At 48.6% G+C, this 41,825-nt stretch carries 42 protein-coding genes; 20 read left to right on the plus strand and 22 right to left on the minus strand.

The genetic code is table 11. The features are described from left to right. Positions 1-39 precede the first annotated feature (39 nt). The 3 genes from FOA19_RS22985 to FOA19_RS22995 form a co-directional block, all read right to left on the minus strand. Positions 40-396, minus strand: coding sequence for a hypothetical protein (locus FOA19_RS22985; protein WP_149093227.1), 357 nt, complete (start codon positions 394-396; stop codon positions 40-42). 53 nt (positions 397-449) lie between these two features. Further along, positions 450-1,205: a ParA family protein gene (locus FOA19_RS22990; protein ID WP_149093228.1), complete on the minus strand. Its 756-nt coding sequence runs from the start codon at positions 1,203-1,205 to the stop codon at positions 450-452. A gap of 386 nt (positions 1,206-1,591) precedes the next feature. Further along, positions 1,592-2,572: a replication initiation protein gene (locus FOA19_RS22995; protein ID WP_149093229.1), complete on the minus strand. Its 981-nt coding sequence runs from the start codon at positions 2,570-2,572 to the stop codon at positions 1,592-1,594. A gap of 644 nt (positions 2,573-3,216) precedes the next feature. Between FOA19_RS22995 and FOA19_RS23000 the strand changes: the two genes are divergently transcribed. Then, positions 3,217-3,549, plus strand: coding sequence for a GIY-YIG nuclease family protein (locus FOA19_RS23000; protein ID WP_149093230.1), 333 nt, complete (start codon positions 3,217-3,219; stop codon positions 3,547-3,549). A gap of 20 nt (positions 3,550-3,569) precedes the next feature. Here FOA19_RS23000 and FOA19_RS23005 read toward each other — a convergent pair whose 3' ends face one another. Beyond that, positions 3,570-4,175 carry a restriction endonuclease gene (locus FOA19_RS23005; RefSeq protein WP_190300528.1) on the minus strand — a complete coding sequence of 202 codons (606 nt, stop codon included), beginning with the start codon at positions 4,173-4,175 and terminating at the stop codon, positions 3,570-3,572. A 1,375-nt stretch (positions 4,176-5,550) separates the two neighbouring features. Here FOA19_RS23005 and FOA19_RS23010 point away from each other — a divergent pair. From FOA19_RS23010 to FOA19_RS23040, 7 genes are all read left to right on the plus strand, one after another. Further along, positions 5,551-6,648: an AAA family ATPase gene (locus FOA19_RS23010; RefSeq protein WP_149093232.1), complete on the plus strand. Its 1,098-nt coding sequence runs from the start codon at positions 5,551-5,553 to the stop codon at positions 6,646-6,648. A gap of 10 nt (positions 6,649-6,658) precedes the next feature. After that, positions 6,659-9,034 carry a S8 family peptidase gene (locus FOA19_RS23015; protein WP_223809032.1) on the plus strand — a complete coding sequence of 792 codons (2,376 nt, stop codon included), beginning with the start codon at positions 6,659-6,661 and terminating at the stop codon, positions 9,032-9,034. 322 nt (positions 9,035-9,356) lie between these two features. Beyond that, positions 9,357-9,578, plus strand: a complete 222-nt coding sequence (locus tag FOA19_RS23020; protein ID WP_149093234.1) for a DUF2188 domain-containing protein — start codon at positions 9,357-9,359, stop codon at positions 9,576-9,578. Between the two features lie 124 nt (positions 9,579-9,702). Continuing rightward, a complete protein-coding gene (locus FOA19_RS23025) occupies positions 9,703-10,083 on the plus strand; it encodes a multiubiquitin domain-containing protein (protein WP_149093235.1) in 381 nt (126 codons plus the stop codon). Further along, positions 10,058-11,260, plus strand: a complete 1,203-nt coding sequence (locus FOA19_RS23030) for a ThiF family adenylyltransferase (protein ID WP_149093236.1) — start codon at positions 10,058-10,060, stop codon at positions 11,258-11,260. Before FOA19_RS23025 ends, FOA19_RS23030 begins: the two co-directional genes overlap by 26 nt. Then, positions 11,257-11,712 carry a DUF6527 family protein gene (locus tag FOA19_RS23035; protein WP_149093237.1) on the plus strand — a complete coding sequence of 152 codons (456 nt, stop codon included), beginning with the start codon at positions 11,257-11,259 and terminating at the stop codon, positions 11,710-11,712. Before FOA19_RS23030 ends, FOA19_RS23035 begins: the two co-directional genes overlap by 4 nt. Positions 11,713-12,266: 554 nt before the next feature. Beyond that, on the plus strand, positions 12,267-12,842 hold the full coding sequence (locus tag FOA19_RS23040; protein ID WP_149093238.1) for a recombinase family protein: 576 nt from the start codon (positions 12,267-12,269) through the stop codon (positions 12,840-12,842). Positions 12,843-13,615: 773 nt separating this feature from the next. Here the strand turns inward: FOA19_RS23040 and FOA19_RS23045 are convergent. From FOA19_RS23045 to FOA19_RS23055, 3 genes are all read right to left on the minus strand, one after another. Continuing rightward, positions 13,616-14,572, minus strand: a complete 957-nt coding sequence (locus FOA19_RS23045; RefSeq protein ID WP_223809033.1) for an alpha/beta fold hydrolase — start codon at positions 14,570-14,572, stop codon at positions 13,616-13,618. Positions 14,573-14,634: 62 nt separating this feature from the next. Then, positions 14,635-15,228 carry a TetR/AcrR family transcriptional regulator gene (locus FOA19_RS23050; protein ID WP_223809034.1) on the minus strand — a complete coding sequence of 198 codons (594 nt, stop codon included), beginning with the start codon at positions 15,226-15,228 and terminating at the stop codon, positions 14,635-14,637. Positions 15,229-15,714: 486 nt separating this feature from the next. Further along, the gene (locus FOA19_RS23055; RefSeq protein WP_149093239.1) at positions 15,715-16,071 is read right to left on the minus strand and encodes a winged helix-turn-helix transcriptional regulator; all 357 of its coding nucleotides are present in this window, start codon (positions 16,069-16,071) and stop codon (positions 15,715-15,717) included. A 98-nt stretch (positions 16,072-16,169) separates the two neighbouring features. On the opposite strand from FOA19_RS23055, the gene FOA19_RS23060 reads away from it, so the two are divergent. Beyond that, positions 16,170-16,700, plus strand: a complete 531-nt coding sequence (locus FOA19_RS23060) for an NAD(P)H-dependent oxidoreductase (RefSeq protein WP_149093240.1) — start codon at positions 16,170-16,172, stop codon at positions 16,698-16,700. A 95-nt stretch (positions 16,701-16,795) separates the two neighbouring features. On the opposite strand, the gene FOA19_RS23065 is transcribed toward FOA19_RS23060, so the two are convergent. Both FOA19_RS23065 and FOA19_RS23070 read right to left on the minus strand, forming a co-directional pair. Continuing rightward, positions 16,796-17,320: a DUF4269 domain-containing protein gene (locus tag FOA19_RS23065; protein WP_149093241.1), complete on the minus strand. Its 525-nt coding sequence runs from the start codon at positions 17,318-17,320 to the stop codon at positions 16,796-16,798. 183 nt (positions 17,321-17,503) lie between these two features. Next, a complete protein-coding gene (locus tag FOA19_RS23070; RefSeq protein ID WP_149093242.1) occupies positions 17,504-17,974 on the minus strand; it encodes a lipocalin family protein in 471 nt (156 codons plus the stop codon). A gap of 436 nt (positions 17,975-18,410) precedes the next feature. On the opposite strand from FOA19_RS23070, the gene FOA19_RS23075 reads away from it, so the two are divergent. After that, positions 18,411-18,701 carry a hypothetical protein gene (locus FOA19_RS23075; RefSeq protein ID WP_149093243.1) on the plus strand — a complete coding sequence of 97 codons (291 nt, stop codon included), beginning with the start codon at positions 18,411-18,413 and terminating at the stop codon, positions 18,699-18,701. A gap of 262 nt (positions 18,702-18,963) precedes the next feature. Here FOA19_RS23075 and FOA19_RS23080 read toward each other — a convergent pair whose 3' ends face one another. Next, positions 18,964-19,173 carry a hypothetical protein gene (locus tag FOA19_RS23080; protein WP_149093244.1) on the minus strand — a complete coding sequence of 70 codons (210 nt, stop codon included), beginning with the start codon at positions 19,171-19,173 and terminating at the stop codon, positions 18,964-18,966. On the opposite strand from FOA19_RS23080, the gene FOA19_RS23490 reads away from it, so the two are divergent. Beyond that, entirely contained in the window at positions 19,172-19,348 is a 177-nt protein-coding gene (locus FOA19_RS23490; RefSeq protein ID WP_190300529.1) for a hypothetical protein, read from the plus strand. The two genes, FOA19_RS23080 and FOA19_RS23490, sit on opposite strands and share 2 nt — an antisense overlap. A 419-nt stretch (positions 19,349-19,767) precedes the next feature. On the opposite strand, the gene FOA19_RS23085 is transcribed toward FOA19_RS23490, so the two are convergent. Continuing rightward, positions 19,768-20,322 carry a hypothetical protein gene (locus FOA19_RS23085; protein ID WP_149093245.1) on the minus strand — a complete coding sequence of 185 codons (555 nt, stop codon included), beginning with the start codon at positions 20,320-20,322 and terminating at the stop codon, positions 19,768-19,770. 147 nt (positions 20,323-20,469) lie between these two features. On the opposite strand from FOA19_RS23085, the gene FOA19_RS23090 reads away from it, so the two are divergent. Continuing rightward, entirely contained in the window at positions 20,470-20,712 is a 243-nt protein-coding gene (locus FOA19_RS23090; RefSeq protein ID WP_149093246.1) for a helix-turn-helix domain-containing protein, read from the plus strand. Positions 20,713-20,787: 75 nt separating this feature from the next. On the opposite strand, the gene FOA19_RS23095 is transcribed toward FOA19_RS23090, so the two are convergent. The 6 genes from FOA19_RS23095 to FOA19_RS23120 form a co-directional block, all read right to left on the minus strand. After that, positions 20,788-21,123: a hypothetical protein gene (locus tag FOA19_RS23095; RefSeq protein WP_149093247.1), complete on the minus strand. Its 336-nt coding sequence runs from the start codon at positions 21,121-21,123 to the stop codon at positions 20,788-20,790. Between the two features lie 101 nt (positions 21,124-21,224). Next, positions 21,225-21,548, minus strand: a complete 324-nt coding sequence (locus FOA19_RS23100; protein WP_149093248.1) for a hypothetical protein — start codon at positions 21,546-21,548, stop codon at positions 21,225-21,227. A gap of 333 nt (positions 21,549-21,881) precedes the next feature. Beyond that, positions 21,882-22,517 (minus strand): YceI family protein, encoded by a 636-nt coding sequence (locus tag FOA19_RS23105; protein WP_149093249.1) that lies wholly within the window; start codon positions 22,515-22,517, stop codon positions 21,882-21,884. Between the two features lie 178 nt (positions 22,518-22,695). Further along, positions 22,696-23,307: a YceI family protein gene (locus FOA19_RS23110; RefSeq protein ID WP_149093250.1), complete on the minus strand. Its 612-nt coding sequence runs from the start codon at positions 23,305-23,307 to the stop codon at positions 22,696-22,698. A 75-nt stretch (positions 23,308-23,382) separates the two neighbouring features. Further along, positions 23,383-24,714: a hypothetical protein gene (locus FOA19_RS23115; RefSeq protein WP_149093251.1), complete on the minus strand. Its 1,332-nt coding sequence runs from the start codon at positions 24,712-24,714 to the stop codon at positions 23,383-23,385. 35 nt (positions 24,715-24,749) lie between these two features. Continuing rightward, positions 24,750-25,364: a YceI family protein gene (locus FOA19_RS23120; protein ID WP_149093252.1), complete on the minus strand. Its 615-nt coding sequence runs from the start codon at positions 25,362-25,364 to the stop codon at positions 24,750-24,752. A gap of 334 nt (positions 25,365-25,698) precedes the next feature. Here FOA19_RS23120 and FOA19_RS23700 point away from each other — a divergent pair, with 334 nt between their 5' ends. Then, the gene (locus FOA19_RS23700; protein ID WP_262713909.1) at positions 25,699-25,833 is read left to right on the plus strand and encodes a hypothetical protein; all 135 of its coding nucleotides are present in this window, start codon (positions 25,699-25,701) and stop codon (positions 25,831-25,833) included. A 238-nt stretch (positions 25,834-26,071) separates the two neighbouring features. On the opposite strand, the gene FOA19_RS23125 is transcribed toward FOA19_RS23700, so the two are convergent. Then, on the minus strand, positions 26,072-26,713 hold the full coding sequence (locus tag FOA19_RS23125) for a Pycsar system effector family protein (RefSeq protein WP_190300531.1): 642 nt from the start codon (positions 26,711-26,713) through the stop codon (positions 26,072-26,074). 542 nt (positions 26,714-27,255) lie between these two features. Here FOA19_RS23125 and FOA19_RS23135 point away from each other — a divergent pair. The 5 genes from FOA19_RS23135 to FOA19_RS23160 all read left to right on the plus strand — a co-directional run bounded on the left by FOA19_RS23135 (position 27,256) and on the right by FOA19_RS23160 (position 33,032). Then, positions 27,256-28,458 (plus strand): PAS domain-containing sensor histidine kinase, encoded by a 1,203-nt coding sequence (locus FOA19_RS23135; protein ID WP_149093255.1) that lies wholly within the window; start codon positions 27,256-27,258, stop codon positions 28,456-28,458. Further along, complete coding sequence (locus FOA19_RS23140) at positions 28,455-29,513, plus strand: response regulator (RefSeq protein ID WP_149093256.1); 1,059 nt, start codon at positions 28,455-28,457, stop codon at positions 29,511-29,513. The genes FOA19_RS23135 and FOA19_RS23140 overlap by 4 nt, the downstream gene beginning before the upstream one ends. Positions 29,514-29,595: 82 nt before the next feature. Continuing rightward, positions 29,596-29,991 (plus strand): Rossmann-fold NAD(P)-binding domain-containing protein, encoded by a 396-nt coding sequence (locus FOA19_RS23145; protein WP_149093257.1) that lies wholly within the window; start codon positions 29,596-29,598, stop codon positions 29,989-29,991. Between the two features lie 817 nt (positions 29,992-30,808). Beyond that, a complete protein-coding gene (locus FOA19_RS23155) occupies positions 30,809-31,693 on the plus strand; it encodes a universal stress protein (protein ID WP_149093259.1) in 885 nt (294 codons plus the stop codon). A 244-nt stretch (positions 31,694-31,937) separates the two neighbouring features. After that, positions 31,938-33,032 (plus strand): DUF6544 family protein, encoded by a 1,095-nt coding sequence (locus FOA19_RS23160; RefSeq protein ID WP_149093260.1) that lies wholly within the window; start codon positions 31,938-31,940, stop codon positions 33,030-33,032. Between the two features lie 134 nt (positions 33,033-33,166). On the opposite strand, the gene FOA19_RS23165 is transcribed toward FOA19_RS23160, so the two are convergent. Beyond that, positions 33,167-33,553 carry a response regulator gene (locus FOA19_RS23165; RefSeq protein ID WP_190300532.1) on the minus strand — a complete coding sequence of 129 codons (387 nt, stop codon included), beginning with the start codon at positions 33,551-33,553 and terminating at the stop codon, positions 33,167-33,169. Positions 33,554-33,931: 378 nt separating this feature from the next. On the opposite strand from FOA19_RS23165, the gene FOA19_RS23170 reads away from it, so the two are divergent. Further along, complete coding sequence (locus FOA19_RS23170) at positions 33,932-34,174, plus strand: hypothetical protein (RefSeq protein WP_149093262.1); 243 nt, start codon at positions 33,932-33,934, stop codon at positions 34,172-34,174. Between the two features lie 738 nt (positions 34,175-34,912). Beyond that, entirely contained in the window at positions 34,913-35,173 is a 261-nt protein-coding gene (locus tag FOA19_RS23175; RefSeq protein WP_149093263.1) for a hypothetical protein, read from the plus strand. Between the two features lie 533 nt (positions 35,174-35,706). On the opposite strand, the gene FOA19_RS23180 is transcribed toward FOA19_RS23175, so the two are convergent. From FOA19_RS23180 to FOA19_RS23190, 3 genes are all read right to left on the minus strand, one after another. Continuing rightward, positions 35,707-38,955, minus strand: coding sequence for a type ISP restriction/modification enzyme (locus FOA19_RS23180; protein WP_149093264.1), 3,249 nt, complete (start codon positions 38,953-38,955; stop codon positions 35,707-35,709). A gap of 478 nt (positions 38,956-39,433) precedes the next feature. Further along, entirely contained in the window at positions 39,434-39,931 is a 498-nt protein-coding gene (locus tag FOA19_RS23185; RefSeq protein WP_149093265.1) for a hypothetical protein, read from the minus strand. After that, positions 39,928-41,163, minus strand: a complete 1,236-nt coding sequence (locus FOA19_RS23190; protein WP_149093266.1) for an AAA family ATPase — start codon at positions 41,161-41,163, stop codon at positions 39,928-39,930. The genes FOA19_RS23185 and FOA19_RS23190 overlap by 4 nt, the downstream gene beginning before the upstream one ends. Positions 41,164-41,825 lie beyond the last annotated feature (662 nt).

A 41,825-nucleotide genomic window follows, 5' to 3' on the forward strand; every position in this document is an offset into this window, starting at 1 on the left:
TCTCTTCTTTCATCCTACCTGAGAGACTGCTTGAGGTGATTACTTTCTTTTTTTCCTGTTCTGCTTCTTTGCTAATACAGGAGCAGGCAGCAACTTGGTTGAATCTGGAAACTGTGGCAGATACTGGTTTAAAGCATTTATTACAGTGTCCATAATTGATTCCCTATTCCAATACTGGTGCTGTTGTAGCTGCAAGATCAGACTTTGAGGCAGTCTAGTTGCAAATGGCCTCAACTCATCTTCTTTGCTATCAAATGAATCAGAGTCGTGTTGCGGCTTTGATTCATCTGATAGTTTAGGTGTTATACCCTGCAACATCTCATTATCAAATGAATTAGTATTTGCGGCTATCCTACCAGCTAAACTTTTAAAGTTCTTTTTTTCCTTTGTTGCCATATTTAATTATCTATCATTTCTAACAATGATATTATTACTAATAACTATAGAACTTATAACTTCGTTATCACTTCTTCCATCAAAGCTTCATAATCTTCAGCTCCTGCTGAATTTGGTGCATATGCAAACACTGGCGTTCTATATGCCATAGCTTCTTTTATTGCTACATTATTTCTAATTGTAGTATTTAGTACCAAATCTCCGTAGGCCTCTTTAGTACCAGCAACCATATCATTATCTATTCTGGAACGATACGATGAATGATATTTGCTAAAAAAAATACCTACCACCTTCAATCCTGGATTATACCGCTTCTGTACATTTGCCACAGTTTGAAGGATATTTGGAATTCCAGCAATACTAAATTCTTCTGCCGTTGATGGAATTAGTATATGTGTTGCAGCAATAAAAGTAGTATAGGCCAATGTGGTAAGTGATGGCGCATTGTCTATTACTATGCAATCATATCTTTCATTCAACTTATCCTCTTCTATCCGCTCCTTTAAAATAAACTGATAATCATCTTCACTACCGATTGCCTTTGCATAAGTTTGGAGAGGTCTTCCCGAAGGCAATACATCAAACTGGTTTTGATACTTTACCACTACTTCTTGAAAAGACTTTTCACCAGTCAACCATTCGCCTACATGAGAAACAGAAGACTCAATGGTTGCTCCAGTACTGTTAGCTTGTGCATCAAAGTCAATTAGCAATACTCTGTTTTTTTTGGAGAGGTATGCGGCGGCATTGATGGATGTAACTGTTTTAGATACTCCACCTTTGTTGTTCATTATAGAAAGGACTATCATAGATGTTTTAGATATGCAATCAAATATAACTCATTTATACTTAGTTGCAATGATTTTAAGTATATCATTTCTAACATTTAAAACAATGTTATAATTAATTACACATTAATAATAGTAAACATATATAGTTGATCTATCAAATAAATACATTATAGATATTATATAGTGCACTTATGATCGCTAGAAAATATAGAGTATCTATATTTTCTAGCGATCATAAGTGCACCCTAAGCCATGTTGACACATTTAAAAGGCAGGTAATAAGTGAAAGAATATCTAACAACTTAAGTAATGTTAGAAATAAAAGAAATTATAGAACAACAATAAAAAGCTCCATACGACACATTATGAATGTATGGAGCTGCAGTTATCCTGGCAAGTCTTATTTATAAAGATTTATTCTTCTTCATCTCCACTAATTTTTGAAGTGCTTCATAAATATGTGCCGCAGGATTTTTTACAATGCTTTTCTTCAAAGAATATTCAGTGTAAATAACCTTAGTTATTTCCTCACCCTTCAAAAAAGTTAAGAAAAAACGTCCCTGCTTTTCATCGAGTTTATACTTCATCATCAGATTCCAAGCTTTCAACTCTGTACCAGTATATTCAATTTTTTGTGATGGTTGATTAAATAGGTCTGCTTGGATATGCTTAGTAGATTGTTCAGGTTCTTCAGGAAGGTCATTAAACTTAAACTTTAATTTTATTACCTGTTTACCTTCTTTCAGTTCTATCAAAGAGAATTTCAAGTCATCATCTTCAAGTTCAACGATTTCATCCAAGGCTGGTTTCAACACATGCTTGTTGAACTCGCCATACTTAGGGTACTTGCTCTTATCTGCTAAAAGCATGAATCGAAGTTCCTCAACATCGATGGTTTTTGACCTCATTTTCCTAATTGATTTCAAAAACCAATACATTCTATGAGCATGAGCGTTTCTCAGTGAAAGGAGCTTTTCAATCTCACTTATGGTAAACTCACCTTTTAGATCTAGAAGATAGGGCTTTATCTGATTACTGAACCATGCAGTAACCATCCCTTTACCAGTAGTAAGTTTGATACGATCAAAGAAATGGATCTCGTCTAAATCATTTTTATGGGCATCAACAGGAAGGATATTAACACTCCGCTCAAACAATGATTTGCAAGCTTCTCTTACTAGTTTGTAAGACCTTCCCGATAGGTTATCTCCTAAAATTCTTTCTAGGGGAATATTTATCTCCTTGAAGTCTTTATCATCTTTATGAATGTACGAGAGTAGAAGAGTGAAAATTCTACTCTCCATTATCGACATCCTGAAAGGGACCCGAACCAAAAGATTATGCTGAGCCGCTTGTTTATGTGGTGGTTGAGAGACAAGCTTCATACTTTGAGGTAGGTAAAAGGAGCCTTATAAGCTGATGTAATTGTGAAAGAAGTATCAAAAAAGGTATCCTTTCCGATAGGTGCAATACGCATTTATTTGCTTAAATTCTTTATTCTTCTTTACTTATCAAGTTTAACTCATGGCCAAACAGCAAAATTTCATATTAAATCGTCTATTTGACCTTATTTTCAATAGCGAAGGTAGTGGAACAAACCAAAAAATGAAAATAAGTTTTCATTTTTCATCAAAACTTTGATACAATCCTCCTTTTTGATTGATACTTCCTTCATTTAAGATTCTGCATTGTTGATACTCTTTTCACTTTGTTTTGATACTTCTTTCATTTTTACGTTCACAAACGTATGGCTATTAGAGAGTTATAGGCTTATAAATAATATTAAATAACTTATATATAAATAGGTTAAATAGAACCCATTTTTTTTAATAGAATATAAGCAAGAATAGGAGCGGATTGAAACTATCTTCACTTTAGTAAAAAGAATATTCACGAAAAAAATTCGAGAGTAATGGAGGCTGAAACAAAGGAAACAAGGCATTTTGATACTTCTTTCACTTTTGATTCAGATTAAAGAATTGTTGAACATTCGATAACTAAGATCTACTACTCTATAAATCAATGTATAATGAAAATGCTGTTAGATCAATTTTCAAAATACAATAGGGAAGAGGTTCTAAAGAAGTACAAGGCCCTGCGCTACATTAGGGATAACAACTCCTACTTCCTGTACCTGATCTTTACCGCAGGAGCATGCGTCTACGTGGGAGAGACCAGTAACATCTTCTGGCGGATCGTCAAGCATAAGGACAAATGCGGCAGTGATTCGGTGATTTACATGCAGGAACACCCTGACAAGGAGGCGGTGCTCAGGCTGGAGAAGCACTACATCCGGGTGCTCAAACCAAAGTTCAACAGCCGCTACTGCCAGGCAGGCCAACTGGAGCTGTTCCGCCTGTAGTGCAGCCAAGCTTTGCCCAGCTATCCTTGCCTCAGGTACTCACTTACCCAGTCTAAGAGTACCGGCCTGTCTTTGAGCTCCAGCCTATGGGGTGCTTTCGCCTCTCTCTTGTGTGCCTCCGGCGAGAAATACGAGGTGGTGACGATGACTCCCTTGTTGGCATCCTCCTCATGGATCACATCCATGAAGCTCCTGATGAACTCCACGCCGACGGGCCGGTCCCTGCGGTAGCGCTTGCATTCCACCAGCATCTTGATGGGGAACCCGCCGATCTCCTGCAGGGCAATGATGTCGTACCCCCCGTCCCTGGTCTGCTGGGTGAGCTGGACATGGAAGTTCTTGGCCTGCAGGAGCTCCGCCACCACCACCTCGTATTTCCTGGGGTCCAGGGAGTATATGAACTCGTTGTCCCGGTAGATGTTCCGGATGATGGACCTTACACGCTCAGTCTCAGTGATGAGAATCCGCTCCTGCTCCAGGTCTTCCTCTATTTGCCCGGAGAGATCAAAGTCCAGGAAAGAGAGGCCGGCTTGTGGAGGAAACGCAGGCTTGAGGGCATTCACTATCCCGCCTATGCTTGCCATCCAGGCAGGGTAAGGGGAGTGGCCTGTGATACTGGCGGCCAAGGAGAGGGGGGACCCGATTCTTAGGGGGGAGTAGAAGGAGGCTAGGTTAAGGGAGGGGATCCCCGGCATTCCCCTATGCAGCAGCGCCGCTTTCCGGAGCGCCTCACCCACTGAACGCATCCGCTCCTGGTGGTTGGCTGCCTCCCGAAGTGCCTCAGCCATAGCCGGGGGCATCGATGCCTGTATCTGTCCCTGTAACTTGGCAATCTCTTGGGCCGCCTCCATCAAGCTATTCAAGGATCGTTGTGCTGTCATAAAGGTTTTTTTACAAGCAAGTTACCGTTTATCTACTAATGCTGTACGCCTGACCGATGTTGATATCAAAGACGCGTAGGAGTAAGAAAAGCCTTACTTTCCTTGCAACGCTTCATTAGGTACCGGTTAATGCAGTTAGCCAATTTAGTCTTTTCCCATCCACTCAAAGAGGAGTTCTATGATTAGCTTGATCAAGCGGCACAGCTCGGCAACAGCCTTTACCTTTATTGAGAAATCCTTCACTGTTTTTATCTTTTTGTTCGTCCCTTCCATGTCTCGATAGATTAGTAAACAAAGATGGGTTAGTCAGGATGGTTGAAAAAGGACAGGGTATTGGGCAATGTACCCAATCAGGATAGCTTAGACTCACCTAGGAGTTAAACTATTCCTATATAAACAGTCATAAGTTTAAAAAATCATAGGTAAAAGGGTATAAATAGGGTAAAAATCTTAAAATATTTAACCACGGTATGAGTAGATCGGATACATCCTAGCCATATCGTTAAGACGAATTCAAGTATCTGCAGGAACTCTCCTTAAAATGGCTTCCTTTTTTACATAACAGGCAAAGGATAGGTAATCCGAAGATGAACACACCAGAGCTTAGCAGCCGAAAACATTTATATTAAATGAGAAGGAGAGTTGGCATGATGTTGCGGGCTGGGTATTCTTGCCGGTGAAGCGGCCTTCGATCATCAGAGGGGCTATAAACGAGATCAGCGGTAAGTTTCACTTATTGTCATGCCATCAGGGACGGTATAGTGGCGGCCATCCGGGAGCAATCCCGAGCCAGTGCCTGTAGGTAGGGCATGTTCAATAGTACTAGGCTCAGCAGAGGGAGCAACGGCACTAGGGCTTTTTGTAGTAGAGAGAAAGGTGCTAAGTATTAGTATTTATCCCCTGCGGCCCCTAACGGATTTATTTAGAATATGGGCGAAGCTTTCCACAGGAACCGTAGTAATACAATAAAGCCGCATGGATTCGTAAATAGCTACTTTCAATTACGGTAATTCAAAAGTTAAACACGAAAATTGATTTTTTGAGTACGATTTTTAGGAATTATGAATCACATTTTGTTTGTTTGCGTACATAATCTCACTTACAGTATTTAAAGGCCATAATGTACGCGGAACTGCTCAAAGTAATTGAAGGGGGCCTCTCTAAGGACCCTCAAAAAGTAGCCAGCTATGCGAAGCTGCTGGCTCAGAACTATGAAAAAGATGGTGACAGCAAGTCTGCTGACCGCATCATGCGCCTTCTCGAAGGCAAGCGCAGCCCACTCGTTTACCTGGATCAGGTAATAACTCCCCCTGTTGACCAAGAGACTCGTCTAAGCATTGCGGACTTCATCCTGCCAGGAGCTCAGGCTGAAATTCCATTTATCTTCTCTGATACCCTGAAGAGCAAGCTAGATGTTTTTGTTGGACGTTTGGCACACCGCAATGAGTTGCAGGATGCAGGAATTACACTCACGTCCTCGCTGCTCCTGTATGGCCCACCTGGTTGCGGCAAGACTACCTTGGCCCATTACATCGCCCAGCGTTTGGAACTACCTCTGGTGGTAGCACGGCTTGATTCACTTGTATCTTCACTGTTAGGCAATACATCAAAAAACATTCGGCAAATCTTCGATTTCGCTAATCGCCAACCATGCATCCTTTTTCTCGACGAGTTTGACGCCATTGCAAAGGCTCGCGACGACCAGCATGAGTTAGGCGAACTGAAGCGGGTGGTCAACAGCTTGCTGCAGAACATGGACGAGTTTGTGAAAACAGGCATCATAATCGCAGCTACTAACCACCAGGATCTACTAGACAAAGCCATCTGGCGGCGCTTCGATACCATTGTAGAGGTTGGCAAGCCCGATGCGGAAGAAATCCGTCAGTTGCTCGCCCTATACCTAAGCCGCGCCTACGTTGATTTCACTCAGGACGCCCGAAAGTGGGATAATATAGTGCAATTGATGGCTGGCAGCAGTGCGGCTGACATCAAGTCCATTTGCCAGAACGCCATTGCGCACAACATCATGGCAAAGCGGCAAAAGGTCATGTATGCCGACGTGCTATTGCAGTACTATCATTTCAAGAACCATAATAGTACTTCCTTTAAAGAACTGATTAAGTTCTTAAGCAGCTACGATGTTAACCAGAAGCTCATCGCAGACATCTGCGACATCTCGTTGCGTCAGGTTCGCAATTATTTAGCCCACAATGCCTAATTCCAACAAAATGCCGGACCAGAACCTACCTATCAAGATTTTTTACAAGCGCGGGCAGTACGACCAGCGTGCCACCGAAGGCATGGGTAGCAAGCAACTGCCCAAATGGATACAAGGTCCGGCGGAGCTAGCGGCAAAGAGCGAAGTGTTTCAACAGGCCTTGGCCGAAACGGCGACGGACTTTGCTAACCGTCCTATGGATAAAGCATTTATCCCAGTGGTAATGAAGGTGGCACTGCGGTCACAGGCACTCTCCAAAAAGCCGCGTGCGGCCGTAGGCGAGTTGTTTAAGCGAGACAAGTCAGAGTACAACTTTATAGGTTCTGTGCAGCCGTCCGAGTTACTGGTGCGGGTTGACTCACCGCAGCATTTGGAATTCATTACACGTAACGTTGCTCGACCCCAGGATTTCCAATTGGGGATGTCTGCGATTAACGAGCTGGCTCCCTTTGAACCAATGATTGAGTTGCCGCAGGACCTTGCAGGAACCGTGCTGAAAGCAAAGCTGATTTGTTTCCAGCAGCGGCACTTGGACGAGCGTATTGAAGCCTCTTTCGAAGCCACCCTGCGCCAGCAAGAGGTAATGTTTTTAAAAATTAAGTACACATCGGAGTTGACTGTTTATGAATTACAGCCGACCACCTTGGATGCGTTGCAGGCAGTGCAGGGGTTCGAAGCGTTGCTCTCTATAACCCCCACACCGGTTTATGGAGTGGGGCTGGATGAGGCTGATGCGGCGGCAGAAATTTCCGTCAAAGTCCCTGTGCCGGGCCAGGATTATCCCACCATCGGAATATTGGATTCGGGTATTGAACCCATTGACCACCTGCGGGAATGGATAGATCCGCGCAGCTACGTGGCCGTAGCTCCCGAAGACTTAGACCGAAGCCATGGTACTAGCGTGGCGAGCATTGTGCTATACGGGGATGAGCTGCAGGGGAAAAGTTGGGTGGGACACGGCGCCTACAAATTACTTGATGCTACCGTTTTTCCCCGTCGCGGCAAGGCTTTAACAGAGGGCGAGCTCATTAACAGGATAAAAGAGGCAATTGCGCGATTTCCAGACGTCAAAATTTGGAATCTTTCCGGCGGCGGCGAGGCATCTTGCCCTGAGCAGGACTTTTCAGACTTTGGCAAGGCACTAGACTCTATCCAGGATCTGAATAAAGTACTGATTAGTAAATCTGCAGGTAACTGCAGAAACTTTGAGCAATTCTTGCCCAAAGCCCGCATTGCCCGGGCCGCTGATTCGGTACGGAGCTTAGTGGTAGCAAGCATGGCTCACTATCAGGGCCCGGATGATGATGTTAACGAAGACTGGCCATCGCCCTTTTCCCGCTCCGGCTTCGGCCCAAACAATTTGGCCAAACCCGATATTGCCCATTACGGCGGCAATTCTGGGGCGCCGCGTAATGGGCAAAAGTCGTCGTATACAGGCGTGAATGCCTTTTCTCTGGCTGGCGGCATTGTACAGCTTGCCGGCACTAGTTTTTCCACACCCCGCATCACAGCGCTGCTCGGCGGTATTAACCAACGCTTGGCAGATGGTTTTGATCCGCTGCTGCTCAAAACACTAGTGGTGCACTCGGCCAGTTACCCACCTGCGCTCACACTTGATCCCATTACCCGCCTCAAAGAACTTGGATACGGCCGGCCCGGAAGTGTTGAGCAGATTCTTCACACCAACCAGCACGAGATAACCATTATTTTGCGGGACAAGCTGATTAGAGGTGGCTATCTGGAAATGTGGGACTTCCCTTTTCCTGAAGAACTGATTGACAATGGGCACTACTACGGAGAGGTAATTCTGACATTGGTAGGAGCTACCCGGTTGGATGGCACACAAGGCGCTGAATACTGTCAGTCAGACCTAAAAGTCTCGCTGGGTACTTATGATCGGATCATTCCTTCAACATCCAAGCGCAAACGGCCGCTGAATCCGTATCAGAAGGAGAATGGCCACAACCTCTTGCTGCCCGATTCTTATGGGAAACTCAAGGGTAGCAAATACCTTTCCTCACCCTTTACCCGCGAGCGACAGCTCCGCAAGTACGAGGGCAAGTACCATCCAGTGAAAAAGTTTGCCATCAACTTGGACGAACTACTGAAGAGCAAAAAGGTAGGGCTGATTGCCCCCAAGAAGTGGTTTCTCAAGCTTGAAGGTCTTTTTGCACAAGCAGCTGAAAGCGCGGCAGCTCAGACTGGTGAAGAGCTAAGCCAAGAGTTTTGCATAGCCATTACTATCCGTGACCCGCGTCAGCAATACGATGTGTACAGTTCGGTGACGCGTCACTTAACGGCCAGCAACTTCCAACATAACAACATTCAGCTTCGCAATCAGGTGCCTGTGCAGTTGCGCAATGAATCGGACAGTGGCGAAGCTTAAGTTGTTTACGGTTTAAAAAGGCCTTTTTCCTTTCACCTCTAATTACTCAGCCCGACCTGATGACACCACCATAAAAAGAACCAGCCACCACGGGACGTGGCGGCTGGCCTACAGAAATCAGTTGCTAGCAAGTACGAATTGGACCCTCGCGCCTTGCTGCCTGTCCGGTGTTACTAGAATTTGCCATTCGTAACACTGCTTCTTCAAGGACAATTCAGTCCGCGAATTTAGCTACTTTTTTGTACGCAACAACTTCGTGGGCAGTTGTCTGGCTCGGTGTGCCCTTCCGATAAGTGCAAAACCTTGTTAAACAGATAATACAGTGGGAAAAAACATCCACATCACACCTCGACCTAATGGCTGGGCAGTCAAGACTGCTAACGCGGAGCGCGCGGCCACCATTGTTCCTACCCAAGCTGCAGCAGCTACCATCGGCCGCCAGATGGCTATAAATCGAGGTAGTGAGTTACTAATTCATGGACGCAACGGCCAGATTAGGGAGAAAAACAGCTACGGCAACGACCCTGAGTCCTCAAAAGGCTAATTCATCTTCTGGTTAGAATGGGCTTTGCTTTGAATAGCAAGTAGAACTGCATATCCGTTTTTCACATGGATTACGCCGGACTGCGCCCATTACTTTCACACACCTGATAATAATCATAATTCATATGGAAAATATTAATAAAGGCTCGAATAAAGAGTCCGAAACAAAAAACAATATTCCCGGCAATGTCAATGGTGGCAACGCTGGATTAGGAAACGTCAATTCTGAGAATAACCCTGGCAATGGTAATCCTGGCGAAGGCAACAATGGGCGTAAAGACATCACCATTATCGTAAACGGAACTCAGCATGTAGTAGCGAAGGAGGAAATGACGTTCCGAGAAATCATTGGGCTGGCCGAATTGGCAACCGGTCCTAATGTGAGTTACACGCTGACATACCGGAAAGGCCACGGTAATAAGCCCGAAGGCAGCATGGTGGAAGGCGATTTAATCAAAGTTAAAGACGGAATGATTTTCAATGGTACAGCAACTGATAAATCGTAGCCCCGACCTCCTGCGACTTCGCAATGAGGGGTATGATGTGGAAGTAAAAACAGGTTTTTTACTCGTTAAGAGCATTCCATATGTCAATAATAGTCGTGTAGTCAAGTATGGTACACTGGTGTGCCCGCTATCATTAGCGGGCGACATCACTACTAAGCCGAGCAATCATGTGGCATACTTTGAAGGAGAACACCCTTGCAATAAGGACGGTAGCCCCTTGACTAAACTGGTGATTGGTAGCCAACCCCAGCAGCCCCTGGCTGCTGGGGTATTGGTGGATCATACTTTTTCAAGCAAGCCGTTTCCGCTTGAAGCTGGTTACCCGGACTATTATCAGCTGGTAACAACCTATGCTGCCATCGTTTCGGGTGCTGCGGAGTCGCTTGCCCCTTCCGTAACGGCCAAAACTTTCCCGGTGATCGAGCCCATAGCCGATGAATCGGTATTCCGCTACGTCGATACCGCCTCCACCAGGGCGCGGATTTCAGTTGTCACCGATAAGCTGGCTATGGGCAAAGTGGCTATCGTTGGGTTAGGTGGTACGGGAACGTATGTGCTAGACCTTGTAGCGAAGACGCCAGTTAAGGAAATCCATCTTTTTGACGGAGATGTGTTTTCCCAACACAATGCCTTCCGTTCTCCAGGCGCTCCTTCTGCTGATGTGCTTAGAACAAAGCCACCAAAGGTCAACTACTTCGCAGATTTATACGACAACATGCACCGCTTCATATTTCCTCACGATGGCTATATAGACACCAGCAATGTGGAACAGCTTCGAGGTATGGACTTCGTTTTCCTCTGCCTCGATAAGGGCAGCGCAAAAAGGTCGTTGGTTGAAGCGCTGGAAGGATTTGCTATTCCTTTTATCGACGTGGGAATGGGGGTTTACCTACACGAAAAGTCCAACTCTTTGGGAGGAATTGTTCGGGTAACGGCTAGTACCTCCCTGCAGCGAGAGCATGTGCATGGAAAGCAACGCATCTCCTTTGGAGATGGAGACGGGGCCAATGAATACCAGCAAAATATTCAGATCGCTGACCTAAACGCGCTCAATGCTTCGTTGGCAGTTATAAAGTGGAAGAAGCTGGCTGGTTTTTATTTGGACCTCGAAAAGGAGCACCATAGCACCTACACCATTGATGGCAACATCTTACAGAACGAGGACCAGCGAGCATGAAGAACGCTGACCTTAAACATGAGTTCGTAGAGTTCATCCCCAGATTGTTGGAGGATGGTATTCTCTATGTGTCAATGACCTACGCCACAGCAGCCCATAATTGCTGCTGTGGCTGCGGCAATAAGGTTATCACCCCGCTAACTCCAACAGATTGGAAGCTTACTTATAATGGGGAGTCAATTTCTATTACTCCATCGATAGGTAACTGGAGCTTTCCGTGCCAGTCGCATTATTGGATAAAGTGGGGGAGAATCAAATGGTCAGGCCAATGGTCGCCGGAAGAAATCGCTGCAGGCAGAGACAGAGACAGATTAGCTAAAAAAGTGCAGTTCAAAGGTGCTGATAGTACCACTGTTAATGAAAAAGCAATAATTCCTGCACTACTATTACCAGTGAAGCAATCTAGGGGATTCTGGCGCAGAATTTGGGAAAAGCTTACAGTAAAAGTGTGATATCCGTTACCACAGCAGCCTCAGCGGCAATATTGAAAGGTTGCTTACCGCGCAGCAAGTGGACGGGGGATGACTGGGCCGTGGTACGATTATACCGAGGAAGTACTATGTCTATTGGCTCAGTACTACCTGTATATCAAAAGAATGATTTATGCAGAAATTCTTCAAGATTCAAATGGAGAAGAAATAAAAGATAGAATGTTGCAATGGTATAGCAAGCAAAATGCAAACAATTATAAAACAAGGCCCAAAGCACACTAAAACGTGTCTTAGCCAATATCTTACGGCCAATAATTGTGTTTATGTTCTATAGATCCAAGGTTCCTACTTTCCTCAAGTCGCAGACTATTGCAGTGCATAATCACAGTCATTCCCTATTTGGGATCTTCCATGGTTCTGAGGTCTGAAATTGACTGTCTCGATAAACGCCCGTTTAATGGGATAAGCTGGGTACTAGACTTAACCTGTCTCAGTTGTTTCCATTCTGTCCCGAATTGCCGTCTCACGAATCAAATAAATTCTCTATTTTTGGGACGAGTTAACGAGACAAGTTTATGAAAATAGGATACGCGAGGGTCTCCACCCAGGACCAGCGGCTGGAGCTGCAGACCGACGACCTCACCCGGTACGGGTGTGGGCAGATATTCAAGGAGAAGATATCGGGCAGGAACACAGACCGGCCGGAGCTGACGAAGATGCTAGAGCAGCTCCGGCCCGGGGACACGGTGGTGGTCTGGAAGCTGGACCGCCTGGGCCGCTCGCTCATCGACCTAGTCAACCTGATAGAGGAGTTCAAGAAGAGGGGGGTGGACTTCGTGAGTCTGCAGGACGGCATTGACACCTCCACGCCCAACGGCCGGCTTGTGTTCCATTTCATCGCCGGCCTAGCCGAGTTCGAGCGGGAGCTTATCCGGCAACGCACGAGGGCTGGGCTGGCTGCGGCCAAGGCTAGGGGCAGGGTCGGGGGGCGGCCCGCGGGCCTCTCCAAGGAAGCCCTGGAGAAGGCCAAGTCCGCCAAGATCCTGTTCGATGCCGGGGGCAAGAGCGTGGGGGAGATCGCCCAGATCCTGGGCATCGGCCGGGCCACCTGCTACCGCTACCTTAACCAAGTCAAGGAGGGGAAGGGGTGAGCCTTAGGACCAGGCAGTCCCTGAAACACATGCAGCGAAATCGCTCATTCTGGGGCTTGGTTCACCTAGGAAAAAGATGACTCCCCTGCCAGGATGGGAGGGGACGGAAACGTCCCCCTACGAGAGTCGATACCATGGAATTTCACCGATTCAATCCTTTATGTAGGCTTGGAAAGTTTAACGGGGTACAGAAAAATACCCCGTTAAACACCGGAATATAAAATAGATAAAGATAATCTTCTGTCGGTGAGGTATATAGCTTAAAAAGATGTTTTTATCGGGTGTTTTCTTACACCCCACACCACGTCCCGCGCTGCCGGGCAAGTGAAATTTCCAGGGTGGTTTCCGCCGAAATATGACCGTGTGCCTAGAATCTCAGTCAAGATTTCCTAGTGGTTTCCAGGGACCATCCAAGGATTTCCTAAACTCCCGATAGCTCATCGGCTCGGTTAAGGTGACTAGATGGTGGAGATTCCAAGAAAGCTGTACACCGCAAAGAATCAATTCCATTTAGCATAACAGGCATTATAGGCTAAGGGAATTCTTCTTGAAGTTACTTCAAACCCGATATATTAGGTGAACCTCAGGTAAGCTTTACACAGGATCTGCAAGGGGCCAGCTAATGTTGGGCTCAGTCTTGGTCAGTTGTATTAGACTACGTAGGCCTCTACACTTCCTGCTCTCCTGTGTGGGAAATAAGAAAGAGTTCCTACCAATATGCCGGTAGGAACTCAATTCCAAATGCGTCGTGAATGTCAAGAGCAGTTCCCTGTCTATTGATGTAGGAAATCAATCATTTCCCCGGCTGTCTCCCGGGGCTTTTCCTCCATCAAGAAATGACCGCTCCCCTCCACTTTGGCTAGTTTCAGGTTCGTGGCCGAATGGGGAAGAGACATGGCCAGGATCTCGTAGCCGCTCCCCCCCAAGCCCAGCACCGGCATGGCAAGCTTGCCGTAGGCCTTACTGTCCTGGATATCCTTGGGGAAAGCCTGGTACCAAGCGTTTCCGGCCCGTATCCCCTCCGGCGTGTCGTACGCCGCCGCGTATACCCCCCGGTCAAACTCACTGATGCTGCCTTCATCCACGGACACGTGTTTGAAGACATAGTCCAACACGTGCCGCATGCGGTCCTGCAAAAGTTGCTCGGGCAATCCCTTCACCTGGTTGAAGGCGACCCACCAGGGGTAGGCATGCCCTTCCTGCCTCTGGGGGGAGAGCTCCGCCATGGGTAGCATGGGAAGCCGGTACATGCCCTCGTCCGGATGGGGGGTGTCCAGGAGGATGAGCCTGGAGGTCGACTCAGGGTAGTTGGCGGCGAAGCTGAACGCCACGTGGGCCCCGATATCGTGCCCGGCGATGTTTACTTCCCCAAAGCCCAGGTGCTGCACCAGCTCAAAGATATCCTTCGCCATCCCTTTCTTCCCGTAGCCGTCCGCCGGCTTGCCTGAGCTTCCCATGCCCCGGATGTCCACCACGATCACCCGGTACCTGGAGGCCAGCAAAGGCATCACTTTATGGTAAGACCACCAAGTCTGCGGCCAGCCGGGGAGCAGGACCAGGGGCTCGCCCTGGCCCCCCTCCACGTAATGGAGGGTCACGCCGTTCACCTCGGCGTAGCCGTTGGAGAAGCCGGGCAATAGCTTGATGAGTTCCCCGTCCTTGAAGGCGGAGTTATCCGGGAGGCTGTTCTTGGTTGTTTCCATTGGGATATCGGTTTTCGTTATGGACATGGGTTGGTTCCCCTTGCAGGAGAGGAGGCTAAGAGCCAGGGAAAGGCACAGGTATAAGGGTTTCAATTGTCTACAGGATGGGAGGTGATGCCTATGCTCCTGCTGAAGGAGTACCAGGCGAATCGCTTGATGTCGTTCCTGGCCACGTCCCCCGAGCGCAGGGCATCGATGGTGATGTTGATCATCCCGTCGAAGAGGACGAAAACCCAGGCGATGGTAAGCTCCTTGCTGATTACCCCCTGGCCTTGGAGCAGGTCCACCAGGGCACGCCACTTGGCCTTGATGTCATCGTACCCTAACCCCTCTTTGCTTTCGTAAATCTGCCCGTACTCCGGGCGCTGGTAGAGTTTCTTCAGGAAGGCGTACTTGTAGCCGCAGTCTATTCCCGCGTAGAGCATCGCCTCCAACTGCTCCAAGGGGTCACCGCTGCTCGCGTAGGCCGCAGCCATCGCAGCCTTGCAGCTCGTGAGCATCTCACCTTTGCAGGCCTCCACCAGCTCGGGTCGGTCCTTGAAATAGCGGTGGAGTGTCCTGCGGGTAACGCCCGCTTTCTCCGCGACCGTCTCCAGGCTTGCCGATAGGTCATCGTTGAAGATGATGATGGCGGAGTCGATGATCTTCTGCTCGGTGAGTTCCATGATGCAAATGTATGACATATGTCTCAAAAATGAGACATGAGTAGTGGTTTTTCTAGCTCGAAGTATTCTCAACAAATCGAGTGCTGCCAGATTCTGGGAATCAGCTACCACATTATAGACGTTCTGGAAAACAGGGGAGGAACCCATAAGGCGGTAAGCCAAACGATGTTAAAATGGAATAACGCTTTCATCAAAGTGGTGGCTAGCCCATCTGCTGAGACTGCTTTCGCTTCAAATTAACCCTTGCTTCAACTATTCTGCCTGCTGCTTGTCTGACGAGGTTCTGCCGCGTACTTTCGCTTCAGTTCCAGCAAAAGCTTATAAGTGTTTAAGCAGTTTATCGGGGTTTGAGCAGGGTGGCTGGTCCGTCTATGTGTGTCCCTCAAGTCTAACCTGTGACGTAGGGTCTTGATTCGCATCGGGGATATCGCTTAGTTTGGAAAATGCGCAAGGCCATCGGCCGAGGCATAAATTTTATGCAAAGCGTTAGGCAACGGGCTTCTTCTACTTTAGTTTCTTGTGATTTTCACCCCATCTCTCAAGTTGCTTGATGATCGGACTCAGTTCGTAACCGATTGGGGTTAGTTCGTACTCCACCCGGGGCGGAACCTCTGCGTAGACCGTCCGCCGCACGATCTTGTTTGTTTCCAGTTTCCGCAGGTGCAACGCAAGCATCCTTTCGGTTATGTTGGGCAGAAGCCTTTTCAACTCCCCAAACCTTAGTTTTCCGTTTATCAGGCAGGAACATATGACCAAGGCCCATTGCCCGCCGATAATATGGGCAGCATAGGCCTCCGGACATTCCTCGGCTAAAGCCTGCTTGTTGGCAAAGTTGGTAGACGTCTCCTTGATTTTTGACATTACTTACATTTTTTATAGTACCCCACAATCGGCTGGTAATATACAACGCCTGACACAAGCCCCTTACTTTGCATCAGTGCTTTAGAGGCTTTGATGAAATGAAAACATTGGTGATTGTAGTCCATCCCGACATGGACAATTCGCTCATCAACAAGAGGTGGGTCGAGGAACTGGGTAAATTCCCCGATAAGTATGTCGTCCATCAGTTATACGGGGTGTATGCTGACGGAAAACTCGATGTGCCGGCGGAACAGAAACTGGTTGAACAATATAACAAGATCGTATTCCAGTTTCCCTTCTACTGGTTCAACTGCCCTCCGCTTCTTAAAAAATGGTTGGATGAGGTATTGACCTACGGGTGGGCCTTTGGCAGTGAAAGCGGTTACAGGGCTTCGGGGAAGAAAATCGCCCTGGCCATTTCACTGGGGGCTGATGAAAACGAATACCGTCCATCCGAAAAATACAAATACACCCTGGAAGAGCTAACCAGGCCTTTTGAGCTTTCCTTCGAATACGTAAGAGCGGACTACCGTCCACCTTTTGCGTACTACGGGATCGGGGTGAATGCTTCGAGCGAATGGATTGAAAGAAGTGTTCCGCTCTACCTGGATTTTCTGGACGCTCTATAAAGATTCAGTGTAAAATACTTCCGTTGGTCTGGTGCCTAACGTCTCTGCCAGAAAGCGTCCTAATGCTTTCTGGCTTCTGCTGGCAGATAGGGCTTTCATTTTTCCTCGTATTTCAGAAGCTCCAGATACGGGTCTCCCTTCAATCCTAAAGCATGGGCAAAGGCCGGTTCCGTTTTGAGTCCCTGACCCTTGAGTTCCCTGATGGTTTGCCTGAACTGGTTTCCCTTGGAAAGCAGGAGATGGTACTCTACTGCCATGTGTCTGTAGGCATACTGCTCTTGCGAAGGTTTATTCTGGCCGAATATCTCGATCTCAAAGCTTTCAACCATAAAATTAGCGATTACGGTACGTTGATCCTGAACCATTTTGTCAATTAACTGAAAGCCTTTATAACCAGAGAAATATTTGAACAGACTAACCTTGAATTGATCGGCATGTTCCCAGTAACAGATAATGTCCAAATCACTGTTTGCTATATCAATGTCTATCGGAATTGTCCCTGCCAATATGGGAGAATAAGGTTGTAGGTATTCCATTATTGAATATCGGGTGAGCACATGATATGCTTCCTGTTGCCTGGGAGTACCGCTCTTCAAATATTCAATAGTAGTGAAGTCCATTCTTTTGTTTTTCCTTTCTGCCAACGTCCTCGTGCATAAGCCATGCTAAGGCCAACCGCCTTGCACGCCTCATGCACGAGGGCGTTAGTTTTTTATTCATTAAAGACCTAGACTGGTATTCTTGTCTCTTTGGAATAAAATATATTCATGTAGCAGAAGATGCTGAAAAAAGGCAATGGCCACCTACTTCCGAATAAATGTCCATTTCCTTAATCCGCGGTGAGTGGTCCTGAGTTCATCATCCCAAATCAGATGTTCCTCTGTTAGTTTCAACGAGTCGGCAGAGACTTCTTCTATTGTGAATCTCATCTCACCTCCCGGGGTGTCATGGGTGACTTCCTTCCAATCTACTTTAAGATATTTACCACCCTCGATCTTCCAGGAGCCTGCATGCAAATAATTATAAGGGTTGCACTTTGCATCTTCTATGAAGCTGAAATATCCAGTGTCTTTAAAACTCCAGTTTTTATAATAACCACACTCATTTAAAGTACTGGTGCTTCTGAATTTTGCCGGGTCAGTGACTTTGATTGAGTGGACCTGCCAGTCATTGGATAGGGCAACTTTCATTTTCATCAGCCTTTCCTCCTCCCTGTCTTCTTTGCATCCAAAAAACACAGTGATTATAAGAAATAACAACAAGAGGTTTTTCATGATTTTTAGCTTATAAAGCTATATAAGGAATATTAAAATTGATGCTAACTACTGGATAAACGGAACTACTACGTTCGTAGAAGTAGTGTTACAAAGGTAAAAGGCGGAGCCAAAACTCCGAGAAGCGCATAAAAAAAGAACCGCACATCTCCGAAAGGTGGTGTGCGGTTGAACAGGGTGATCCTAATTCCCCTCAGAGCGCGAGCGGGTAAGGGGCAAACTAAAACTGTAATGAAAACGGTAAGCTACTACTAGATCATACCCGGGGGCTTGCGCCAGGTTTCAAAGGTGTCTGATATGCTGTGTTTAAACCCGGTAATCAGGTGTTTTCCGGTGAAGGATGGTATTATATATTATCGTTATAACTTCTTATAAATCAAATGCATTCGGTAAAAATACGTATATAGCGCCTAGTACAAGTACTAATGGCGGAAGAGTGGAGGATATTGTCCTGAGTGTGATCTATGCCCTGGTGCCGATGCTGGAGACGCCCCACGGTTCCCCGGTGCAGGCCGACGAGGTGCGGACCACCCTCAACGTGAGCGCGGAGGAACTGGCTCCCCACCTGCAGTCTCTTCAAGAGGGAAAACTCATCGATGTCTCCAGCTGCCGGGACTGCGTGTCCTTGACCCATAGCGGGGTGCTGCGGGTGGAGTGGCTGTGCCGCCAGCCCTTTGACTCCAGGTCCAGCCCTCGGCTGCCTGACTTGGGTAAGCCATCCGCCTAGTGGCCCGGAGCCGCCAAGGGCAGGCCGCAAAAGAAAACCGCACACCTTTTGGGGATGTGCGGCTATGAGCGATACTGATTCCCCCCAGAGCGCAAGCGGATAAGGGGCTTAAACCTGTTATGAAAACGGTAAACTAGGCTACTAGGTCATACCCTTGGGCGTAGTGGAGGTTTCAGGGATGCCTGATATTCCGTGTTTAAACCTGATAATTAAGTATTTACCTGGATATTCGGTGAGAAACCAGGCTGGTACCGGGCATGCGTTACCTGTTTCTCTGCCCCATGCTCTCCAGGAATAAATGCAGGCTGGTTTGCGCTTTCTGTATGGCTTCGGCAGCCTTGAGCCTCCTGCCTAATATCATGGCTTCCAGCATGGCTATCTGGGCAGCGATGAGTGCAGGTTGGTCCCTCATCATTGTTTCCAAGAGGTCCAATGCATGCTGCGCCTCTCTGACCAGTTTTATTACCTGCATGCAGGTTTCTGCCTCTAAATGGGGTAACCTTGTGTTTGGGGCCAACAATGTCAGCTTGTCGTTTACCTCCGCTAACCATGACAGCAATGTGTGGGTGGCGTTTCTCTGCTCCATCTCCTTGCGTACGGGTGAAACGGTGAAAATGGTGGCCATGGGAGAAATCACAGCGCACTAGGTGAGGAGGCATAGCCGGGCGCAGGCGGAAAGGGCAAATGCTCCGGAGCAGCGCTTGGGGAAGTAGCATGGACTTGTTTCCAGTAGGCTGCTCTGCTTTGTATTTGGGTTCCTTTCCCGAAAGGTCGAAATGGTACGAGAATGCACCGATTTGCAGGTGGAATCACGTGAATTGCACCTGTTTTGAACGACAATCTTGCCTCTATAAAGCGAAAGTGGTACAGATCTGCACCACTTTGAGCCCCTTTTTTCTCAATAATTTTTATGTAGAATACTGAATATCAGCTAGTAAAGTGAAGATAACCTTTTAACGGGTGTGAAACCACACCCCACACCACGTCCCGCGCTGCGGACCGGGTGCAATTGCACCTAGTCCGCAGCCGGTATATGAGCGGGATGCTCGAGTGTTTTCCGCCTGGCCTATGCCTCCGGCACGGTAGCTTGCCGATCTTGGAATTCCTTTTCGCTTATCAGGTTCTCTGCCGTAAAGCCTTTGTCTCGGCCTAAGGCATACGCCTTGTTCTCCCCGGCGCCGCGCTGCAGAGCTTTGGCCACCGCCTGCGGGAAGGACAGCGGCTTCTCCCCGGCATGGAGCAGGGAAGGGACTTCCGGGTAGTGGAACAAGACCTGCCCGCCGTGGCTGTGGTCATAGTATTCCTGGGCCGTACCGAACCGGTTCCCGTAGCGGCCCTGGTCGGCGCAGGCCTGGTCCAACACCAAAGGGACGAGCCGGCCGTCACGGAGGTAGAAGCCCAGGGTGAGGGTATACCGCTGTCCCCCGTGGGAGAGGCTGCCGACCGTTAGGTGGCTCACCTTCTGCCATTGGTACTCCTGGTGGGGGGTGGGCACCAGCCTGCTCGCCTGGTGGCGGGTGGAGAAAAGGACGAACAGGTCCTGGCAGGGAACGGTGGACTCCACGGTGAGGTCCACCGCCAGCTCCTCTTCTGTGTCTAAATCCTGAAGGTAGATCAGCATGTCGTTATGGTTTGGTGAAAGGGTTCTCGCCGCCGTACTGGGAGCACCATGTCTCAGGAAGCAGCTCGCCAAAGATACAAAATGCAGACTATAGTCCGTGGAGTAGCGCCCTTTATTTCGGCTCCTTTGTGCATACTATAGTCACAAATGGAGGAGAGGACGTTCGGCGCGGTCATGCAGGAGCTCAGGAAGGGGAAGGGGTTGAGCCAGGAGGAACTGGCCTTCCGTTCCGGGCTGGACCGCACCTACATCTCCCTACTGGAGCGGGGCCTCAGGGTACCCACCATCGCCACCCTCTTCAAGGTAAGCGCTGCCCTGGACATCAGGCCAGAGGAGTTCATCGCCCGGATGAACGTGCAGTACCAAAACGAGAATCACGGGGCCGCTTAAACCCGGCGGCATCGCCTTAAAAGGAATGGATTTAGCTTGAGGCCGCCGTGGCTTTTGCCCGAGGTACCGATTTCATCATTGTACCGTACGAGAGGACATAGGGCAGAAGAACCCCACAGACATACCCCTGGGATATTTAGGAGAGATAAACCGCAAGTTGGCATTGCTGGCGCCCAAAGCGGGGCTACGCAGCATCCAGGGAGAACCCTGCACCCGGATAGTGGGGCTGACCGGGGAGGCGCAGGAGGTTCTGAGCCTTCTAGAAGAGGAAAGGATGAGGGACAATCCTACGCTCATCACAGCACAGATAGCCCTCCTGGAGGCAACGATACTCGCCAAAAGCATGAAGGCAGGGAAGCCTTGGAGGCTGCCCGAGCCGGCCTCCATTCGTTTCTGGAAAGCATGGGGCACCAGCGCAGGTAGGCCACTATCTAGCGAGAATTGGCCAGGCAAACTACTGCTACGCCCATTGAAGTAACGTTGAAGAGGAAATTTACCGTCTGTTTCCCAAATCAATAATCCAGGTTCAGGATTATCTCCAGGCTGGCGTGGGCAGGTCCACAGATATCCATTAAATTTCCTTTTCCGTTGACGGCAGGGATACCTCTTGCCATGTAAGCCTCCGCCTCCTCTAGGGCACGGTGGATATACTGCAGAGCCTGCTTGGTGGCCAGTTGCACGTGGGCCGAGTTGTCAGAGAATTGTAAGTGTTGGATGAAGTACAAAACTTTCTCGCACTGGTTCCTTATTTCATGGACGGCATCGGGGTTGCCTTGGGCATCACACTCAAGGTTGTCCAGGATTTCCTTTAAAGAGGAGAAGGTGTCGGTATTCATGGGTCCTTGGATTTGATTGCCGTAAGATGGTAAGTTGCCGTTATTGGGTAGTGCCTTCCGTAGGCAAGGCGTTGCTGCCCGTTCACTGGAGAGGTGAACTGCAATAACCGGTCCGCCTTTCCCCAGGCTTGGGGAGGTGATTAACTGGCGGAAGTCTCAAGCGTAGATACGCCATGGTTTCTTAAAAGATTGGTCTAAACCCTCACATCAGGCAGAACCTGCCGCCTATCCTTGTTTTCATCCAAAAAAGGAACAAACCAACTGCTCTTTTACCGGGTAGCCGTGTTGGTGCCTCTTGAATTGAAAAAAAGAACGACGAAAGGCAGGAACTGCTTATTGCCTGCGGGCCGAAACCTGAGGGTTATAGGTAAGGGCTATGGCAACCTTTAGGTCATTCCCTGCCTGTATCGCTCCCCCGATAAAGCTGGGCAGTAACATATAGAAATCAGAGAACCTAAGTTCCTTGGTACCCCTTACGGCGATACTTCCGTCCGAAAGCACCTTCGCCACCAGATCAAGGGAGATGGTTTGGGTAACGCCTTTGATGGTAAGGCCCCCTGTGGCGTGAATGAGGTATTGATCGGTTTGCTGAGGCACTACCACGACGCTGTCCAGTACAAAGAGGATGTCAGGGAATTTTTCGGACCTGAGGGTTTGGTACGCCTTTCTATCCATGGCCCTCAGGCCGCTTTTCAAGCTTTCTGCCTTTAGAGAGAATCTAAATGAGGAAACAGAGAGTAATTGGTTTTCACCGTTGAAGCCAAACAAACCTTGGCTTTCCGGTGCGGCGGAGGTCAAGCTCCACTCCTGCAAATCAGAGGTACCGGTCACTTTCACGGTTCCCCCGCCCTTGGTGGGGGTGCCGTACAAAGATTGGGCAACCAGACCCAAGGGAAAGGACCAAGCCGCCACAAAGGAACAAAGGAAAAGGGCGGTGGCAAGACGGTTGAAGAGATAGGGCGCTTTCATAAGTTTGGGCTTAATGGTAGATAAATATACGCCATCCACTTAAGGCTTTACTTGACGACGGTTAGCCGGGAAAATGATCCTCGTCAAGAAAGGAAAACCTTAGCCTTTACCAATCAAACGGTTCAATAAAGCCGCTTTCAGGGCTTTTCTTTGGGAAAGAGACCTGAAACAAACAGACTTACACTACTTCCTTCAGCTGGAGGCGAAAAGAGATCATAAGTTTCTGGTGGGTCTGCACCATGCCTTTGAACTTGCTAGGCGGGGTTAGGTTGAAATCAGAGAAGGTGACTTCCCGCAGGCCTACCAGATGGATCTCGTTCTGGGCGTCTACCCAGATCTGGTACCTCACCTCCACCCGTTTTCGGGTGCCAGCCAGGTCGATGTCCACCAGCCCGGTGATGTGGGCGGGCTTCTGGCTCAGGGTAGGCAGTTTGTTCAGTGAGAGAAAGGTGATGCAGAGCATCGGGTACTGCCCGGCTTTGAGGGTCTTGCGCAGGTCACGGGTCATGACGGGGTTGTGGCAATCGAAGTGCTGCAGGTTCAATTGCAGACTGCCGGTAAGGGCCATGGCGCTGCCATTCCGGGTCAGGCCCAGCGTGTCCAGCCGGTCATAGGAGCTGATCCCGCAGGCGAACTTGCTGAGGTTAGTGCTGCCGTTCACCTGCAGGCTGCTGCTCCCGCTCACCGCCCATTGGGTAGGGCGTTTGGGTTTGCCGGACGGCACCCAGGCCAGGAGGGCCAGCAGATGCAGCAGAAGCAAGCCACGCAGAAAAAGGGAGGATACACGCATCTTGCAACGTTTTAAAGGTAAAAAGGCCGGGCCGAAAGGAACCCCGGATTGGCCTTTTCTGGATAATGCCAGCTTTTAGAAACCAACGGCGGCCTGGATCACATAGCCGTTGAAAGAGCCTCCGCTGCGGTATTCGGCGGCGGGGAAGTTCTCGTATTCCTGACGCACGTACTCGCCTTTGAGCAGGATGTTGCGGGTCAGGAACCAGCCGGCGCCAACCGCCATGCGGTCAATCTTGATATCATTCCCAAACACAATTGGGGCAGTGGTGGCGGTTTCGGCCACGTTGGGCAGTTGGGCGGTCACCTTGTTGTAGCGGGCTCCCACAAAGAAGTTCTCCTGAACCCCTATCCGGTAGACCACGTCTACGGCGTACTGGTGCACGTTCCGTTCCCGGGTTTCGTTTTTAGAGCGGCCCTCGGCGGTCTCATAGGTGGCGAACACTTCCAGTTGGCTTGCTTTCACAAAGCCGTTTACCTGCAGGGCGTCTACTTTCTTGCTGAAACCGGGGTTCAAACGGCCCGAGAAAGCATTGACTGAATAAGTGCCCCCTTCTTTTTCCATCGCCATGAAGTAGTTGGAGCCGGTGCGGTCGCCGCCGTACAAGGTCTGTCCGCCGGAGCTGTTGTTGGTATAGTAAGAGGCAGCCAAACGCACGCGCACCTCAGGCATCAGTTGTTTGTCTACCCCGCCTTTGATGTAGAAAGCCGGCGATTTGCGGATGTTGCCGTCGGCGGCCGTGGGCACCAGTTCATCAATGTTGCCCTTGATCATGCCGTTAGACACGCCCACTAACCCAAACAGGCCGTTTCTGCGCACCAGCACCTCGCCGCCGATCTCCGTGGCGAAAGCGTCCAGGATGTAGTTTTCGGCAAACGGGTTGTAAAACGTATGGCCCCCGTCTGAGCGCCGGAAATGCTGGTCCCCGTAGTTTATTTCCATATGGCCTATCTTGATGGTGGTGACTTCCATCAAATCTGCCCAGAACTGGCCTTTAAAGGGGAGTTTGTCAAACTGGATATAGCCACCCTTTACCCAGGTTTCGTTGTGATGCCGGCTGGAAAGGTAACTGGTCAGGTTCAGGCGGATGCCCTCGGCCAGCTGCACGTCCAAGAACAGGTTGGCGTTGGCGGTATTGAAGCCGGGCGTTATTTTCTGCAGCCCGCCGGATGAGTTGCGGTGCCGGAGCCCCTGAAACGACTGCGTAAAACCAGCCCCCAGTTTCAGGCGGATTCCGTCAAATGCCACCGTGTCGGTTTTGGGGTCCTCGAACACGTTGATGCCGGTTTTGTCATAGGGCCGCAGGTTGGACACCGGGCCGAATACCTGGGCCTGGGCGTTGGAGGAGGCAAGAAAGCTGCCGGCCGTGAGAAGGGAAACGATGGCGGTGGTAAAGATTGTTTTCATAGGACTGGGGATTGAAACGATGATGTTGAGAAAGATTATTTCTGGTATGTCTGCGCAAACCCGATGGTGAGGTCATTGCCTACTTTCATGGTGCCGGCCATGTAGCTGGGCGCCGCGATGCTGTAATCGGAGAGTTTGATTTTCTCAGTGCCAGTGCAGGTGATGCTGTTGTCTGGGTTCACCACCACGTTCACATCCATGGAGATGATCTGGCGGGAGCCGGCAATGGTAAGGTCACCCAGGGCTTTCACCAGGTAGTTGTCTTTGGAGAGCGTGGTGATGTCCGTGGCGCGCAGGTTGTAGACAATCCTGGGGTGCTGCGTGGCTTTCATGACCTTGTAGGCCCGGTTGTCCAGGGAAGAGTGCTTACTTTTAAGGGTCTTGGAGTCCACCGTCAGCTGGAAGGCGTTGATGGAGGTGAGGACGTGTTTCGCGTCAAACTTGAAATCGCCTTTGCTTTGCATGGTAGAGGAAACCATCTCCCAGTCATGCACATTGGAGTTGCCCATCACCTTCAGGAAAACCTTGGCTTTGGGCATCAAGCTGTACGTAGCCTGGGCCTGGGTCTGCAGCGGAAATACAAAAAGCGCCAGGGCGATGGTCAGTGCCGTGAAAAGGAAGTTGCGGGTGAGAGTGTTCTTTGTTTTCATAACCGATTGGTTTTATTTGAAACAAAGGTAGGGGGACGGTAGAACGCGGCACCTGACGCCTGTTAGCCGATAACTTGATGCTCGTCAAGCTTTGCGAAGCTGCAAACCGGCTAGCCCCGGAATAATAAAGGGCACGTTGCCAAATGCTTTCGTGTCCTTAGGGTCTATGGTCACCACTCTCTGACAATACCGCCTTAGTCCAGGTCATCATCCAGAACAACATTGACGGGATCATCACCTTTGACGACAACCCCACCGGGACACCCCCCACACCAGCAGGCCGGCCGTAGGGCAGTTCAGCCTCCCGGAGGTAAAGCATTGCCTAGACCTCATCGTGGACCATACCCAGACCTACGACCTCAAGAACCTGCGGCTGGACTCCAGCCACTCCGTCATTGAGGTGGGGAACGGGTCCTACCGGGCCATCACCATGATGTTCGCCCGGCACCTGAAGGGTACCCGCCTTTAAAGGCTAGTGCGCGTCAGCAGCAATGGTTCCGTGCAGAGGAAAAGGCCGCCAAGGTATCCCAGGAGATCAAAGAAAGCGGGAACCTGCCCGCCAACTCATCCAAACCACTTCGTTGCACTATTCTCCCTATTATGGTATACTTCACTGCCACCCTACCAGTGATTAAAAATGCTTCATGTGTTTGTGTTGCAGGAAACCAGCCAACCCAAAAGAAGGGCCCTCTGCCTTATTCCACTTGCTAAGCATGCCATAGGATGACTGCGAAAAAAGCTATAACGGTTAACACGAAGCCCACCATCAGCACATTATAACTCAAGCGCAGGTAATGGTACTTGCGGGCCACAGAGACACCCAGGCCATGCAGATCGCGCATCAGGGCATGGCGGGAGCGGGTGCCGTTCTCCAAAAGCTTATCCATGGCTAGCTCATACTCCTTGATGGACATCCTGTGGAAGTTCTCAAAATGCAGCAGGTTCACCTCCTTGTCGGCTACCTCGTCTAAGGTATAATACCCGCGCGTACGGTCTGGCCGGGTAGAGAAAATAGCCAACACCATGGTGCCGGTACAGGTCAAAATCAAGAGAAAGCCCGGTATGATATAACTGTTGATGTCCTCAAACCGGCGCAGAAAAACCGTGAACATCACAGAGATGGCCAAGGTGCAGATACCAATCAGGATATTGGCGCGCCGGTCCCCAATGGCAATAAAAGATACATGGTTTCTAGCGGCGGTGCGGTACATGTTGGTGAGCCCGCTAATGCGTTCCTTGGCAACCATTTCCTCTTTTTTCCCTTTTTCTTTTTCCTGCTTTTTCTCCTTTTCCTTTGCTTTCTTCTTTTGCTTTTTAAGGGAAGCTTCCTGTTCTTCTATCTCTTTCATCGCTTTCTTTTAAATAGTAGAAAATTGCAGGCTATACCCTGCGTTTATTAAGTACCGGAGCAGAATGCCCCGGTTTATAAGAATGACCTTTCACGGTTGAAGGTATGCTGGGCTTGCGTTGGAAGGATTCCGGCCCATAAGGAGAGCGGGAGGGCAAGTGATAGTCTTTCCATGGCAGCTTAAGAACCAGGTGAAAGTTGCCCCCTAGCCCTGCAAGGACCGACAAAATATGGGGATACCCCCTGATATTCGTCAACGGGAAATTTGATACCCGTCATTTTTGATTGCTCCCCGTTCAAGGGCAGAGGCGGAGGACATCAGGGGGGTAAATGCAGGGGCAACCTATGGTTGGATCCCCTGGGAACCAATGCAGCTTGGTTTTTCAGGCCGGCGACCTTCTTAGATTTGGAGCATGCCCTTGATCCTGTTTGTGGCCAATTACCTGATAACTTGACGCTTGCCAAGCTTTGCGAGGCCTCATTGGAGCAGCCATGGAATAATAAATGGCACGTTGTCAATCGCTTTCGTGTTATTAGGGTGCTATGGCCACCACTCTCTCAGACAATACCGCATTAGTAGAAGCCATCATCCAGAACGCGATTGACGGTATCATCACCATTGACGAGCGCGGCATCATCGAGAGCATCAACCCGGCGGCCGGCGATTTGTTCGGGTATTCCCCCGAGGAGGTGATCGGGAGGAATATCTGTATTCTGATGCCCCCACCCGACAGGGACCAGCATGACCAGTACCTGGCACGCTACCAGCAAACGCGGGTGCCGCACATGATCGGCATCGGGCGCGAGGTGCAGGGGCTGAAGAAAGACAGCACTGTTTTCCCGTTTCGGCTGGCCCTGAGTGAGGTGCAGCTGGCGGGCCGGATCATCTATACCGGGTTTATCCATGACCTGAGCCGGGAGAAGGAAGCGGAGGAAAAGCTAAGGCAGCACTCCGAGGAATTGGAGGCCCAGGTAAAGGAGCGTACCCAGTCGCTGCAACTCTCCCTGCGGGAACTGCAGAACGCCAAGGACACGGTGAGCACGTCGCTGGAGAAGGAGAAAGGCCTGAGCCAGCTCAAGAGCAGGTTCGTGTCCATGGCCTCACACGAGTTCCGGACGCCGCTCAGCTCGGTGCAGCTGTCGGCCTCGCTCATCGAGCGGTACGCCTTGTCGGAGAACCCCAATATCACCAAACACGTCAACAAGATAAAGAGCGCGGTCACCAACCTGACCAACATCCTCAACGACTTTTTGCTGCACGAGCGCCTGGACGCCGGCAAGGTGGAACCTTCCTTCACCCTCTTCGACGTGGTGCAGCTGGGCGAGGAGATCACCGAGGAGATGCAGCTGGTCTCCAAGGCGGGCCAGAACATCATCTACCAGCACACGGGCGTGGAGAGCGAGTTCCGGCTGGACCAGTACTTGCTCAAGAACTGCATCATCAACCTTATCTCCAACGCCATCAAGTACTCGGGGGAGAACACCTTCATCGAGTTCAACACCGAGATCCGGGAGGCCGTGCTCACCGTGGTCATCAAGGACTACGGCATCGGGATTCCGCGGAAAGACCATGCCCAGCTGTTCGAGCCCTTTTTCCGGGCCCACAACACGGGTACCATCCCGGGCACCGGGCTGGGGCTGCACATCGTGCGCCGCTATGTCATGCTCATGAACGGCTCCATCGCCTTTGAGAGCGGCCTCAACCAGGGCACCTCCTTCACCTTCACCTTTCCGGTACAATCATGAAAAAGCGCATCCTGATCATCGAGGACCATATAGACATCCGGGAGAGTTCCACGGAGATCCTGGAACTTAGCGGCTACGAGGTCCTGCAGGCCCCTGATGGCAAAGCCGGGGTAGCGCTGGCGCTCGCCCACCTGCCCGACCTCATCCTCTGCGACATCATGATGCCCGAGCTGGATGGTTTCGGGGTCCTGTACCTCTTGCACAAGAACCCTGACACGGCCAACATCCCCTTCGTGTTCCTGACGGCCAAGGCTGAGCGCGGCGATATCAGGAAAGGCATGGAGATGGGTGCCGACGATTACCTGACCAAACCCTTCGACGGCATGGAACTGCTGGTAGCCGTAGAGAGCCGCCTGGCCAAGCAACAGCAGCAGCAGACCTTCTACAGCCAGCCCTTGGTGAACCTGGGGAATCTGGCGGCCACCGCTGACGGGCTGGCCCAGCTCAAAGACACGGTGTCGGGCCTCAAGGTGAGGCAGGCGAAGAAAGACCAGTGCATCTACCAGGAGGAGGACCACGCCAAGGGCATCTACCTGGTGCTGGGCGGCCGCTTCAAGACCAGCCGGATGGCCGATGACGGCCGCGAGCTGATCACCGGCATGTACACCCAGGACGACTACATGGGCATTGAGGCCATGCTGCTGGGTGAGGCTTACACTGATAGCGCCACGGCCATGGAGAACAGCTCCTACTGCCTGCTGACCAAGGAGACCGTGGACTCGTTTCTGGCCCGTTTTACGGATATCGGCCATAAATTTATCCAGATCCTTTCCCACAATGTGCGGGAGAAGGAGACGCAGCTGCTGCAGATGGCCTACCACTCCGTTCGGAAGCGGATGGCCAACGTGCTGGTGAGCCTGGCCCGGGAGCAGCGCCCCCTGTTGGTGCATGACTGCTTGCAGGTCTCCCGCGAGGACATGGCCTCCATGACCGGCATGGCCACCGAGACCGTGAGCCGCATCCTCTCTGATTTCGCCAGCGAGAAGCTGATCCAGAAGAAAGGCCGCCTGATCCAGATCCTGGACCTTGCCCGCCTGGCCAATATGAAAAACTGACCACCATCAAGTTTACACTTGCTTAGCCGCAGGAAACTTGCGGAAAGGAAAGCCTACGTTTGTATCTATTAGATGCAAACCGATGAAAGTAATAGCCTATGGCATTCGGCCTTCCGAGAAAGTAATCCTGGCGCAGGCCAACCACAAAAAGCACGACATCACCCTTATCTCCAATCCCTTGAGCACGGAGACCGCTTTCTATGCCCAAGGCAAGGAGGCGGTCATCGTCTTCTCGGCCAGTGAGGTTTCGGAGCCGGTTTTAGAGCTTTTGGCTAAAACCGGTATTAAGTATATCGCCACGCATTCCAATAGCCTCGGCCCCCATGTCTCAGAAAAGGGTGCAGCAGAACAGCATGGGATCCTGTGGGCCAATGTCACTGGGCCTTCCAACTTTCGCCAGGAACCCACTTTGGAGGATCTACAGCAGATGGCGACCCAGACCATTGGCCATTTAGACAACTGGCAACTCTTGGATTGATAGATAGACAATGAAAGGTACTTAATTGAATAGAGGAGATGGGATATCATGGTAGGCAGTACGGAGCTAAGTTGACCATCATCAAAACCATACACACCTTGGTATGGTTGTTTTTGAGTTCAATCATTTGCTATATGCTGTACGCGGCCGTCGTAAACAGACTGGATGCGTGGCTGTGGATAGGTTATGGGTTCATATTCATAGAAATTATCACCCTGCTGGTTTTCAAAGGCGTTTGTCCCCTTACTCTAATAGCAGGTAAATACTCTACTTCAAAGAAAGACAATTTCGATATTTATCTCCCCAATTTCATAGCCAAATACAATAAGGTGATTTGCACCGTCTTATTGACCCTTACGATTGCCTTGACTATTTATCAGCTTCTGCACCAGCGGCACTGAAACTTCCAACAAAAGGCAGAAGACCAGAGCCATGGTAGTTTTGCAGGTCAACGTCCGCCAAATTATGTGGCGGTTTGCCCATCAAAGCGGCTTGGATGGAATAGGTGTACCCAATAGACCTCAGACTACCAGATAACAAAGAGCCTCGCAGGAGCCATTTATATTAGTCACACGTTGGTTTGCTTCAAAGAGAAAGACTGATCCAGAGGAAGAAGGCAGGATTAGAGTTTTGTCCCCAGAAAGCATCCTAAGAATGAACCCGTAGCTTTTAGGCTAAACAACCCTTTCTATGGCCAATGGAGACAGCTGTTAATGTGACAAAGGTCAATCTTTAGTTTGACTCAAATCAGTGGTCAGGGCGCATTTTCAGGCCATATTCGTGTGAAGAAATTTTGCCACCAAAATCAGCCAATGCCATGAAGACCATAATCGCGCCCACCGACTTTTCTGATAATGCGACCAATGCGGTGCGTTATGCCGCTGCTTTAGCCCATCAGGTGAAGGCCAAATTGGTGATTGTGCATATCATCAACCTGCCCAGCACACCAATAGAGTATGGCACCCCATTCCTGCCTTGTGTACAATTGGAGGAGGGGTATGCGCAAGAATTGAACAGGTTGTCCAAAGGGCTGCAATTGTCCCATGGCTTTGGTTTGGAGATCGAAACGGATTGCCAATACGGGCATTTCCTGGCGAACCTCAACGAAACGGTGAAAGCCAAAGCCGCTGATTTGGTGGTGATGGGCACCAAAGGCGTCACTAATTTCCTGGACAAGCTGATGGGCACCAATACCTCTTTATTCATAAGGATGATGGCCTGCCCTGTTTTGGCGATTCCTTCGGATGCTGTTTTTTCCGGCATCAGGAATATTGCCTACGCTTCCGGTTTCGACTGCGGGGAGACCATTCCCCTTCAACGGCTATTCCGTATCGCCGAGCCTTTGCAGGCAGAGGTTTCCATTATCAACGTCCAAACCGAAAGCCAGTCGAATATCTTCTGCGATAATCATGTGATACGGGACATCGCCAAGAATTTCCCGGATAAGGATCTCAGTATAGCCCAAATCCAGGGGAAGGACATTGTTGGAGGACTGCACCAATTTATGCAGGACAAGCAGGCTGAAGTGCTGGCTGTCTCTATTCACATGCGGAGCTTTTTTGAAAGTCTCTTCCACAGGAGTATCTCCGGGCAATTGATTGCCAGCCCTTCCCTGCCCCTGCTTGCCTTGCCTGACAAACCTTACCGGAAGCTTTACTTGAAGGCAAAAACGGAGGAGATAATCCTAGAGCCGGCTGAATAACCTGCGTTTAGCTGTCTCCCGAAAAAGGAAACGGAATACTTTCCATTGGCCTATGAAAGGGCACAAAACCCGTCTGAAAGCCCTAGACAATATCCATCACGGTTCCTGAGAGGGAACACTGCATCAGCCTCAATAGCATGCTTGGCAACCTTAGCTGATTCAGCTCCGGCTTTCCTGGGGTAAGATTTACTATTTCCGATGATTACGTGGTAAGCCCGAAAACACCATAGCCATACATGCAAGTATGAGAATAGCATTTTTGATATTGGTGATCATCCACGGGCTACTCCACTTACTTGGCTTTGTCAAAGCGTTCGCGTTAGTGGAGGTGAAACAACTGACACAAACCATTTCAAAACCATTTGGGATGGTTTGGCTGCTGGCATGTCTCCTTTTTGCCATCGCTGCCATACAATTTGCCTTTACAAGTAGCTATTGGAGGCTGTTCGGGTTCATTGGGTTGGTGACCTCACAAGCCCTGATCTTTTTCTTCTGGCAGGATACGAGATTTGGAACCATTGCCAATGGGATCATTCTTATCGCGATCATCGTTAGCTATGCCACATCCCATTATTATGGCAAATACCGGGATGAAGTAAAAACAGGTTTGCGACAGGCACCTTATTTCCAAGATTCCGATCTGACAGAGGCCGACATCCAACACTTGCCCGAGCCTGTCCAAAAATACCTTCGTTTTTCAGGTTGTGTCGGTAAACCCAAAGTGAAAAATTTTAAAGTAGAGTTCACCGGGAAAATCAGGAAAGACGAGCAATCAGAATGGATGCCATTTACCTCAGAGCAATATAATTTCATGGAAACGCCAACCCGGTTGTTTTTCATGAAAGCGGTCATGAAGAATCTACCTGTTGCAGGATACCATTGCTATAAGGATGGGACCGCCTTCATGGACATCAGGCTGTTTTCCCTGTTCAAGGTGCAGTACCAGGACGGGGCGGAAATGGGTTTGTCAGAGACGGTCACGTTTTTCAATGACATGTGTTGCCTGGCGCCAGCTACCCTCATAGACCAGCGCATAAAGTGGTTGGAGGCGGAGGGCAACAAAGTGAAAGCATCCTTTACCAATAACAATATCACCGTTTCTGCCTGGCTCTATTTCAATGATAAAGGTGAACTTGTAAACTTTATTTCCTACGACCGCTACTCCGCCGATGCCGGAAAGCAACTGCCCTGGTCAACTCCCCTGTTGGATTACCGGGAAATACTGGGATACAGACTTATGGGAAATGCAGAAGCTGTCTACAGTTACCCTGACAGAGATTTATGCTACGGAACTTTCCAACTGGTGGGCATGGATTATAATTGCAAAGACCTTGATTAACTCGGCGGCAATTATTGACGGCAACTATCTTAATGTAAAAAACAAAATAGCATTGAGATGTTATATGCCGACCAGGCCCTACATGGCATATCCGTAACGGTCGGAGAAACAGCCGAGAAGTCACGAATAGGCAATCAAGCTAGAATGTTTAGCAAGTCCGCTTTAGTGAGTGGTTTCGGGAGATAGGCAATAGAAGGAATTTCAACGGACCAGTCCAGTTTCTCGTAGCTGACTTTCCCGCTGTTCAGGATAACCTGGGTGTGGCAGTAGTCCACCAGCCCGAGCCTAGCCAGTTCCTTGGCAAAGGTTATCCCGTCCATGCCGGGCATCTCGATATCCGAAATGATTACCTGGGGAAGCGTCCCTAGGTCAGCGTCCACACTCAGCATCGACAACGCCTCCGCTCCGTCCCCGGCGGAGACGACCTCGCCCACGGAGCTGTGTTTCTTCAAAAGTCTTTTCAGAAGGAAGAGGTAAACTCCATCATCATCCACGAGCAGCACTTTCTTGGTCGGTTCCATCACCATCAGCATTAAGTCACTACAATGACACCCTGCCAATGCTTTTGAAGTCGCCGCTCGCAACGGTGGGGTTGAAAGGTGGGCGTCCACGGGAGCGCCGTGCGTTCCTATGGGGTAGAGTCCAGTGAGTAGAACATCCCCTAGGCTATACGTACCCCGGGCAGTAACAGATGGCTATAAAGATGCCAGCGGCTGGGTTTAAAAACAAATGCCTATCAGGAGAACTTCAGCCCCCCTTCCGGAGTGGCCTCCCTGTTTCCGCTACGGACAACCGCACCAGCGGCCATCCTTCGACCCTGGCGGGGAAGCTATTGGAGAAAGCAGGTAACCCTAGGCCGAAACCTTCAGCCTTTGCCGCCGACCTGCCGTAGAACAGGTATGGTAGCGATCCTGACCCATATCGAAACGAACCTGAGGATAACCACCCAGAGAGACCTAGAAGGTCGGATTTCTTCCCAGGAGAAATCCCTTTTCGGATCCTTCCACTTTGAATTGGAGGGGGATGCCGCCGTTTTCGAAGCCCTTCCGGACAGAGTCCGGGAGGCTTTCATGGACAGGGTCCGGCAGCTGTTGCAGAGCGTGGAGTTTGAGGTGGATGGCCGAGCTACCCACGGGCACTGAAAAACAGGGGCCGCCCCTGTGAGACAGCATGAGACTCCCCTGAAACGCGGGGAAAGCCCCTTGGCTGCCTGGTACAGTCTGCGAGAAATGATATTATGCTTTCCTTATCCTGGTCAACCTGGCGGGGCAGTTCCGGGATTGTGCCTCCCCTATAACTTATCCCCTTTTGGAAGGGTATCTACCCTAACAAGTCATCACCCCCAACTATACATACTATGCGGGGGCCGACCGATATGGGCCTTGCTGGGAAGAAGGGCACGTTGTCTCTCCCCCGCGAGGCCCTACTGCGTGACCGGGGATGAGATAGGTTCCTTACCTGTTGGTATGGTTTATTTTCCCTACCTTAAGTGGCATGGGAAAACACATCGCGATATTTACCAGGGATGGGAAAGGGGAGTCCTTTCCGTTCGGATCCCTCGATGAGGCAAAGGCCTTCCTTTCAGCTTGCGGAGGGCAGCCGGTGGGCATAATCGACGGGGCCGGGCTGCTGAGGCCCATCCCAATGCCGACGGACTCGGCAAAGGCCTCGCAAAGGGCGAGGGACGCCTCCCTGTCCGCAGGGGTGTACCATGAGTGGAAAAGGTTCGGGGAGTCCCTCGACCTGGGCCCGGGACCGTCCAGTTAGGGCCAATCCTGGGTTTGCTCCGGTCAGCCGAGGGCACCGAAATCCTACGGGCTACGTAAAGCCATGGGCCGGCAGGGTTGCCGGTGCGGTCACATACCCTAAGCACTGCCATTATGTTCGTCAAACTGCCCGCGGTGGGAAGCATCCAGGAGATGATCCTCAACACCGACTTCATTGTCTCCGTGACGCTGGACACGACCAAAAGCGCCGGGGTCCTGGAGATTGAGCTCGTCAAGGGCGACAGGACCCAGGTGCTGGAGTACTACTTCGAGCAGGAGGGGGAGATGGAGCAGATGTACGGGCGCCTCGATGGGCTTCTGGGCGCCGTGTCGCTCCACGCCCCGGGAACCGGTGAGCGCCGGACGGCGGGGTGACCGCTATAGCGGCTCTTCCCATGATCAGCCTCTCTCCTTCTATGACTCCCTTAGTCGTGATAGTGTAGGTGCAGGGGTACACCCCGCCGAGCGTAGGCCATGTCCGCTTTCGATCAGCTCATCCAGCAGGGACTGAAGGTGGGTGGGCCGCCGGGGCGAGGACGAGGGCGCCAGCACCAGCAGGACTGCCTCTCCGTGGCCATTGTCGTAGCGCATGTTGGAGACGATTCTCCTGGTTTGGTCCAGCAGAGCCAACCGCAGCTTCGGTGTCTGCTTCTTTCAGGTGGTGTTCAGTTGCCTCCCGGGGCAGGAGTCCCAGCAACAAAACTGGTTCTCTTTCCTGCGCATCTCAGGATTATCGTCCTGAGAGAAACCCTCACAGCTTTGTAAGAGTTCTACCCTGTTGCCGTTTCCCTGGTGGCTGCTTGGGACTAGGGAACTGCCTATGTAAAGCTATAGATGCTGTCAGGTGTACGGCATTAAAGCCTAGTTTGGTAGATTTTCCAATAACCCCTTTTATGTTAAACTGATTTTTAGCCCAAAAGTATTCCTTGTTCTTTTAATGAATACTTTTCTACTTCTTTAGGTTTGGGAAGCTCACTTTCATTAAAGCAATTGGAATTTATAACTTCCGTTAATAAATCCTTTAACAATGGATATAGTGCTATGGTATGCTCAAGTATCCATAGCAACTCAAGTAATTCCTTCGTATAGTCTGCCGTCCAAATCTCTGGGAGAATATCATCAAGGGGACTTGACAACTTTCCTGCACTACCTTTCATTCGATATGATAACCACTTCTTAACGACATCCCAACCAGAAATTGAGAATTCATAAATTTCTCTAGCAACTGGAGAGAACTCTCCTTTACCTACTTTAAGAGTAAGAGTATACTCATCATAGGAAAAATCCTCTGGATATTCTTCTTTATTAGTGGGCACTGCCTTCGTGCACAAAGCTAAACCTGGAGGGACTTGTCCTTTTATTTCATTTTCCCCTATAAATCGTTCAGCATATGTATGTAGAAACAAGAGACGCTCACCAATTTCACTTGCTTTTTTAAATATTTTTAAATCCTTCGTTATTGGAACCCTTAAACCAGGATTTATTAATTCTTCAGAAAAAAGACTAGTATATTCAGGCTGAGATAAAAGAGAATAACAGTAAGAAAGTAATGATTTAGGAGAAATATCCTCTCCTAATTGTTTAGAAATATTTTCTAATAGTGTTTCAGTAATATTTGGAATTGTAGCATCTACATCTTTCCAAAGTGGAATTACATCTTTTCCTCCCCTTCCGCAAAAGAAATTCAAATCTGGTATACTTGAGGTAGCGACTAAGCCAATACCTTCTCCTAGAACTTGACTAAATATAGAAGTAATAAAAACTTGTTGTTCGGAATAGCAACTCCATAATTCTGGACGAATCCTCGCTGCTAATCTATTATCCACAAGGCAATATTGTCTATCAAAACTTCTAAAGCTAAAAGATTTAATTTGGGGAGTTGGTGTATCTGGCTTAAGCGAACTAATCTTCTTTCCTCCCTGAACTACCCCAAATGCTTTAAAATCTTTGGAGATCGGTCTGTCGCCTTCTTTACCAAATAATCTTCTTCTTTCATCAAGATCTAATGCTGAAACCAATACTCTCCATCTTTTAACTAAAATTTCCTTTTGACTAGCAATAGGCCACTTTCTTTTGAATTGAACCCCTGAATGTTGCCAAGGAAATATATCAGTAATTAACGGATAAGAAAAGTAATCCCCAGAAGTTTTTGGAAGCATCGGCTTTTCCCATTCTTCAAAACATAACTGCCAAGATATATCCTTAAATGAAGAAATATTTGAAAGAAAAGAAAGTTTCTCTGCCCTAGTGCCTGTAACTTTAGAATACCAAACATTTGCAGGGACCTGTGAGTCACATATATCTTTTCTAAAGCCTATAGAAATAGCCACTGGAGTCTGAATATTAAATATATTTTCTGTTTTTCTCGCCCCAAGATTATCTCCCTCTAAATCTATTATCCATAGTTCATCAAAAGCTTCTCTCATCTTTTTACGCATACTAGAAAATGCGGGTCCCCTAAGATAAGATGAGGCAGTTATGAAAGAAATGATTCCTTGGTTACTCGAAGAAGCATTCTCATAAAGTTTCCATAAGGCCCATCTCCAGAAATACACGTAATCATTGTATAAATTTTTAACATGAACTCCTGGTACTCCATCTATGAAGTCTTTCAATATACCAGACGTATTTGTATTTGTAAGATTTGAACCGAATCTAATCCATCCGCCCTTTCTTCTAACACCTTGATCATCTACTTCTCGTTGCTCCCTATTATAGGGTGGATTTCCTATACAAACTAGAATCTGAGTATTGTTTTTTACATTTTGTGCTCGAATATGCTCTTTAGCCATTACCCTCTCTGCAAATGAAAATTTTGGAGGTTCTGCCGCAGGGTCTTCCAAGGTATCTGTTAAAAATACCTTGATACCATCGTCAGGAATACTGCCCCCAGCATTTTTCAATAATTGAGTGATCCTCATGTGTGACACAGCATAAGGCCCAACCATATTTTCAAAAGCATAAAAATTATTAGCCATCCTAGTAGCAATTGAAGCAATCATTCCTTCCCCAAATCTTTGAGAAGCTTCTTGAAGTCCATGCTGAATTGCAATCAATGGATACGCAGCTGTACCAGTTGCAGGGTCTAGAAATGTTACATTCTCATCAGCAAATGCAAGAGGTTTGTTAAATTTGTTTTTTAGAAGTTCCGAACAAAGTTTTATTTGACATTCCACAACCTCAAGCGGCGTATAGTAGACGCCATAATCCTTTCTTAGCTTAGGATCATAAACAGTGAGAAAATCTTCATAAAAATAAAGCCACGGGTCTCCTTTTTTGGAGATTTTTACAAAGTCTACAGCCCCTATAATACGCTGCAGCAACTCGACCGCAGTTTTCATTTCTTCTCTTGCATCTTTCTGCCCCAGCAATCTTAAAGTCTGTGCTAAAAGGCTATGCCCAGAATCCAAATAAGTTGCTGCACTCTCTGGATTAATTATTTCAGCACCTGACAAACGAGCCAGCAACAAGGCATATGTTAACGTTTGAGCATATGCATCAGCAAATTGAAGCTGGTCTGCCTCTGGGAAAAATAACCGTTGCCAATCCTTATACAATAAGTGTATTTTAGATTCTCCATTTTTTAAAGCAATTTCAACATCTGAGCGCAATAGCTTGCAAATAGGAGCAAGTAAGTTTGCAAGTGATTTAGGGGTTCTGGGAACAATAGGATTCCAATTAATAAAATCAAATAAAATCTTATAAAGCTGCTCTGTCTTTTCCCTATTGATAGCTTTGCAACCATCTCTTATAACATCTCCGTTAAATTCGATTATTGCCCCTTCTTTTTCTCCACTCTTATAGAGTACCCACTCGTTGCAATTTGTATAAATAAGATTAGGAAGAGCTTTAAATTTTTCAAACTGTTTTTTATTAGCCCCTTTTAAATTTTTAAGTGAAATATGAGTTGCTTTCAATTCAATATGACCACACAATAAATTTTCTCTAGCTACTCCCATATCAGGTCTTGCACCAAGCCCTTCTACTTGCACTTCTGTACGAGTAGTAATTGTGCCTGGTATCAATGATTCTATAAACTCTGAGATAGGCCGTTTTAATTGATCCTCTGGATTGGCGGATATACTGGAAGAGAAATTGTTTTTAATCTTTTCAGCTAAATCAATTAACTTTTCTTCAAAAGTGTCAAGTGAAATCATACTTACGAATATTCTAATAATTACTCTGTTAATTATAATTGTTATAGAAATAGCTTAATTGCATTTTTTATTATGGAAATAAGCAATACTTAATATTAATACAACTTAATTTCATACACAATATTACATATTATCAATAGGCGTACATTTTAAACAACTATTCTACTTTACAACTAGTAATTTCCTTGGTCGCTCAAATGTGTCACCTTGACAAAGTTTAAGTAGATTATTACCATCGAAATGGTAGTATATTCACTTCTGCATTTACACTTTGAGGAGCACTATCCAAAACACGGAACAAAAAGGTCTCAACTTTCTACAATCTCCCTTTTAATACACTTTCGTACCCATTTTTCCGAAACTTTACTCAACAAGAAATTATGAATCAGCAGTTGGCAGAAAAGGGATAGACTAAACCAACAAGGAATTATTTCGAAGATAACGCTGTCCATGTCCATCATTACTTAAAGCCCTACCCTTACAACTTTATTTGGTTATGGATGATAAGTCTAACTCCAGTCTCATCCCTGAACCTATCCATCAACTCCTGTTGGCCATATTGGAACTTGGGGGAAATCCTGTTTGCCAGGAAAGCCCTCCTCTTTCTTATGGAGCCTAGGTCATAATTCTCTCCGAATATCCCAATGGAGGTTTTCAGTTGGTTAGTTCCTTCGGTGATCCATCCTCCACTCCTGACCTCTTTGAGCTCCACAAAGACGATGTTGTCAGGATATGTAAGCATGCCGTCGCACCTGCTTTCCATGGTCCCGTCAGGCCGTAGTATTTCGATGCAGTTATCAATGGCCGTAAAGGTCACCTCGATTCCCTTCTCATTCTCTACTATGGCAATCCATCTAGAGCTGTTGGCTGCAGAAAGGTCTACATAGGCCCTTGTTTTGTCATCATCATCCCGTAGCCCAAACAAACCAGCATCGGTGTTATCCTGGCAGACAGAATCAAAGAAATCAATACTCATAGTTCTTCCTCGATCTCCAGCAACGCGTCAAACATCTGATTTGTGTCGAATAAGAAACTGTTCAGGAAATTTTCGTCTGAGGGTATCCCATTGTAACTAGGCAATCTCAGGATCCGTCCGTCGTCCGTCAGCTCGTAGACAGTTAGGTCGGCCGCAGGCACGCACGAGGCTGGGGGCACCACCTTTGTCAAGGCGTCTTTGAGCCTAGTCGCCTCCGGGTGGTTTCCGATCTTCTGGAGTATCTCATGCCCTTTAATCGCCAAGGTAAGGTAATTGATAATATAGGGACTATGGGTGGTAAGCACCAACGCATTGCAATCGCCATAATTCGTGTACTCCAGTAAATGGTAGAGTAGGTCCCGCTGTGATTGGGGGTAAAGGTTTTGCTCCGCTTCCTCCACGATATTTATGAAACAGGAGTATTTGTATTTAGAGGACAAGACCTCCAAGGCTGCCCGCCGTAGGCTTTCGTTAAGGCTTGGGTTGGCGAAGATCCTTTCAAGCTCCGCCTTCAGGCGCTTTTCCTCTTCCACGCTTAATACGCTGCGGGAGGCGTCCAGCTCCTGGTTGATGGACATGGCTATGTTCCTGGAGACCAAAAACAGGGGCACGATTGATTGGAGGCCACTGGAGGCTTCCAATAACCTTATCCGATAATTGTCCCCTACGACATAAGAAACCTTGTTGAGCTTATGGTACTGGAACCGCAGGTTCCCCACCGGAAGTGGTAGCGTCTCGGATAGCTCCTGCTGCGAGCGGTCGAATTCCTCCAAGAACGTGTAAAGTGGCAGCGGTAGGCCTTTCACCTTCTCCGGCTGGCTTACGGCGCTGAGAAAGTTGCGCTCCGCCGGCACATACATAATCTTTGGCATTTGGTATACACCCTGCGAGTCAGCTATGCTCAGAGTGAGCCTGCCGTTGCTGTAGTGGAATCCGTAAGAAGAGCCTTTATAGGAAATTTCCGTGTTATCTCTGAAAAAATGTTTCAAACGATGGTAGGCACAGTAGGTCCCCTCGAACTTGCCTTTTCTCATCACCTCGCTTTCCTTGACATCACCCCGTTGCAGGGCTTTCTCCATCCAGGTGAAGGTAGAGAACAGCTTGGCGATTGTGCTCTTTCCGGTGCCTTGGTTTCCGATAAAGACGGTTACCTTGGTGAAATCGATCCAGCCTTCCTCTTGTTCAAAGCCTTCCCCAATGGGACCAAAATTCCTGATTCTTATTTGAGACATGCTGCTGCTTTCCTTATGAATCTTCTATCAGGCAAATGTATGATTTTACGCCACCACCTAGGCAAAAATAAAGACATGTTTGAATTTTGAAAGGAGAAAAAGAGTGGTATAGGCAGAGCATGAGCCGCAAAGGTTACCGTTGGAATAATACCGTGGCAAAGAGTTTTTTTTAAGGAATTGAAAACAGAAATGGTCTAACATCACAGGTTTGCCACTAGGCAAGAGGCCATAATCGCTGTGTTAGATTGCATCGAGATATCCTACTACCCCAGCAGGGGACATTCGGCACTTGGCTACATAGGCTTTTGCCAGTATGAAGAAGCGTTACTACAACCTACTATAGCGGGTTAAAAAAGGCCTCTAGTAGAACGTAGTGATTTCAATAATCAATTGAATCACTTCCAGGCTCTCCTTGACTTTAATATGAAGAGAAGCTTGATTGTTACTTTCCTATTTTACCTTCATAACGTTTTACAAACGGTCGATTGTGAAACGTTATAGCAGACCTTTCAGGTAGAATCAAACATTGGCCAATTCTCTTCTTTCATCCTACCTGAGAGACTGCTTGAGGTGATTACTTTCTTTTTTTCCTGTTCTGCTTCTTTGCTAATACAGGAGCAGGCAGCAACTTGGTTGAATCTGGAAACTGTGGCAGATACTGG

Origin of the sequence: Rufibacter hautae, from assembly GCF_008271695.1 — a bacterium.
In the GTDB taxonomy this organism is placed as follows: domain Bacteria; phylum Bacteroidota; class Bacteroidia; order Cytophagales; family Hymenobacteraceae; genus Nibribacter; species Nibribacter hautae.

Coding starts and splice junctions, on each gene's coding strand:
- FOA19_RS22985 (WP_149093227.1), bottom strand. CDS start 396: ATGGCAACAAAGGAAAAAAAGAACTTTAAAAGTTTAGCTGGTAGGATA.
- FOA19_RS22990 (WP_149093228.1), bottom strand. CDS start 1,205: ATGATAGTCCTTTCTATAATGAACAACAAAGGTGGAGTATCTAAAACA.
- FOA19_RS22995 (WP_149093229.1), bottom strand. CDS start 2,572: ATGAAGCTTGTCTCTCAACCACCACATAAACAAGCGGCTCAGCATAAT.
- FOA19_RS23000 (WP_149093230.1), top strand. CDS start 3,217: ATGAAAATGCTGTTAGATCAATTTTCAAAATACAATAGGGAAGAGGTT.
- FOA19_RS23010 (WP_149093232.1), top strand. CDS start 5,551: ATGTACGCGGAACTGCTCAAAGTAATTGAAGGGGGCCTCTCTAAGGAC.
- FOA19_RS23015 (WP_223809032.1), top strand. CDS start 6,659: ATGCCGGACCAGAACCTACCTATCAAGATTTTTTACAAGCGCGGGCAG.
- FOA19_RS23025 (WP_149093235.1), top strand. CDS start 9,703: ATGGAAAATATTAATAAAGGCTCGAATAAAGAGTCCGAAACAAAAAAC.
- FOA19_RS23030 (WP_149093236.1), top strand. CDS start 10,058: ATGGTACAGCAACTGATAAATCGTAGCCCCGACCTCCTGCGACTTCGC.
- FOA19_RS23035 (WP_149093237.1), top strand. CDS start 11,257: ATGAAGAACGCTGACCTTAAACATGAGTTCGTAGAGTTCATCCCCAGA.
- FOA19_RS23040 (WP_149093238.1), top strand. CDS start 12,267: ATGAAAATAGGATACGCGAGGGTCTCCACCCAGGACCAGCGGCTGGAG.
- FOA19_RS23045 (WP_223809033.1), bottom strand. CDS start 14,572: ATGTCCATAACGAAAACCGATATCCCAATGGAAACAACCAAGAACAGC.
- FOA19_RS23050 (WP_223809034.1), bottom strand. CDS start 15,228: ATGTCATACATTTGCATCATGGAACTCACCGAGCAGAAGATCATCGAC.
- FOA19_RS23055 (WP_149093239.1), bottom strand. CDS start 16,071: ATGTCAAAAATCAAGGAGACGTCTACCAACTTTGCCAACAAGCAGGCT.
- FOA19_RS23060 (WP_149093240.1), top strand. CDS start 16,170: ATGAAAACATTGGTGATTGTAGTCCATCCCGACATGGACAATTCGCTC.
- FOA19_RS23065 (WP_149093241.1), bottom strand. CDS start 17,320: ATGGACTTCACTACTATTGAATATTTGAAGAGCGGTACTCCCAGGCAA.
- FOA19_RS23070 (WP_149093242.1), bottom strand. CDS start 17,974: ATGAAAAACCTCTTGTTGTTATTTCTTATAATCACTGTGTTTTTTGGA.
- FOA19_RS23490 (WP_190300529.1), top strand. CDS start 19,172: ATGCAGGTTTCTGCCTCTAAATGGGGTAACCTTGTGTTTGGGGCCAAC.
- FOA19_RS23080 (WP_149093244.1), bottom strand. CDS start 19,173: ATGCAGGTAATAAAACTGGTCAGAGAGGCGCAGCATGCATTGGACCTC.
- FOA19_RS23085 (WP_149093245.1), bottom strand. CDS start 20,322: ATGCTGATCTACCTTCAGGATTTAGACACAGAAGAGGAGCTGGCGGTG.
- FOA19_RS23090 (WP_149093246.1), top strand. CDS start 20,470: ATGGAGGAGAGGACGTTCGGCGCGGTCATGCAGGAGCTCAGGAAGGGG.
- FOA19_RS23100 (WP_149093248.1), bottom strand. CDS start 21,548: ATGAATACCGACACCTTCTCCTCTTTAAAGGAAATCCTGGACAACCTT.
- FOA19_RS23105 (WP_149093249.1), bottom strand. CDS start 22,517: ATGAAAGCGCCCTATCTCTTCAACCGTCTTGCCACCGCCCTTTTCCTT.
- FOA19_RS23110 (WP_149093250.1), bottom strand. CDS start 23,307: ATGCGTGTATCCTCCCTTTTTCTGCGTGGCTTGCTTCTGCTGCATCTG.
- FOA19_RS23115 (WP_149093251.1), bottom strand. CDS start 24,714: ATGAAAACAATCTTTACCACCGCCATCGTTTCCCTTCTCACGGCCGGC.
- FOA19_RS23120 (WP_149093252.1), bottom strand. CDS start 25,364: ATGAAAACAAAGAACACTCTCACCCGCAACTTCCTTTTCACGGCACTG.
- FOA19_RS23125 (WP_190300531.1), bottom strand. CDS start 26,713: ATGAAAGAGATAGAAGAACAGGAAGCTTCCCTTAAAAAGCAAAAGAAG.
- FOA19_RS23135 (WP_149093255.1), top strand. CDS start 27,256: ATGGCCACCACTCTCTCAGACAATACCGCATTAGTAGAAGCCATCATC.
- FOA19_RS23140 (WP_149093256.1), top strand. CDS start 28,455: ATGAAAAAGCGCATCCTGATCATCGAGGACCATATAGACATCCGGGAG.
- FOA19_RS23145 (WP_149093257.1), top strand. CDS start 29,596: ATGAAAGTAATAGCCTATGGCATTCGGCCTTCCGAGAAAGTAATCCTG.
- FOA19_RS23155 (WP_149093259.1), top strand. CDS start 30,809: ATGAAGACCATAATCGCGCCCACCGACTTTTCTGATAATGCGACCAAT.
- FOA19_RS23160 (WP_149093260.1), top strand. CDS start 31,938: ATGAGAATAGCATTTTTGATATTGGTGATCATCCACGGGCTACTCCAC.
- FOA19_RS23165 (WP_190300532.1), bottom strand. CDS start 33,553: ATGGAACCGACCAAGAAAGTGCTGCTCGTGGATGATGATGGAGTTTAC.
- FOA19_RS23170 (WP_149093262.1), top strand. CDS start 33,932: ATGGTAGCGATCCTGACCCATATCGAAACGAACCTGAGGATAACCACC.
- FOA19_RS23175 (WP_149093263.1), top strand. CDS start 34,913: ATGTTCGTCAAACTGCCCGCGGTGGGAAGCATCCAGGAGATGATCCTC.
- FOA19_RS23180 (WP_149093264.1), bottom strand. CDS start 38,955: ATGATTTCACTTGACACTTTTGAAGAAAAGTTAATTGATTTAGCTGAA.
- FOA19_RS23185 (WP_149093265.1), bottom strand. CDS start 39,931: ATGAGTATTGATTTCTTTGATTCTGTCTGCCAGGATAACACCGATGCT.
- FOA19_RS23190 (WP_149093266.1), bottom strand. CDS start 41,163: ATGTCTCAAATAAGAATCAGGAATTTTGGTCCCATTGGGGAAGGCTTT.